The following is a 51,178-nucleotide window of genomic DNA, read 5'->3' as shown; positions in this document are numbered from 1 at the left end:
ATTCTGACTCTCCTCTGCTGATTTCCTACTCGCTCTGTCCCAATCACCTCTCTATTCTGACTCACCTCTGCTGGTTTCCTACCCCCTCTGTCGCAATCAGCACCTAATTCTGACTCGATTCTGCCATTTTTCAGTGCTCGCTGTTGCAATCAGCACTCTATTCTGACTCACCTCTGCCGATTCCCATTCACTCTGTCGCAATCAGCACCTCATTCCGACTCAATTCTGCCGTTTTCCTGTGCTCGCTGTCTCAATCAACACCTCATTCCGACTCAATTCTGTCAATTTCTTGCTCTCGCTGTCACAATCAACACTTCTTTCCGACTCATCACAGACGTTTTCTGGCTCTCGCTTCGCAATAATTGCTCTATTCTGACTCAACTCAGACAACTTCCCACTCTCGCTGTCGCAAGTAGTGTTCTTCTCGGATACCAAACAGTTGATACCCACACTTTCTGTTCGGATTGAAACACTACATTCTGGTAACACTCAGGTAAATTCCTACACAATAACGTACGAACTGAAACACAAAAAAAAAGAGCGAGACCTCTAAGATCTCACCCCAAAAAAACTCATACACCCTATTCACTCTTTTGCCCTGTGTACGCAAATATCGCATCTCTCAAGAATTCTGCGGTTCCTGGCTGTTCCTTGTCATAATAAGCTGTGAATCTCTCGTCATCGACATACATTTGCGCCAAGCCTGCATGTGCTTCTTTACTATATTGTGGCCAAAAATACATAATCCACTGCTTATGCAATTCAGCCGCTTTCTGGCCAAGTTCTCCGGCTGGATCGCCGGTCTTCATCGCATTACTCAAAGTCTCCATTAACTCCTCGGAAAGACGGGTCACCGCCTCATGATCCTCTTTAGACATATTCATGAATTTCTCGTTTGATTGTTTAACTGTTTCATCGCCATATTTTTCACGGATTTCTTTTCCGTATTTTTTCTCATTTTCCTCGAGGGCTTTCTTTTTGAAGCCTTCAAATTTTTCTTGGTCAGACATACTAACTCTCCCTTCTTTTTGCGCAATTGTTTTTTCGACATTGGCAATGAGTAGATCGATTTTTTTTCGTTTATCAAGGAGCTGCTCTCGATGTTCTTTGAGTGCTTTGGATTCATCAAAGGCAGGATTGGTCATTATTTGTTTGATATCTGTTAGATTGACCCCGAGTTCACGGTAAAAAAGAATTTGTTGAAGACGATTGACTTCATTTTGGCCATAAATTCGGTAGCCCGATGAATTGATTCTTGCCGGCTTAAGAATTCCAATTTCATCGTAATACCTTAAAGTTCTTGTGCTTACTCCTGCTAGTTTTGCTAGCTTTTGTACCGTATACTCCATCTCATCACCCCCTGATAATTTCAATTTACACCCTTACGCAACGTTAAGGTCAACACATATTCACATAAATTTTTTAGCCGAACACAAATATGACTTCCAATACAAAAAGCCCCACAAGATATGTATAACCTTGTAGGGCCAAAAGAATTAGTTTTCTTGAATGTTTTTACGGTCTTTCTTAAAGATTTTAGACAAAATTTCATAGACGATTGGCACGACTAGAAGTGTTAATAGAGTCGAACTTGCGAGTCCACCGATAACAGTAATACCAAGTCCTTTCGAAATTAAACCTCCGCCACCTTCGCCAAATAATAACGGAATTAACGCACCCATTGTGGCAATTGCTGTCATTAAGATTGGACGTAAACGTGTTGCACCAGCTTCAAGAACAGCTTCACGCATTGTTAATCCATCACGTTCCATATGAATAATTCGGTCTACTAGAACGATGGCGTTTGTAACCACTATACCGATCAACATCAACAGACCCATCATAACCGATACCGAAATGGTTTCATCTGCTATCAATAATCCAACAAACGAACCAATAATCGCAAATGGAAGGGAGAATAGAATCGCAAACGGTGCAACTCCTTCACCAAATGTTACAACAAGGATGAAGTACACAATGGCAATCGCTGCGAGCATCGCAAGACCTAGTTGAGTAAATGTTTCAACCATGTCTGCTTGAACGCCGGCAATATCAAGTGTTACGCCTTTTGGAAGGTCTAGCTCATCAACTTCTTCTCCAACTTTAGCTGTCACTTTTGAAATATCATCGCCAATAATAGTTCCTGAAACGGAAGCATAGTACTCACCTTTACTACGAGCAAGTGTATTTAGGGCTGTACCTTCTTTAACCGTTACTAAATCAGATAGAGGCATAGTTGTACCCACTGCTGTTGGTACTTGTGTTGCAAGAAGATCGTCTATTGATTCAGGTGTAGCTACTTCTTCCTGCTGAACAACAACCTCTAATGTATTTCCGTCTTTTTCAACAGTTGTGATAACCTCTTGTGAGCGGTCTGGATTTAGCATCATCACAATTTGACCAGTTGTAAGTCCAAATTGTAACAGTTCATCCTGCTCAACATTGAAAGTGTACTCTACATATGCATCCTCAGCACTTGACGATACATCCTCTAAGCCGTCTGCATCTTTCATGACACCTTCAACCATATCAACTGCATCATAAAGCTTATCTAAATCTTCACTGTATAATGTATAACTTACTTCATTTGTGCTCATTGACATAGAAGAGAAATTCTGGCTCTTCCACTCACCTGATTGGCCAATATTAAACACATACTCTTCGACTTCTTCGCGGACTTCTGGGAAGTTCTCCATTTCCGGATCAAATATGAGGTACATGAGCGCACCGTCACCGCCGCCTCCCATCATCGCTGCCATTGGGTCGCCGCTTTCCGTAACAGAAACCTGAAGAATATCAATATCTTCTCGTTTTAATAGCTCTTCTTCAACCGTTGCAACATTATCTAAGGTTTCATCTTTTAACTCACCAGTACCTGGCGTGTAAGTTAGATACATTACCTTTTCTTCTTCACTACCCATAAAACTAAAACCAATAAGCGGTGTTAATGCTAAGCTACCGACCAATAATAATACTGACAGGACAGACACAATAATTTTATGATTTAGTGACCAATTTAAAATGCCTTTATACCAGTTTGCAAGCTTACCTACTTCTTTATGCTTTGACTCTGTTTTTTCCACATAGAGCTGTTTCTTAAATAACGTATGTGATAAAGCAGGAACGATTGTAATCGCAACTAGCAAGGAAGCCCCTAAAGCAAAAGTCATTGTTAATGCGAACGGCATGAACAATTCTCCAACCATACCGCCTACAAAAATTAACGGTGCAAATACCGCAACCGTAACTAACGTGGAGGAGAGGATTGGCTTGAACATTTCTAGCGTTGCTTCACGAATTAAGGCACGACCATTTAGCTTTTCTTCTTTTAAATGTAATCTTCGATAAATATTTTCAACAACGACGATGGAGTCATCAATTACACGTCCAATTGCAACGGTAACTGCTCCTAGTGTCATTAAGTTTAGCGTAATATCCATCCACTTCAGTAGCAATAATGCCATAAAAATTGAAACTGGAATTGAAACAATAGAAATAATTGTTGATCTAAAATTTCGAAGGAAAAGCAGGATAATCAAGACCGCGATCAAACCACCAAATAGTGCTTTTTCTACCATTGTTGCAACTGATTTTTCAATTGGCTCTCCTTGGTCAAGTGAAACATCAATAACGAGACCTTCAACTCTTTCCTGCTCGTCATCAATAAGCTCCTTTACTTCGTTTACCACATCCACTGTGTTAGCTTGCTGCTCTTTAACAATTTGAATGGCAATGGCATCTTTTCCGTTCGTACGAGATACGGATTGAACACGTCCAACCTCTTCAATTGTAGCAATATCACCAAGCTTCACGAATGGCTGTGGATTATTTTCAGTAGGTGTAACAGGAATTAACATTTCCTTTAACTCATCTGCTGTCATGAACTTTCCGTCAATCGCAACAGCTTGTTCACCTTCTTTAAATTCAAAAAGTCCTAGTGATACTGACATATCACTTGCTTGGATCATCTGTTTGACTGAATCCTCTTTTAAGTCAAGCTCAGCCATTCTTTCACTATTATAAGTAAGTTGTACTTCTTCAATATGTTGGCCTGTGATTGTTGCAGAACCAACCCCATCAAGCTTTTCAATCTTAGGAAGCAAAACATCTTCTACTGTTGATGTTAATTCCACAATATCTTCTGTTGTACTACTTACGCTTAATGCCACAACCGGCATCATATTCATACTAATTGCTGTAATAACAGGCTCTTGTGCAGCTTCTGGCAATGTAACTGCATCTAACGCAGATTGGAGGGCACGCTTTGCCTCATCCATATCCTCACCATATTCATATTCAACTTGAATATTAGCCATGTTCGAATAGGAATTGGAATAAACAGATTTAACCCCATCAAGTCCTTCAACCGCTTTTTCAATTGGCATCGAGACATCTTCCATTACCTGTTCAGGAGTTGCACCAGGATATACATCCATAACCATTAGGAAAGGAATCGATATATCTGGAATCGTTTCTGTCTTCATTTGTGTACCTGAATATATTCCAGATACCGTTATAATAATCGTTAATAACCAAACTGCTAGTTTGTTTTTTAATACAAAGTTGGCTATACCTCTCACACTTACACCTACCCTAGATTGACTTATTAAACCCATTTATTTATAATAATGACCAATCAGTCATTTGTCAATAAAAGAAAACGGGAGAGAACCACGAAATGGTGAAAAAAAAACTTATAATGGAAAAGGCGCTTGAGCTTTTCGCAAAGCAAGGTTTTGAGGCAACATCCGTACAACAAATAACTGATCAGTGTGGGATTTCAAAGGGAGCTTTCTACCTCTCTTTCAAGTCAAAAGATGAACTAATCATCGCCCTAATCGACCAGTTTATGGAGCAAATTTTTTCTGATATTGACCACTTAGTCAAAAACAAAAAAGATACAGAAAATCTTCTGTTTGAATATTATTATGTAAGCTTCCAGTCATTTAAAGAACACTCTCAGTTTGCGAATATATTAATGAAAGAGTATACACAGTCTCTCAACGAAAAACTAATTCTTAAAATGCATTATTATGACAAACTAGGTAATACAGTGATTCTTTTGATGATTGACCGCATTTATGGAGAAAAAGCGGAGCATATAAAATATGACCTACTTTATTGTATAAAAGGTTTTATGAGAATGTATTCGGAGCTCTTTTTGTATCAGCTTGTTCCGTTGGATATTGACCTCCTTTGTCAGTCCCTAGTGGAAAAAACAGATTTATTAGCTCATGGTATGACCCTTCCTTTTCTAAAAAAAGAGCTTATGGAATCATCTACGCAGGGTGAGGTCACGAAGGAACAATTGACTTCGATAATTGAGGAGAAAGTAAAAGAAATGGAGGATTCCATTGAAAAGGAATCCCTGCAGCTATTGAAAGAACAGGTGGATGAACGAACATTTAGCCCTGCCATTATAAAAGGACTACTGGAAAACATCCGGAATCATCCACATTGCAAATGGATTGCCTATTTACTAAGTAGATTTTTTTAGGGACAATGAACTTTTCCCTTTCACTCAAAAACACGGCAGAATCTTTATCATTCTGCCGTGTTTCGTTATTATCTTATTTGCCCATTTCCGGTCATTAAGAATTTTACTGTAGTTAATGCTGGTAGTCCCATTGGTCCACGTGCATGAAGCTTTTGAGTTGAAATGCCGATCTCCGCTCCAAAGCCTAGGGCTCCACCATCTGTAAATCGAGTTGAAGCATTGTGATAAAGAGAAGATGCATCGACAAGCTTCATGAACACATTTGCTGTTTCTTGATTTTCTGTAATAATCGCTTCTGAGTGCTTTGTTCCATACTGTTCAATATGGTCAATTGCTTCGTGCACATCTTCAACGACCTTCATCGCAATGTGCAAACTCAAGTATTCATTTGCCCAATCCTCTTCACCTGCCGGGATAGCGTTTGGGATAATTGATAGTGACTGCTCATCCCCATGCACTGTAATAGAATGTTCCTGTAATGTCTTCACAAGGGCGTCCTTATGCTTTAGCAACCAATCCTTATGTATAAGGACTGTTTCCGCAGCATTACAAACAGCTGGGCGATCCGTTTTTGCATTCACAAGGATAGGCAACGCCTTATTGACATCCGCTTCAGAGTCAATATAGACATGGCAGTTTCCAACACCTGTTTCTAGTACAGGTACTGTCGCTTGTTTAACAACCGTTTGAATCAAAGATGCCCCGCCGCGTGGGATAAGTACATCAATATATTCCTTCATCGTAAATAGCTGCCCTGTAGCTTCTCGATCCGTACTTGCAATAAATTGAACAGCTTCCCTTGGTATCATCGTATGTTCAAGTGCATATTGAATAACCTCAACGATTGCTTTATTTGTGTGAATCGCCGATGAGCCGCCTTTTAAAATAATCGCATTTCCTGATTTCAACGCGAGCCCAGTTGCGTCAACCGTTACATTCGGTCGTGCCTCATAAATCATCCCGATAACACCCAAAGGTACGGTTACTTTTTTCACCTGTAGGCCGTTTTCTAATGTCCAATCTGAGATGACTTGGTCTGTGGGGTCCTCCAAAGCAGCAACTTGGCGAAGTCCCTCTGCAAAATCAAAGATACGTTCCTTTGAAAGGGTAAGTCGATCCATGAATGCTGGCGAATATCCGGCGTCTTTACCTTTTTGTAAATCAACCTTATTTGCATCTAAAATGGTTTCAAAGCTTGCTTCCAAATGTTCAGCTAATATATATAATGCCCTGTTTTTATCGTCAGTTGATAGAATACCTACTTGTTTAGCCGCTTTTTTTGCTTCACGGGCTTGATTTCTAATATCTACATTTTCTTTTACTAAAGTCACCTAATTCCTCCTTTAATCAAATGCGCCTTGGCGTATTTACCGCCCAGATTTTAGGCCCACACGATGTGGGTCATAAAGACGTTGCCACAGGAAGTGGCGTTCTTAGTCTTTAATCTTACGCTCGAAAAACTACCTCTAAAAATCTGTGGCATCCGCCGGAGGCTTTGACTTTATTCAGTCGGGCTACCTACTGAATAAAGTTAAACTCCGATTGTGATTGGTGCATCAATATGGCAAACAAAATCTCCCATTTCCATAATGACAGTCGAATCTAATACTTGATCTGTTTGAGACTGTAGCATCCGTTCCAAATCCTCTGAAGAGATTTTCACCAATCCTCGGGCAATTTCTTCTTCATCCAAATCCACTACACGGACAACAGCGCCTTTTTCAAACCTACCTTCGACCTGAAGAATTTCCTTTAGCCGTAGGCTCTTTCTGTTCTTCACAATTCTCTCTGTAGCATCGGCATTTATGATTATTTCTCCCTTGGATCCTGAGTGAAAGGCTATCCACTTTTTCTTTTGATTAAGTATAGTCACAGATTTTTTACAATCAAAATACGTACCCGTCGCCTTTTCTTCCACAGCATCCACGATGATATTTTCTTTATTTGCATTTCCTAAAAAGGTGGAAATCCCAGAAGCCATTGCAATCTTCACGGCTTCAATTTTAGATTTCATGCCACCTGTACCAACAGCACTTCCAGAACCACCCGCAGCATTCTCGATTTCATCTGTAATTTCAGACACTCGCTCAATTAGCTTAGCATCCTCATGTGCCGTCGGGTTTTTATCATATAGACCATCTATATCAGATAAAATGACCAGTTGGTCGGCATCCACTAATCCAGCTACTTTAGCCGCCAATGTATCATTATCACCAAAGTTCAAACGCTCTGTCGAAAGCGTATCATTTTCATTAACGATAGGAATAATCCCCCGTTCTAATAAAACGTTCAATGTGTTGCGAACGTTTTGGTAACGTGATTCATCCAAAAAGTCGCTTCTTAAAATCAAGATTTGCGAAGCTACATATCCGTGTGATAAGAAGAGGTGGGAATAGGATTCCATTAATAATCCTTGACCAATCGATGCAGCTGCTTGTTTTTCCGGCAATGAATCTGGGCGTTTAAGACAGCCAAGCTTTCTATATCCAGCAGCGACTGCCCCTGATGATACAAGGACAACCTCGTGCCCTGCATCCTTCAGCTCGGCAATTTCATTCGTCAGTTTTTCTAGTTTTATCTTACTAATTTCTCCGTGACGACTCGTTAACGAGCTACTTCCGACCTTAATAACAACTCTTTTTTCTATGGACATCCGATCAATCCTTATCTGTTTTTGTTTTTGATTTTGATTGCCGGACGATAATACTTTTACAAGCGCTTATCGCCCGTAAAAGGGTTATATGCTTATGTTAAACAGCTTGAACTTTTTTCTCAGTAGCACCTTCAAGCTGTGAACTGATTTCCTGGGAACGCTTTGCCGCATGCTTAATAGCTTGTGAGATCGCCTTACCGCCACCATTTTTATCTAATGCTGCCAAACCTGCAGCTGTTGTACCATTTGGGGAAGTCACATTTTCTCGTAATGTGGTCGGTGTCTCATTCTGTTGCTGAATCATTTTTGCTGCCCCGACAATCGTTTGAGCAATAATATCTCTTGTCACTTTTTCTTGTAATCCTGCTTTTCTCACTGTTGCTTCCATATGCTCCATTAGGTAATAAATATAGGCAGGTCCGCTACCCGCTACTCCCGTAAACACATCCATTTGGTCTTCTGGGATTTCGTAAACTTCTCCAATTGATTCAAGTAGGTCTTTTGCTAGCAACATATTTTCAGTAGTAGTCGAGGAACCAGCCGAAATTGCTGTTGCAGACTCTCCAATCATGCTAGATGTATTCGGCATCACACGAATCACCTGTTGCCCCGCTGGTAAATGCTGCTCCATGTAGGTTGTGGTAATACCCGCTAAAACGGATAAAACGAGTTGGTTCGGTTGAAGTGAATCTTTGATGGACTGTAATGCAACTTCTGCATCTTTAGGTTTCATTGCGAGGACGATCATATCGATATTTTGTAGGTTTAGTTGTTGGCTTGTTAAACCTTTAATTTTATAAGTTTCTTCAAGTTGTTGTAGTCGTGCTGTATTCGAACGGTTGGTAACAAAAATCTGATTCGAAGGGACTTTTCCAGCTGCAACAATACCTGAAATCATTGCCTCTGCCATTGATCCTGCCCCTATAAAAACGATTGTTTTTTCATGTAACATCAAATGTCTCCCTTGTGGTAAAAATTTTAACAACGTATTTATCGTAACATCTTTAAAACCATTATCAAGGGTATCTCGGAAAGTCATATGCATATGATTCAATTAGCGAGTGTAAACGCTACCAAAGTAAGCTAATCACATCAAACCACCCTCTATCCGCTCAAAACATGCCTGAGCCAATAATTTGCCAGTTAGTGGGACAAGGGGACAGGTCCCTCGTCCCAAAATGTTACAAACTACTACTAAAACCGACAAAAAGGACAGGTCCACTGTATTTGCATATTTTGCAAATAACAAATAAACCTATCCTCTTTCAGAATTTAATGATGAAAATGACCTTCATTTATATCTTTAATACCGGCAGCTATCAGAACCGCTAATTTAATTCGGGCCTTCTTGCTGTCATAATCACCTGCTAATAGGATCCCCGCATTTTGTAAGGACCAAGCACTTCCTGGGAAGTCATAAACCGTCTTTACTTCCCCCTCCTCAGCACTTGTTGTAAGAAGTACATATATTCCTTTTTCAACCGCTCTTTTTACACTCTCGATGATGTAAGGTGGTGCATGACCCCTACCAGGGGCTTCTACAATAATTCCTTTAGCCCCATAATCTGCGGCACAATCTATAAACTTACCATCTGAACCAAGTGAGGTTTTTACGAGTTCAACAGTAGGTAATGAGGTTTTTAAAGTATAAGTTTCTCGTTTTACCGGTTTTTGATAGATAAATATTGTCTCTTGATCCACAATTCCTAGGTAACCGAAGCCAAAAGACGTAAATCCATCTACGTTTGAAGCATGTTTTTTCTTAATGTATCGCCCAGAAAAAATCCGCTCATTAAATAAAGCAACCGTTCCAAGCCCCCTACATTCTTGAAATGTAGCTAATAGAATGGATTGGCGCAAGTTAACAAAAGCATCCGTTCCATTCACTTGAGGTCCCCGCTGTGAACCAGTGATCACAACTGGCCTTTCATCAGCGATAACTAAATCTAAGAAATATGCCGTTTCTTCTAATGTATCCGTACCATGGGTGACTACGACTCCATCTATATCTGGGCTTTCAAAGACTTCTTCAATCTTTTCCTTCAATGTAATTAAATGACCAAACGTCATATGATTACTAGGTATCTGAAAGACAGATATCACATCAACATCTATATATGAAGGGAGATCACACATTTCAGATAGTTCTTCACCAGACATCACACCAGCTGTTAATAGCCCCGTTTCTGGATTTCGTTTACTGGCAATTGTCCCTCCTGTACTTAACATAATGATTTTTTTCTTATCCATGGCTACCCTCCTCAATCTAAAACAACCAATTAGAAGCTTTAATTTAATAGTATAGCTCGCCACCTTTTGTTTCAATATTTGAATTAAAAGAAATAATGAAATATATCTCAAGTATCCATCACTTTTAGCCAAAATTGGACAGATTCCTTCTATTCAACAGTGGTAAACTAAAACTAGAGGTGATAACGAAAATGGAAAACCAACCATACATAAATCAATTATTTATTGGCAAACCCAAAACGATGGGCGATCCAAATGCAAAAAAGCTCATGGATAAAGAATGGACAAGTGGTATTTTTAAAGAACCCATTCATAATCCGGTAATGCTTAATAAAGAAGGCTTAACCGGGGATGGTCAAGCTGATTTAATAAATCACGGTGGACCTGAAAAAGCAGTTCTTGCCTATGCAGCAACCCATTACGAAAAATGGCAAAGCGAATTGAATCATGATCAAATTGTAGCAGGAGCAATGGGAGAAAACTTCTCTATTGTGGGTCTCGATGAATCCAATGTTTGCATCGGGGATATTTATGAGGTTGGTGAAGCTTTGGTTCAAGTTTCACAACCACGTCAGCCGTGTTGGAAGCCTGCGCGTCGCTTTAAAATTCTAGATTTTGCATTACGGATTCAAAATAGCGGACGAACCGGATGGTACTTTCGCGTTGTCAAAGAAGGCATTGTTAAAGAGCAGGAAAAAATCAAGTTAGTAGAACGCCCATACCCTGAATGGACCATTGCTCGTTGCAATGAAATCATGCATGAAAAGAAAGATGATATGGAGGCAGCTGCGAAACTTGCATCCTGCAAATACCTTGCAGCGAATTGGAAAGAAACACTAGCAAAACGACTAAAGGGTGAATCAAAATCAATCGAAAGTCGTGTTTACGGACCAAATAAATAACTTTTTTATTAATAATGTTTAAATTATCATACAATAACTCTTTTCTGATAATAGCAATAATATAATTATATAAAATATATTGACAATAGTATATTCCAGATGTATAGTTTAAAACATATTAAAAATACTTCTTATCAAGAGAGGCGGAGGGACTGGCCCTGTGAAACCTCGGCAACGGACGATTTGTACCGTGCCAATTCCAGCAAGTAAGCTTGAGAGATAAGAAGAGGATACTGGAATTAACTTTCTGCCCTCTTCTGTCTGAAGAGGGCTTTTATATTTTTATAATATAATAATTTTCTTATCCAATGAGAGGTCGACCCTTATATAGAAATATGTTTTAGAGAATTGTGTCCTTCTTCTCTATGAAGAGAACTTTTTAAGGGAAAGACGAAAGGAGATCATAAAGTGATAGAGTTTCAGGATTTGATTAAGGTATATGACAGCGGCGGCAAACAAGTTCACGCTTTAAATAACGTCAATTTAAAAATCAACAAAGGGGAAATCTACGGAGTAGTCGGATTTAGTGGTGCCGGCAAAAGTTCATTAATCCGTTGTGTGAATTTCCTTGAACGCCCAACCTCTGGAAAAGTGATTGTAGATGGCCATGACCTAATGACTCTCCCAGAAAAGCAGATTCGCGAAGTAAAGAAAAATATTGGAATGGTGTTCCAACACTTTAACCTTTTAAACTCAAAAACAGTTTACGCAAATATCGCCATGCCTCTTATCTTAAGTAAAACACCAAAAGAGCAAATAAAAAATCGGGTTACAGAACTACTTGAATTCGTAGGATTAGGCGATAAGGCGGATGTCTATCCGGATCAGCTTTCCGGTGGGCAAAAGCAGCGGGTCGGCATCGCCAGAGCCTTGGCAACACAACCTTCGATTCTGCTTTGCGATGAGGCAACCTCTGCGTTGGATCCTCAGACAACCAGCTCGATTTTGCAGCTATTGAAAAAAATCAATCAAGAATATAATATTACGATTTTGATGATTACCCATGAAATGTCCGTGATTAGAGAAATCTGTGACCGCGTAGCCGTCATGGAGGCAGGACAAGTGATTGAGGAAGGAACCGTCTTTGATGTCTTTTCCGCTCCAAAGACTAAAACTGCACAAAACTTTGTCAGCACGGTAATGCATGATCAAATTCCTGAATCTATCTTAAACATGATTAAAGATAATCAAGGATCCCAGAATATTTTTCGCATTAGCTTTATCGGCCAGTCAACAGGCAAGCCGTTTTTATCGCAACTTGCCAAGAAACTGGATATCGATATCAACGTGCTCTACGGTAGTATCACAGAGCTGCAAGGAATTCCATTTGGTAACCTAATTGTAGAAATTCAGGGACCTGATGCCGAAGTCAAGCGTGCCTTAACGTATCTGCAGTCCAAACAAATCAGCTTCAAGGAAGTGACATCCCATGCTAGTTAATTCAGATCAGATCATCGAAGCGGTCATTGAAACGGTCCAAATGGTCGGGTTTTCCTTTATCTTTTCAATTGTACTCGGGCTGCCATTAGGCATTCTGCTTTTTGTCACCCGTAAAGGACAGATGCTTGAAAATCTACCCGTTTTTACCATCGTAAATGCAATTATTAATATTTTTCGTTCCGTCCCGTTCATCATTTTACTAGTCGCGATTATTCCGGTTACCCGTTTGATCGTCGGAACATCTATTGGCACACCCGCAGCGATTGTTCCACTCGTCTTTTACGCCGGACCATATATTGCGAGATTAGTAGAAAGCTCACTACTTGAAGTGGACGAGGGTGTGCTGGAAGCAGCCAATGCGATGGGGGCTACTCCCTTCCAAACGATTTTCCGATTCTTGCTTCCAGAAGCGCTCAGTTCATTAGTTGTAAACTTCACAATTGCAACAATCGGGCTGATTGGTGCATCTGCCATGGCTGGTACAGTCGGTGGCGGAGGAATTGGAGACCTGGCCATTAACTATGGCTATCAGCGCTTTGACACTATTACAATGATCATCACTGTTGTCATTCTGATTATAATGGTTCAAGGCTTACAATCATTCGGCAACACCTTATCAAAAAAAATAAGAAGAAGATAATTTAGGAGGAAACACGACATGAAAAAATTTGCATTAACAGTCCTACTAGTGGTATTAGTAGCATTCACAGCTGCTTGCTCTAACAATAGCGCAAGTGGAAAAGAAACAGATTCCGAAACAAAACACGTTAAAATCGGTATCACTGGTACAGACACTCGCACTTGGGACTTTGTATCTGAAAAAGCAGCCAAAGAAGGAATCGAGATTGAACTTGTCTCATTCAGTGACTATGTTCTACCAAACAAAGCACTTGCTGATGGCGAATTGGATGCCAATTCATTCCAGACTGTTGCCTACTTTGACCAATTTATTGTAGAGCACAATTTAGACCTAGTTCCAATTGCAACTACGTACCTTGCGCCAATGGCTATTTACTCTGACAAACTTAAGGATGTAAATGAAATTAAAGATGGTGCGAAAATTGCCTTACCAAACGATGTATCTAATCAAGGAAGAGCTCTTCTCTTGTTACAGGAGGCTGGACTGCTCAAACTAGTCGATGATTATGATGGTCTCGGAACGATTGAGGAAGCTGTAATTGAAAATCCTAAAAACATTGAATTAATCCCAACGGCTCCTGCTCAAATCCCAAGAGCTTTGCCTGATGTAGATGCAGGTATCATCAATAACGGATTTGCAAGAGATGCTGGTTTAAATCCGGTTAATGACTCCATTTTCCATGAAAGTGAAACAGCAATTGACTACCTTAACATTATTGCAGTGAACAAAGAAGACAAAGATAATGAAACATACAAACGCATTGCTGAGCTATTCCAGGAAGAAGATACAGCTGAATTCATCAATAAAGAATATGGCGGAGCACTGATTCCAACCTTTGTTCCACTAGAAAACATTGGCTGGTAATAACAAGTAGCTGAGGGAAACGTAGGTTTCCCTCTTTTTTGTAAAAAAAGGAGGAAGGATTCATGACCAATGTCATTACAAATTTAAGCGAAACAATTAAAGCAAATATTGATACACATAAGAAACGCTATATTGAAACAAGCCACAGTATCCACGCAAATCCAGAGATTGGAAATGAGGAATTTTTCGCCTCTGAACAATTAACGAAGATCTTAGAAGACGAAGGATTTACCGTTGAAAAAGACGTAGCCGGTCACAAAACTGCTTTTGTCGCCAGATTCAAATCAGAAAAGCCCGGCCCTTCCATTGCCTTTTTAGCTGAATATGACGCTCTACCTGGTATAGGCCATGCTTGCGGCCATAATATTATTGGAACCTTGAGTGTTGCTGCTGCTGTCGGTTTAAGTAAAGTGATTGCAGAAACTGGCGGTGAGGCGGTCGTCTTCGGAACACCTGCCGAAGAAGGTGGGCCAAATGGAAGTGCAAAAGGAAGCTTTGTTAAACACGGATTAACCGAAGGTATTGATGCAGCAATGATGATCCATCCGCAGGGAAAAACAAGTCTTACCTCTCCTTCCCTAGCTGTTGATCCACTTGATTTCGAATACATCGGAAAATCAGCTCATGCGGCTGCTGCACCTCATAAAGGTATTAATGCCCTCGATGCTGTTATTCAGCTATTCACCGGTATTAATGCACTTCGCCAGCATGTAACAGACGATGTCCGCATCCATGGCATCATCACACATGGCGGTGATGCTCCGAATATCGTACCTGATTATGCGAAGGCCCGATTCTTTATCCGTGCTGCTACAAGAACGAGCCTAAATGAAGTCACCCAGCGAGTGAAAGCAATTGCTGAGGGTGCGGCCCTTGCTACAGGCGCTAAACTTAATGTCATTGCTTTTCAAAACAAAGTCGATAACTTGCTGTTAAATGATGCGTTTAACACTGTGTTTAAAGAAGTTATTGAAGGATTAGGGGAACCTGTTGCTGGCGCAAGAGAAGGCATTGGCTCTACTGATGCCGGCAATATTAGCCAAGTTGTGCCAACCATTCACCCCTATATTAAAATTGGAGCAGATAATCTTGTTCCTCACACCGTTCCTTTTAGAGAAGCAGCAGCATCTGAGCGAGGTGACGAGGCTCTGATCACTGGCGCTAAAGCACTTAGTCTCACAGCCTTACGCCTAATTACAGAACCACAACTGCTCGACGCAATCAAGAGTGAATTCAAACAAAGAAAAGCAGCAGAACTTGCTGAATAAGAAACATTTATCGTCTAAAAATTTTAATTAATTAAAACTTGAAATATATCAAAAAACTTGGTATCATACTTACAAATCAAAAGGACTGTATGTAACTGGCGCACGCGGATAACCGCGAGGGAGCATATAGTGTCGGAGCCGTTCGCCTGGGCAGAGGTAAGGGAAAGTCCCTTGCCTCTTTCTGTTTATCGTAGGACATTCTGTCCACCCTTAACAGATCCAGACATTCATAAATTTTTATATTAATAGTTTTTTAGTGAAAATCTTAATCAAAAAGTGAGGTAGACGAGATGAGCACACTTATTGAAAATCAGGTTAAAACAGTTAAAACATTAAATAATATTGCTGAAAGCGGGCTAAAGGTATTCAAAAATGACCGTTTTGTAATTGATGATCAAAGCGAGAACCCAGATGCGATTGTTGTTCGTAGCTTCGATATGCATGACCTTGAGTTCGGCGATAACTTAAAAGCAATTGCACGCGCTGGTGTTGGTGTTAACAATATTCCAATCCAAAAATGCACGGAGAAAGGTATTGTTGTTTTTAATACACCAGGTGCCAACGCAAACGCAGTAAAAGAAATGGTATTAACTGCATTAATGGCTACGTCCCGTAATGTTTTTTCAGGGATTGCTTGGACAAAGACATTAGAAGACAAAGGTGAGCAAATACCTCAACTTGTTGAAAAAGGTAAAAAGCAATTCGTTGGAAAAGAAATCAAAGGTAAAACCCTCGGTGTAATCGGTTTAGGTGCAATCGGTGCACTTGTTGCAAACGATGCGCTTGATTTAGATATGGATGTTATCGGGTTTGACCCATTTATCTCAGTTGATACAGCTTGGAACTTATCACGTAATGTTCAGCGTGCCATGTCACTTGAACAGCTTTTTGCAGAGTCAGACTATATTACCGTTCATGTACCTTTAACCAAAGACACAAAAGAAATGTTTAATAAACAGACTTTCAGTATTATGAAGCCAGGTGTTCACATCATTAACTTTTCACGTGGAGAGCTTGTGAACGAAATCGATATGGCAGTGGCACTTGAAGATGGAATCGTTGGAAAGTATATGACAGACTTCCCTAATGAAAATGTGTTAAAAATGAAGAATACCATTTGCACTCCACATCTAGGTGCTTCTACAAATGAATCAGAAGAAAACTGTGCGATTATGGCAGCTCGTCAGACAAAGGAATACTTAGAAACTGGAAACATTAAAAACTCTGTTAACTTTCCAAACGCAGCTCTTCCTTATACAGGAAAAACGCGTGTAACAGCTTTCCATAAAAACGTACCAAACATGGTGGGTCAAATCACATCCGCTATCTCTAATTATGAGTTAAACATCGCAGACATGGTAAACCGTAGCAAGGGTGAATATGCCTATACGATGATTGACATTGATAATGAAGTAAATGGCGAAATCGTTCCTAGCATATTAGAAAGAATCAAGCAAATTAACGGAATCATTTCAGCACGTGTAATATAAAAAGAAGCAAGGGGCGCGCCCCTTGCTTCTTTTGCGTGTTAATAAATAATAAATTTGAACCCTAAAGTGTGAACATAACCTATACGGATACTAAAAAAGCATATCAATGAGCTCACTGCCACCAAGATATACGAAGAGCAAAATAATTAATACTAAAAATAGATTAGAAGCTTTTCCATTACGATAAACAGGGTCTATTTGTTTAGAGTTTAATAAATATAATAGGCCTAATGAAAGTGCTGGCATAAATATGGATCCAAGAATGCCATAAATAAAAACAATTGCAACAGGCTCATTAAATAACAAAAGTAACATAGGCGGGAATGTCATCCAAACAAGATATGCGCGATAAGCTGGATCTTTTTCAGAGATTGGTTGATTTAATTTGTTATTCTTCTTTCCACCATTTCGTACGATTCGTACAAAGTCAGCAAAAAGATTGCAGCAACAACGATTCCTGGACCAATAACCGATAATTTCCCTTTTAGGGTTGATGGTGGATTAGCTAAAGGTTCATAGGTTCTTTCTACTTTTGTTTCCAAATTATCAAACACCCCATTTTTTATTAGTTTTGTTTCAAAATACACGCACTTCGCTTAGGTCGATATGTACAAAAAACTTTTTTCAATATCAATGCATTAAATAAAATATCCCTAAACTAAAAGCTATTTTATATATATCGTTATCCCCATTCCTTTGTATTAATTTTCTCAATAATCTAAATATAGTTAAACTTACCATGTAAGCGTTATCAATTCATTGGTTGTAATGTAAAAAAATAACCCTAGGTAATTTTACAAAACGTAAAATTCGATACTATTTTACTATTTTTTTTCATCTTTCTATTACTTTCTACACAATGAAAAAAGCGGCCTACGATTGACCGCTTCTAATCTAAATATAATTGGGAAACAAGGACAGATACACTGTCCCACTCTCTAACATTACTTTTTCCCTAAATATGGTATAATTTCATCTATATACTATTAGTTATTATTGTATAGAAATAAGACTGGACTGAAAATAATCGGTATTTTATATCCATGTATGTAGGAGGTTATAAGGTTGGCGCAATTACAAGGAAAAACAGCAATTATTACAGGAGCGAGCAGTGGAATTGGTGCAGCTATTGCAAAAGAACTAGCTAAGGAAGGTGCAAATGTTGTCTTGGCTGCCCGTAGAATAGAGAAACTAGCCGAAGTAGAAAGAGAAATAAATGAACAAGGAAATGGAAAGGTCTTAACAGTACAGACGGATGTAACAAATAAACAAAACATTGAAGACTTAGTCAAAAAAGCTGAGGAAGCATTCAACCACATTGATATTTTAGTGAATAATGCGGGTCAAATGCTTTCTTCTCAAATTCGGTTAGGAAAAGTAGAAGAATGGGAAAGTATGATGGACGTGAATATAAAAGGAGTACTTTACGGTATTCATTCAGTACTACCGTCCATGCTTGAGCGCTCCAGTGGCCATATTATTAACATCGCGTCTGTTTCAGGCTTTGAAGTAACAAAGACCAGTACTGTCTACAGTGCAACGAAATTTGCGGTCCGCGCAATTTCCGCAGGACTAGAAAAGGAACTAGCTAAAACCGGTGTCCGGGTCACCAATATATCTCCAGGTATGGTCGACACTTCTTTAGGTAACGGTAGTTCACGGAATAACGAACGGAAAAAACTAGAACCAAAGGATATTGCAAAAGCAGTAGTATACGCTGTAACTCTACCGGATTATGTAAATGTAAACGAAATAACCGTTCGCCCTGTTTAATAGTAACTTAACTTATCTAGAACCAGGCTGGACCAACTCTTGGATCCAGCCTAAGACAGTGTCTCCCCTCTACCCTTCCATAATATGAAAAAAAGGACTGATTCCATTGAATTCAGTCCAGATTCTGATTAATCTACTAAATAGCTATAAAAGAGTATTAGTTTATAAGCTCCTTTTCTCTACGAGAGAGGTTCGAAATACAAGAGCACTGTTTGCATTTATGACAGTTTTGCTGTTTCGGCTGTTTTTTAAGGTTGAGATCCATAGGTTTGATATTGTCTCTGTTTTCTGCAGTAATCATTAACATACATTTCGCCCTCCTTGGAGCTATTTATTTATATTATTGGCATTCCATGACGTTCTAGGGCTGCAGCTTCCAAAACCGACATACCTTGTTCTTCTGCAAAGGCAGTTAGTTTTTCAGATACGACAGGAGCAAGACTAGATGGTGGTGCAGCATGGTTCATTGCACGTCTGCGAGAAGAATTTCGTCTTGCAAAAGGTCCCCAAATTGCAAAAGTAATACCTGGTGTTTGCATATTAACGAAAAACGTATTTCCATCGGGAGAGAATGTAGGTCCAGCAAATTCAGAACCATTCATCCTATTTTCAGCGAAAGTATATATATTACCCTCCGGTGTTAATCCCACAATTCGATCATTCCCACCACCATCTTCCGCAATCCAAAGATCTCCCCAAGGAGTAATGGTGATATTATCTGGCATTTCTAAATCGTTTTTATCAGTAGACTCATAGAATAGTTCTAAAGTATTCGTTGCAGGGGTATAGCGATAAACACGTCCTAGATTTTTAGAGCCTGCACTTGTATCATCAAACCAAAATGTACCTTCAGAGAAATAAGCGCCTTCTAAGCGGCTAAATTCAATACAACCGAGATCTTTTGCATCCTGCTGGGCTCTTTCAGGGTTCAGTTTTTTCCATACCACGCCAAATGTTTGGCCTGAATGGAACTGGCTGGCCTTGCTGCTTGGTAATTCCTCTATGGCTAGCGCTTCAAGAGTTCCTCCTTTTTGAAGAGACCCGAGTGTTTGACTCCGGTCATGCGGAGTAAAACGATATAAGAAACTTGGGCTCGCATCTTCTGTTAAATACCAAATGCCTGTTGAAGGATCGACATGCCCAGCTTCATGAGAAAAGTAACCCATATCACGAATAGGTGTTTTAGACATCTCATTTTCAGGATCTAGAGGGTTTACTTCAAATACAAAGCCATGGCCCATATTCCGTGTTTCCTCCATTGTAAGCCAAGTTCCCCAAGTCGTAGCGCCTCCTGCACAGTTGCGGATGGTCCCTGAGCTTGATACATAATGATCAATGAGCTCTCTATTTGGTCCGACAATTAAAGTAGTTGTACCGTCGGAAGCACCCTTACTCCAAGGATTTTTCCCGTTAACTGGATAATTGGAGTTTGTACTATTTTCATGATTTCTTACAAGAATCGTTGTATTCTTTTCACCTTTGAATGCCGCCATCCCATCATGCATCGCAGGTACTTTGTCACCATTTGGCATAAGGTCTCCTGTTTGAGATAACATTTTGTAATGGAAACCTTTAGGAAGGTCAAGAATACCATTTGGATCCGTTACAAGAGGCCCATAACCTCCAAATCCAGTCGTTGGATTGTTTGTTGTAGATGCAAAGCCTTTCGTAGCTCCAGTGAGAGAATAGATCCCTGTTGTACCGAGTGTTAATGCTAAGGTACTCATTCCACCAACTTTTAAGAAATCGCGTCTGTTCATACCATTATTGCTAGATTTCATCTACACTACCTCCAATTTTTTAAGATGATAACGTTGTAGCTAACTCTAGTAATAAAGGTAACAATTTTTCTTAAATGTACTGTTAAGAACCTGTAATTTCGTCACACTTATTCAAAAATAAATCAAAAGCCTCATATGCTAGATAAAATAATAGAGATGGTATGTACCGTTAGTAATATATGAATGTCGAAAAGTGAAGAATCAATAATACATAATGGGGGGGCAGGGCGATCATTGCAGTAAGTTATACCTACTTCATTTATTAACTTTTTTAATTCTTTGTAAAAAAAGACTGGACCACTATAAGAAAAACCGGGCATAGCCCGGTCCTTTTCATGGTTAGAGAATATCCGATAATTTGTACTCTATGCCATGTACCCCTTTATAATACTCAGGATACATTTCACCCCCACATTTTTCACATGCAAACATAGGAGGAGTTGTCGGATCTCCATCATCCATTAAATCGAAATCCCTTACCACGTTAATAGGAATCTCTTCTTTCTCATGACACGCCAAACAAACATAGCTGACGCTCTGTTGCTTGGACTGGTTTAGGCTTATGTTTTTCTTCTTTTTCTTTCCCTTTTTGCGGGTTTTTGATACCGGTGAGATCGTTAATCATCCTTTCTAAATAAGCTCTTGTAGTTTTGCATAAGGCTACCTTTATTTCTAATTTACCATTTTCAAGGCAGACTTCTCGCTTCTGCAAGACTACTTACTGACTTCTTCAAAAAGAAAGCAAAGGTAACACCTGGGATTATTGCTGGACTCCACACTTTTGGTTCAAGGGTCAACTTCAATCCTCACGTACATATGTTAGTTACAATGGGCGGATTAACAGAAAAAGGAGAATGGAAGCAGTATGATTTCTTGCCATTTACGATGCTTCGTAAACAATGGCAAACGGTCGTATTAAAATTAATTAGAAACGGAGTTTCACCAAGAGAAAAGAAAAGAATCCAACCAAGACTTCAAAAGGCGTTCACCAATAATGGCGAAGGCTTCTATGTGTATGCACCTAAACAGAGGGGAAAAATAAAAGAACAACTTCGTTATATTGGCCGTTATATTCGTCGACCAGCGATTGGAATCAATCGGATTGAGGCATATGATGGGCAATTCGTTACGTTCAAATATAAGGATAAAACTGACGGAAAAGACAAATCCGAAACCGTAAGTGTCGAAGAATTTATTTCACGTTTAATTCGCCATATCCCAGACGAGCAATTTAAAACTATTCGGCATTACGGTATGTATTCTAGAAGATCAAAAAACTTGTGTAAAAAAGTGTTGAGTACTTGGCAACAAAAAGCAAGACGTTGGGTTGTAAAAGTTAAGAAAACCTTACGTCGCCAGACGTGGCGTGAAAGAATAGTAGCCAGTGGCAAGAAAGACCCTCTCGTTTGTCAGAGGTGTGAATGTTACTATGAATACAAGTCCATTAAATCTTTTAATAGATGTCGGTGAAGGAGAAATACATCTCTTAGTCCTTCATCAATCGTAAAAATTACGTGCCGATGATTAACCTGAAGAACATCTTCAGTATGTAACCTACTCCATTCTTCACTTTCTCCAACAGAGCACGTGGTACAAAATCGACCTTTACATCGGTAAGGAACCTTTCGCACATCATGACAACCTTCACACACAAATAACTTAAATCCATTTTTGATATCCCCACAATCTCGAAATTTCTCAACCTCCTTAATTACGATAGGGCGGATTTTAGCACCGTGTTTTCTTTTGAAAGCTTCCCAATGTTGGTGTTTATCAAAAAATATTCTTCTCAATATATTGGTCTCCATAAAATGAAAATACCACAGCTTAAATGACTGTGGTAGACCCAAATTTTTATACTTTCTTATCTTTGAACAAAAGAAGATTTAATCGTTTACGTAATCGATTAAATCAATAATAAATCACTCAGCTATAACATGTCAATAAAAAAAGATAGCGCTTTCATTAAATTATAAAAAGAATGATTCGAAAATCATCCTTTATGTTCTGATAATCTTAAGATACAACAACTCGACTATAAAATCTTTGTATATGCATCGATATATACATTAATTCTGCCTCAGGAAATTCGATCCTATACTTCTCTTCTAAAAAGTGACCTACTTCCTGCGCACATGTAAAAGCTTTCGTGAAGTTTTCTTTAATCATACTAACCATTTTCTCATCATAATCATGGTTCTTTTCATTAGACAATAGACTTTTAAGTGAAAAGCGTAAATGGGTAATTAATCGCTCATATGACAGTGTATCCTCTACGATATTTATCATCAATGAATTTTCAATGATACTCGTAATTTCTTGAATCGTTGTTGTAATGTCTATTGTTTCCTGCATATCACCAGCATTCATTCTAGCTGTATGCATATGCAAGGCAATATTACCTACTTCATCATCTGGAATTTCTATCTCGAGCTTCTCTTTTATTAGCCCCCTAGCCCAAAGTCCAATTTGATATTCTTTTACATAAAGAATTTTAATTTGGTCAAGCAGCGCATTTTTAATAGAAATCCCATTTGTTAATCGTTCTATTGCAAAAGATAAGTGATCAGAAAATGCTACATGGACATGCTCGTTAACGATGACACCAAATTCTTTTTCTGCATAAGTGATAATTTCTTCTGCAATTTGGATATGCTCTTCGGGAAGAAATTGCAAGATTTCTTCGAATTTTTTATGCTCATTTGGATCTTTCATAACAAAAACCTTATCAATTTTAGCTTGATTTACCGGATCGTTCTTTCTTTTTTGGAAACCTATTCCTTCCCCCATTACAATCTTTTCTCCGTCCCGGTCTTTTACTACAACCGCACTATTATTTAAGATTTTTTTAATTCTCATCTCTTTCACCTTCCTCTTTTGCTCTCGCATTAGTTGTGATTTTACTCTAACACTTTATTCAATTTCTTCCTTGCCTAAAAGAATCCAAGTAGCAATGAACGCGGTAATGACAGAGATTCCCAAACCAATGAGGTAATGCATTAAATTTGAAACCCCTAACGGCGCTACGATCGCGATCATTGGAATTCCTGTTAAACCATAAGAGTTGGCAACAACATGAGTAAGAACAGCATATGCTCCTCCAAAAGCACCTCCAATTGCTGCACCTATGAATGGTTTAACAAGTTTAATATTAATCCCAAAAATAACCGGTTCTATAATCCCAAGGAATGCCGAAAAAGCTGAAGGGATCGCAATTTTTTTCGTTCTCTCATTCTTCGTTTTAAAAAACACAGCTAACCCCGCTGCACCTTGAGCAATATTGGCCATTGACCAAATCGGTAATAAAAAGTTCACACCAATCTTTGGATTTGCAAGCAATTCCATTTCAACAGCATGTAAAGTATGATGTAACCCTGTTACAACAATGATTGAATAAAGTCCTCCAAATATAAATCCTGCTATTATGCCTCCAGACTTATAGATAAATTCAAACGAAGTTGTCATCATATCACCTATAAATAGTGAGATCGGGCCGATAACTAAGATTGAGATAAAACCAATAGATATGATAACTAAAAATGGGATAAAGAACAGATCTAATGCAGTTGGTATTATTTTTCTCAATCCTAATTCAAGCTTACTCATAAAAAAGACAGAAAGTAAAATCGGAATCACTGTTCCCTGATACCCAATTAAGGGGATTGCAACTCCCAGTACTTCCATAGATTCCGGCACCTTAACCCCAAGCATGGAGGGGCTTAACAGTAAAGGGTGAGTTAATATTCCACCAATTACCGCACCTAGAATTTGATTACCGCCAAATTCCTTTGCTGCACAAAAACCAATTAAAATAGGCAAAATAATAAATGCCGCACTTGAAAAGATTTCCATCATTTTCACTAATGAACTTTCAGGAGGTGCCCAATTAAACACCTTGATCATTCCAATAAGTCCCATTAATAAACCACTTGCGACAATAGCAGGAATAATCGGAACGAAAATATTTGACAATGTTTTAGCAAATTGAACAAAAGGGTTCATTCTTACCTTTGGTGATTTTGTTTTAGGAGTGTTCGTAACAGGTGCTGGGTTTATTTCAAGAATGGCTCTATATACATTATTAACAATACCACTACCTATGATAATTTGAAAAAGTCCAAGTCTTGAAAAGGTACCATGTACACCGTTCATTTCATCTATTGCAGCTTTATTTACTATACTTTCATCATGAAGTTCAAAACGTAATCGAGTTGTACAATGAGTAATCTTTATAATATTTTCTTTGCCACCTAATAACGTTACTAATTCTTTAGCGATATCTTTTGCTTCTTTCTGTTGGTCTTGTATAATCATCTTCCACCTTATATTTATTCCTTATTAGAGTATTCGTTGGGTATTACTTAGTTTTGTGCATTGTAACTTAAGTAAAAAAATGAAAAGCTATATAACTGACTGTAGCGCTCAGTAAAATATACTGAACGCCACTTATTCCCATATTCGTTTTTAATTAGACTTACTTTATTTAAAAACTCCTTGTTTTTTTTCGTGAACGATTTTTGTTTCATCACGTGTTATCGATAGTTTTAATGAAGGTGCCAGCATACCACCGAAATGCTCCAATTGATATTCTGGTGATTGCTCGCCTATTTCATAAATATCTTTCCCATCTACATTAACATAATTCACAAAACTAATCACAGTGCCGTTTGACATAACCATCCATGAATATGCTTGATATGGATTATCGGTAGGATTTGCAATTACCAGTCCACTTTCATTCAAAGGTTGATAGCCTCCAAAAAGTGAGTCTGAAGTAAATCCGTATAATCCTTCCGGAGAATGAAGACCTGAGGCAAATTTCTCACTATGTGTTTTTGCAAAAAGATAGTAGCTATTTCCTTTTACCATAAGACTTGGTCTTTCAAGTTCATCATTTACATAGTTCGCTTCCAACAATGGTGGTAGCAAATTAAATGTAGATAAATCTTGATTCGTTGCTTTTGCAATGCCAATACTTCCATTAAAGGCTTTTGAACCTTCAGGAATGACGTGGTATTGGCGAAATGCAGAGGTACCAATATATTCATGTTTATATAATCGGTCTTCAAGCTTTCCAGCAGAGTTTCCTTCAAATAAAAGATATTCTTCCCCAGTCTTTGGATCTTGGAAAAAATACGGGTCACGGAATGCATAGGAAGACTCTTCTGATCCTGTTTGCTCACTTGTTTGATAGTATTCGCCATCTGCCTCGAGAATCATTTCGTGTGCTGACCAATTTTCAAATGCAACACTGGAGTTCGTTGTTTTTATATCAGCCGTTGCAGTTGCTATTCTTTGATCATAGCTTAATTGAGTTTCACCTTTCTTACCAGTTGCAGTATAAAAAATTTGTAATTTTCCATCTTTATGAACGATCGTAGATCCAGCCCATTGCCTTGAGCCCAATGCTTCTCCATCTTTAAAAACAGGGCCACCTGACTCCCAGCTCTTACCGTCCTTTGAAAAGAAATAATGAATTTCAGCTGTATCATGTCGCTTACCAGGAAGCACATCTTTTGGCACTGACAAGGCAAAAATAATTTTATAGCCGTTAACTACAGCAGGATGACCATTCTTATCTTGCAATGGCCAAGTATCCCAAATATAAGAGTCAGATGTAATGTTAACAAGTTCATCTTTATTGATCATTGGTGCTGTATTTTTATCATTTATTGAAAGACTACTAACATCTTCACGAGTCCAATTATAAGTATCAATATTCTCTTTGGCAGATACACCTGAACTTACAATAGGTGCGAATATAGCAGAAAGTCCTATTATTGCTGCTATAAAAAATATGCCCTTTTTATTTCTTTTCCGTTCCATTCTTGTTTCCCCCTAATAGACTTCTATTAAACATGGCCTATAATATCTAAAACAAAATGCACAGAATGGTCAGCCAATATCTTGCACGATTAGCTGACCATTTCTATTATCATTTCCTTATTGCTTAATCCAACCAGGGCTATATTCTTTTACTATTTTTGTAGTATTGCCTTTGATTGATAGCTTAACTGTTAGAGCTAACGTTCCACCAAAATGTTCAAATTGGAATTCTGGTGATTGGTTTCCTACATCACCAATTGACATATCACCTAAATCTCCAAAATGAGCAAACCCTACTACATTTAAGTTCGGAAGAACAAGCCATGAATATGCTTGATATGGATTTTCAGGAGGATTTGCTAAAACTAAACCACTTTCATTCAACGGCTCATAACCACCGATTAATGTATCAGAAACAAAACCATAAAGACCTTCAGGACCTTGAAGCCCTTCAGCATATTTATTGATATGGCTATCTGTGAAAAGATAATATTTTTTATCCTTTACAACGATGTGAGGACGTTCTAATTCTTCATTTACATAATTTGCTTCCAAAAGTGGTGGAAGCATTTTAAGATTTGAAGGATCACCATCAACTACCTCTGCGATACCGATGTTGGCATTCGCATGTACAGCACCTGCAGGAACTGGATTTTCACTTGTGTACTCAGTACTTCCTGCATATTCTTGTTTAAATGTGCGTTCACCTACAGCACCGCCTGAATTACCTTCAAACAGAATATATTCCTTATCAGTTTTTGGGTCTTTAAACCACATTGGATCACGGAAAGCATAGCCTCCGCCTTCACCTTGCTGTGCTTGCTCTTTTGTTTGATAATATTTACCATCTGGTTCTAAAATGATCTTGTGATCACCCCAGTTTTCAAAGTGAACTCCATTGCTATCGGCAATGATATCACCTGTAGCCATTGCTAATCGCTGTTCAAAAGTTAAATGCTCTTGTCCTCTATGTCCAGTCGCTGTATAAAATGCATGAATTTTCCCATCATCCATCATTGCAGAACCAGCCCATTCACGAGAACCTAATGAAGCTCCTTCTGGGAAAAGTGTTCCGCCAAGTGTCCAATCTTTACCATTTTTCGAATAAAAATAGCGGATTGTTGCGATATCATGTACTTTACCTGGAAGTACATCATTTGGTGCTGATAATGCAAACAACACTTTCCATCCTTTAACAGATGCGATATTTCCATCACGATCAGTTAGTGGCCAAGTATCCCAAATATGATAATCTGGTGCTAATTTCTCTAATTCACTTATATCTGTATAAGGTAAAGTATTATCTTGATTAAGTTCAATATTTGACGCCTGTTCTCTTGTCCAATTTGTCGTTACCTCTGTTTCTGCTGCTTTAACAGTTAGTCCAGAAAAACTCGATGCTACAACACTTGCTGCTAATACGATTGCCGATACTGCTTTTTTATTCGTAAGGATCATGCTAATTTCTCCTTTCAATTTTTAATCTTTATTAGCGGTTTGCACCAAATGGCTTAATTTCACCATGTTTACCTTCTTTTGTAATCTTAGATGTATCTCCATCAAGCTTGATTTTTAATGTTGGGGCGAATGTTCCTCCAAATTTCACTTGACCGTTCTCATCTTTTGGTTCGTTAATAAAGCTGATGACCTGCTGATCTGGAAGAACCATCCAAGAATACGCTTGATATGGATTATCTTTTGGATTCGCAATAACAAGTCCACTTTCGTTCATTGGTTTATAATCACCGAACAATCCTTCACTAACAAATCCATAAACACCATCAGGACCAGTTAATCCTGGAGCATACGTAAATGTATGGCTAATTGTAAATAAATAATAATCATCACCATTTATTACAACATGTGGACGCTCCATTTGATGATTTGTACCAACTGATTCTAATAAAGGAGGTAAAAGCTTCAATTCACTAACGTCTTCATCAAGTACTTCTGCGATTCCGATATTACCGTTATACTTTTCTGCCCCTGCAGGAACGGTATGTGTCATGCGGTATTCTTCGTCACCGATATTTTCAGGTTTGATAAAATCTCTGTCGCTTCCAGCTTGTCCTTCGAAGATAATATATTCTTTTCCTGTATTCGGATCTTGGAAGAAGAATGGATCACGGAATGCAGTGATGATCGGGCTGTCTGCTTGTTCAATTGTTTCATAATGTTTGCCATCTGCTTCAAGGATGATTTCGTGTTTTCCTTCATTGCTCAAATGAACTCCGTTTTTGTCAGTACTGATGTCAAAAGTCGTTTTAGCAAGTTTCTGTACTGCTCGCTTATCCCATCCGTTGTAGTCCCAATTTTCTCGATCTCCAGTAGCTGTATAGAATAAATGCACTTTCCCATCTTCATCGATCATAGATGTACCAGCCCATTGCATATAACCTAGAGCTTTATCATAGTCATAAGGAATTCCAGCGTAAGTCCAATCTTTTCCGTTTTTCGAATAGAACATCCCAATTCTTGCTTCAGTATGACGCTCTCCCCATCCTAATGTACGAGGTGCTACCAATGCGAATGCAACTCTATAGCCATTAATAATCGCAAGTGAACCATCTCTATTTTGCAGCGGCCATGTATCCCATACCCATTGGTCTGGTGCTACAAGATCAAATTCAAGATCAATTTTAGGTGCAGTTGTTTCTTCCGTAAGAGTTACTTTCTCTGCTTGCTGACGTGACCAGATTGAAGTTTGATACACATCATCTGCTGCCATTGCTGGTGTAACTGCAAGACAATTTGCTGCAACAACTACTGACAGCACAAGTTTTTTTAATGTACTACTTTTCTTTTCCATTTCCTTTTCCTCCATTTTTCGCGGTAGTTTTAAGAATTTTCTGTTTTTGCAGACTAGTCAAAATTCGTTATTTGACCACAAAAAAAGACCTAAAATGTATAAGGATATGTCTACCAAAAAGGTACACATTGCCCTTTATACACTTTAGGTCTTGCCTGCTTAACCAGTCACAATCCCGCATAATTTTGTTTACACAGATCATTCTATTCTTTTCGACAATTTATATCAATAGTATAATAGACTCTTAATTCCACATGAATTGATAGTTACTTTTTTACTAGCTCTCATAAAACTTATAGTAAAATATTAACTCAACATTGGTACAAATAGGTATTATTTAATCTTCCTCTTCTTCAATCGCTGTATCCATACTCCATACACTCATCGAGCGTACAAAAGGCTCTCCTTCTATACCATATAGTTCAATACCTTTTGATTGATCAAGCGTTGGAAACACACGAGAGGATATGCTTTTTTCATTATTTATATAGGCTTCAACAATAGATTTATCAACCAATAGTTGCAGTCTTAAGATATTGTCTTCAAGATTTAATTCCCCACCTTGAATTCCTTTTTCAATATCAGGTTTTTCGCTTGATCGTTCGCGATCAATCTTAATCATTTTGCTCTCATTATCATAAAAAACAGTCGTTTCTTCCCGATTATTTTGGTCTTTTAATAGTTTCAATCCAGCAGCTTTCGTATTTGAAACATCAAGTTCTAACTCGATTTCAAATTGATCACTTTTGATTTTTTCAAGCTGTTTATTCGCTTCAGTCAATGTTGTATTTTCAATGGCAAGCAGTTCATCTTTTCGAAGTGATTTAGCCTCTTTAATCGGTCGAATACCAAGATCCTGCTTCTCACTTAAATATATTTCTAGTGGCATACCTGCACCATGTGCCCATCCTGATTGATATTTGTCAGCTTCTGAACGTCTGTCTTGTAAAATACTCGTTACAATGGTACGTCCCTTCTCGTCCACAAACCCTTGTGCTCCTGTAAAATGTTCACCATAATCAAACATTTTAGGCTCCTCAGTGTCAGGGATAAACTCCAATCTATCTGGGTCCCAAGTCCCAACCCAATAAAATGTGAATCGAGCAGCATGTGGACTAGGAGACATAAAATAAGGACTAATCATTAATACATATTTTTGTTCTCCAGTTTCATCGTTTTTAATTGGCACTAAAAACGGCAGTTCCCACACATCACCTGTCAGAGGATATTTTCCTTTATCCCCTATCATTAATGGTTTTTCATACTTCCAGTGTTCAAGATCTTCTGACGTATAAAGCAAAGCAGTTCCTCCCGCATCTTCAACACCAGAGCCAACAAGCTGATACCATTTATCTCCATGTTTCCATACGTACGGATCACGAAATTGCCCAAACATTACCTTTCCTTTTGGAGTATCAATATTCTCTTCTTGGATTGTTACAGGGTCAGGATTCATGTTCCAACGATCCAGGTTGATATCATTTGCATCTGCTGCCCTCGCTATCCCTGTCATTTGATTCGGATTCATTTCATCGTGTCCAGCAGTGTAAAATAACACTGGTACTCCATTTTTATCATAAGTCGCACTTCCAGACCAAACACCATCACGTGCTGCAGTTCCCTCAGTTGGACTTAAAGCAATCGGGCTGTCTTCCCAATGAACCATGTCATCACTCGTAGCATGTCCCCAATGAATTTGATGCCAAAAAGGCCCTGCTGGATTAAACTGATAAAACAAATGATATTTTCCGTTATAATAAATTGGTGCATGCGGTTCATTCATCCAATGCTGTGGTGCTGTGAAATGGTAATTCGGGCGATAACGGTCTCCTTTATAAACGGTTCGATCAAATCCTGTATCTGGTATAGGTACTTCATTATTCAACTCGTTAAGGACCTTTTCATAGTTTTGTTTAATTGTTTCATTGCTAAATGCTTTATTGTAAAGTGAAACATTATCCATTAAACCATTAAACATATTTGCTTGAAACACATCAGACACAGCGACTGCCTGATTATGCTTTCCAACACGTAACGGCAAATGATTCGCTTGTGTAAACTCGCTATTAGCAGGCACTTCTTTTTCTTGAACAAGTTCACCGTTTAAATATAGAGAAATTTTATTTGTTTCTTTATCAAATTGTGCAACAATGAAAGACCAGTTATCTTTCGGCAAAACTTTCCCTTCAGGAGACCAAATTTCATGCCACTCACCGTTTAGAGCAAGCTGAAACGTCATATACCCATGCCTTCCCATGCCTAAAATAAAACCTTGTTTCTTTTCCTTATCATGTTGATTCATAATAACAGATGGTTGCCCGTTGTCTCCCCATTCATACGCTCTAGGTGCAACCCATGCTTCAATCGAAAAAGCATCATTTGGTATATGAACCTGCTCTGGCGCTAGTTCAATCCAGTTTGAATAACCATCAAATAGTAATGCTTTCCCGCTTATTCCGCTTTTCCATTGCGGAGCTGATTTTCCTGCATGCTGAATTTCAGACGGAATAGATTGTGCATGATCTCGAGTGACTTTTCCTGTTCCTTCATCAAATCCCCATTGATGAAGGGCCTGGACACTAAGAGTTTTCCCTACTGGTTGGTCATTATTTTGATTTGTATTTTCTAATTTGGAGTTTAGTTGCTTTTCTATCAAAACTCCTGTAATGGTAATAGAGAGTAATGCAAAAACAACTATTCCTATCGATATAATCCATTTCTTTTTCATGTTAAAAGCTCCTTGTCTATTAATCTTTTTTTAACAAAAAAAGACCTGAAATGGGTAAGGCTATGTACACACAGAAGGTACATACTTCCTTTCCATTTAGGTCTTGCCTGCCGAACAGTCACAATCCTGAGATATTCAGTTTTACAACATTATTCTAATTTTTTAATACGATCTACCAATGAATAATACAGTTATATATACTATTGTCAAGGCCGGTGTAAAAATTTATTTTTTAGCCGGTTTATTTTTTTAGAGTGGAGCCGTGTTTTTGATTCTGGAGGGGGGCTAGCCCCCCTCCAGAATCAAAATTTCGCCGGCTGCCGCTGGGGCCAAGGGGATTTACAAACTGATCGTGTATTGATCCCCTTCGCGTAAATCGAATCGGACATCGTCCATTATTACATACCAACTCAGGGCCAATTCTAATCTGCAGGGAATGGTTTTTTTTCCTATGTGTAATTCAAAACTTTCCCCACAATGGAGGGCGTATTTCCTGCCCTGTATATCTACATACCACTGTTCCTGCTCGTAATCATAACGCATCCTTTTTTTATTCATGAGCTGCCCCCAATCCTTCTTTTGTGGGGACAATACCGGCGCGAACTTTCTCCTTTAACCGATATGAGTCACCTCGTATGTTGAACACGGAGCTATGGTGTAAAAGCCTGTCCAAAATGGCGGTCGCGAGGACCGAACTTTCAAGCATATCTCCCCATTCACTGTACGATTTATTCGAAGTGATAATCAGAGAACCTTCTTCGTATCGCTTTGAAACTACTTGGAAGAATATTTGAGCACTTATTGAATCAAAAGGGGCGTAACCAATTTCATCTATGATGAGGACGGGTTGCCTTGAATACTGTCTTAGAAACTTTTTGATTTGATTACGCTCGGCTGCCTCTTTAGCTGTTTCGATAAAGTCATCGGACCGAATGAATAAGGCTGTTTGACCCTGATCTATGACTTCTAATGCAATGGCGATGGCCAAATGCGTTTTGCCTTTATGAAAAGCTTTCCATAAGGGTAATTATCGAAAGTTTTTGTTTATGGAAAGAAATAAGGGTATAGCCTTTATTTATAATAGAATATTCTTTTATTTCTTTTCATAAAAACCTCACAATAGATTTATAAAATGGTAGTGTCAAAAGTTCTATGAAAACTCATTAGTGATTTACTCTTTTTCCAGTTGTTGGGTCGGAAGGCCCCGCAATCGCTCCTGACAAACAGTCGAAAAAGGTTGCGATAAAAGTATCAAGGGCGAAGGGAACAAAAGTAGGCATGACAAATAACCCTTGACCATTACCAATTTTAACCTTTTTCTCCGTTCGGTTTGTCAAGAGTTCGCTTCGCCGATTGCTAACTTAGGGCTCTGCTAAACAAAAGCTAGGCTGTTTGTTCTACAATCCATTGTTGGGCAAGATCAATCAACTTTGTCCAACGGGCAGGCATGTTGGCGAGCCTATCCAATTCGGGATTAACAACAGGCACTTTTCCGTCCAAGGCTGAATGTGGTCTTAAGAATTTAAAGTAAGCTACAAACAAGGTTATAAATGCAACAGACCCTTGTTCCGATCCAAAGCCATGTGTGGATCGATAATTGCCCTTAAAAGTTCGATTCAGCCTTTCGATTATTTGCTTTAATGGTCTGTATTCTTCCGAAACTGAATCCTCGTTTGTTAGCCCAATAACTTGCTTTACATCAAATGGAATTCCGTGTTGGGCAAAGAAATGTTGGGCTAGAAGATATATTGGATTTCCATCAACAATGAATGTGAGGTCTTCTGGAATCTCCTTCATTTTCACTAGTACTTCATCTATCGCTCGAATAGCTGATGGTGTATCACGGTTTGGAGACACTGGATAGGACAGTATAATCTTCTTTACCGCGTCAAAGAAGAAGAACAGGTAATGCCAGCGCCCATTCACACGGATATAGGTTTCATCACCACAGAATTGATCGGAAAGCTCATACGGATAGTAATCCACATAAGGCTTTAAAGTGACTGCTACACTTTTTTCGTAGTTCAAAATGGTTTGATGAGAGATGGTTATTCCGTGAACATCCTTCATGAGTGCAGCCGTTTTTCTAGCTGATAGTCCGTAATTGACATGATAGGTCAGGATCAGTCCTAATGTGTGGGAAGACACATAAATCCTAGATAAATCCACTTTTGGTTTCTTAGGTGAATCCTTGGATAAAGGTTGAAAATCAATGTGAAATTCACGGTAAATGTATCTTACCTTAAAGGCTTGCGGATCTTTTTTAAAGTGTTTTTTCTCTTTTTGAGACATTCTTTTCACCTTGTTTTTGTAGTAAGAACAGTCATTGTTTTTACATTTGAACACATTAAAATCTTTTCGTTCTTTGATCTTCTCAAGGGACTTTGAACAGTGAGGACACTTTAGGATTAGTTCCTTGTGATATCGACTTTTAGCATTAAATAGACACTTACACACCTTGCATTGATACTGTCCTTTTCCTCCGTTATTGGGGTATAGATAATCGGATGGAGCACCACACTTTGGACAGTCCATGGATGTTGGCACTAGCGTTGAATTTTTCCGCCTTTGCACAGGTTTTAGAGGCTTTCCCTTTTCCTCTTGGAATTCTTTCAAAAGGGCCCTGTAATCTAACCTTTCTGGTTGTTCAATGATCGGAAGATCATCTACTTGAAGCTTACGATAAGGCTTATTAACAGGTGTTTCTTCAGGTTTTTCAAACATACTCTTCCCCACAAGAAGAGTAAGCAAAGTTCGAATGACCTGTGCTTGATAGTTTATAAAAGTTAATAAATAGGTTATAATTTGAGGGTACAACTTGTCACTTCCTTTTTAGGTTGGTGTTTGGTGTGGTAACCTCACTATTTCCTAAAATTCAGGGGGTGGCAATTTTTTTGCTCAAAAAGCCCTCTATCAAGGCATTTTATAGCCTATTTAATATAAAAGTTTTGACAATACGGAGAGTTTAATGGGGGAATAAAAATGAAAAAAGATTATACAAAAGTAATTCACCTTATAACCATAATGCTTATTACATTTGCTTTGGCGGGATGTCAAAATGCTAAAAACAAAAATGTAGTAACAGATTATACTAATGGTCCTGGAAAGGTAATTTACGATTTTATAGTATCGAAAGACGGAAAATCAGTTGCAGATAAAGTGATAATTACTGATGCTAAAAATGTAACAGAGGATGGAGGACATCAATTTAATATTTATCAATATAAAGAATATACTGGTCAAGATGAATTTATTTACTTTGTATTGAAACAGGATGATAATGGAGACTGGTATATACACAAAAGAGTTCCAGATGTATGATAACTAAAATGACGTGCTTTAATAAAAATTGAAATTTAAGATGAAAAACGCTTGGATATATCCAAGCGTTTTAATGTGCGATTTAGTGCGTTGATTTTGATGTGTTTTAGTGTAGAATTCTATTTGATATTTACCATTTTCCCCACGTTATCTGAACTACTTAGGTATTGATCCCACCTTTATTCCGCAAAAGCCCTCGTTACTCGAATATAGTATTTGTATTTGTGAAATGTATTTTCCTTTCAATAACATCTACCTATGTAAATTGATTCAGTTTTTTTTTCAATCATAATCACCCCCAATTTGATTGAGCACTCATTTTATTAACTTTCTAATTACATACTTTGCAAAGTGTTTCTAAATGATAACGGATTACTTCCTTAACCTTTTCTGAGGAGTACACATCAGGTCTTAATAGAGCATGAATTGACAAACCTTCAATCAATGCTGATAGCCTACTTGTTTCTAATTCTACATTAATTGACTCGGGTAAAAGCCCTTGTAAAACTAACATCTGAATCATAGAATTCGCTAATTCATACGTTCCGTTAGTCATTTCATCTTTTTTTTCTTTTAATGTATCACTTGTAAGTGAGCGAAGTGCAAAGATCCACCAAACACTCGTTTCAATTTTCTTTTTTTCGTCAATTGGCACAAGCTCTAATAGAACTTCCTCAACTGCTTGCAATGGGTTTTCTGACCAATTTTTACTTTGAGAACGTTTTTTTCCTTCTTCCAGGTAATAATTCATGATAAATAATAACATTTCATCCTGTGTTGAAAAATAATGTCTTAACGCACCAGAGGACATCCCTGCTTCAGTTGCAACTCTGCGTATTGATGCTTTCTCAAACCCTTCTTGCTTAATAATATTCCATGCAGCTTCTGCGATCGACTTCCTCTTTTGCTCATGATTAACAATCTTTGGCATTATTAAAACCACTTCCCCTATTTAACACAGTGTGTTATTATCTTTTTAGCACATTGTATTATAATAATACCACATATTAAAAAGGAGGTACTATTTAATTGATAGAAACGATTGAAGCAATGATGCCATCTTCATTAATAGACATATCAACAGCCTTAATAATTATTTCCATTTGTGCCTTAGTTGACATATTAAGTCCTGGTGTACTCGCTGTAACAGCCTATTTATTATTGACACAACCTAATCAATTATCTTCTCGCTTGCTTGTTTTTCTATCTATTACGCAATTAGGCTACTTTGTAATGGGTTTATTACTATACTTTGGTGGAGAATCACTATTGACGAGAATCGAACAATTATCTGAAATTGACTTTATCAATTGGTTTTATATCCTTTTTGGAATGGTTCTTGTTCTAATTAGCTTCAGTAAACCAAAAGATACTACAAAAAAACGTTTAATTTCAATTATACCCACAAACACAACTATCAAAGGGATGATCATATTAGGAAGCATTGTTTTTCTAATTGAATTTGTAACTGCATTGCCTTACTTTTATTCAATTTTATTAATGGATCACCTAGCAATAGAGCCTACTCCTTCCATCTTAATTATAACTGGGTACAATCTTGTAATGGTGCTTCCTTCACTACTGCTTTTAGGAGTTAATATTGTGCTTAAAGACAAACTACATCAATTTCTAAATAAAATCAGGTCAAAATTAAATGAAGCTCCAATTTCTTCACTCTTAGTAGCGATAGGAGTAGTAGGTGCAGTTTTTTTCAACATCGGTCTTAGAGGCATATTAAATTAAAATAATTTTAATGAGGTGTTCATCATGAAAGAAATTATTAGTGGACTTAGTTTACTATTCCTTATCCAAGGAGTAGGAGGGCTAATTAATCATCTAACAAATGGAGGTAAAAGCTGGTTTTTAGTTAATTATGTTGATGCCTTTCAAGGATTTGAAATCATTTTAAACATTGTATTTATTATAGTTGGCGGGGTCATAGGTTTAGCATCTCGTAAAAAAGACGACTCTACTAAAAGTGAAAATTAAAATGTACAAATTTACACTACAGCGGAGGAATTCTCACCACTTCCGCTGTTTTCCCTTTACTTTGCCTTTTAGAAAAGAAAAGGGACGAAGTCCTACTGGACCCGCCCCCCGAATTTTGATTGATTTTACGATTGAATCAAGATTGAATACATATTTGTTTACCCGTTGGTCTTCCCGCTCTGGATACCAACTATTTAGCAGTAGGTACCGACTTTTTAGCGTGGAGATATAATAGAAAAAAGAATAAAGAGGTAAAAATGAAACCCCGATTCTAGTCCATCACTCATTTAAAATACTTCATTGTATAAGTGCAGCCTTCCACACAATGTAGTTCCTTTTCCTATGAAAATTCCCCTTACTCTTTTACAGCAGGAGGTCCAAATACTCCTCGCTGAAGATCTCGAAATGCCTCCCGGATTTCTTCTGCCGTATTCATTACAAATGGTCCACCAAATGCAATTTCTTCCCGAATAGGAACACCTGAATATATCAACACTTTAGAACGAGTTTTTGCTTTTATTTTTAATTCACTTTGGTTAGACTCGGAGCCTTCTTCATTAAAGGATATTGTAGCTGCTCCTGTTTTACCTATCTTTGTCTTACTTTCTCCGAATTCCATCTCTCCTGCCAACATGTACAAGAATGAATTATGATTCTCAGGTAAAATATGTGTAAACTCAGTTCCTTCACGAAGGGTAATTTCCACCATTGTAATAGGTACCAAACTATTCATTGGTCCTTTTACCCCTGCAATATCCCCTGAATACACTCGAATCGAACCACCTTCAAAGTTCACTACAGGAGCATCTTCAACATAGATGTTTTGATAAGCTGTTTCTGTACGCTTCAAATTTTTTGGAAGGTTTAGCCATACCTGTAATGTATGAATCAAGTCATCATAATAAGCCTCTTCCGCATGTCTAGCTGCCCATCCAGCATTCATGTATTGAACATCACCAGCATTTAATAGGCTATAGCCACCCGCATTATCTATATGTTCCAGCCTCCCATCAACAACATACGTTACAGTTTGAAAGCCTCGGTGAGGATGGTCGGCGAAGACTCCACGTTTATACCAGTCTTCGGCCATAAGAATAAAGGGAGAAAATTCTTGATTCCTCTCAGGATTAAGAATAACTCCTTGTTGGACATGTGGATAACCATTTTTATTATATGTTGGATACCAAAAATCCTTTATATCTCTATGAAATGTTGTTTCCTTGGTCATCTCAATTCCTCCTTCATTGGAATGATTACTCCATTTGATTAAGCATATTGATAAGCTAATTTCTCTGCGACTTCTGTTACTTTACGCATCCCATTTCCAATGATCTCTTCTGCTTTATCAGGCCTTGCATTATGTCCCTCAATAACAACCTCATCAGTAAGTTCCATACCAAACATTCCAGCAAATATGCTTCTCATATAATTCACTGCATGTTCCATCTTCTGCATTTCGGGTGAAGAATAATACCCACCTCTGGCATTCATTAGAATAATCTTTTTCTCTGGCATTAAATAAACTGGCGAACCATCTGAACCGTATTTGAAGGTGTAACCCGCTTCATCAATGTAGTCAATAAATGTGTGAAGTTTTGCGGGAACCGTCAAGTTCCACAATGGAAAAATAAATACGACAACATCAGCTGCAGCAAATACATCTTTCGCTTTTTGTTTCGCAGCTAGAAGACGTTGTTCTAATTCTGATAGTTCATCACCACTTTGTAATTTTCCAAAAGCATCAAATAATTCTTGCCCAAAGTATGGCATATCTTCTTCAAAAACATCATAGACAGTCACATTTAGATTATTTGCCTCTTTTATAGACTCCATGAAAGTTTCATACATTTTACTAGATACACCCTGAGATGCCGGGCGATTATTTGCTTTAACTACTAATAAATTCATTTAATAAATCCTCCTAAATTCCTGTTCCCACAATAAAAGGGAATTAATTTTACAACTATTGCATACGCAACACTTGTTGTATAATCAAATTATAGATATGATCTGTTCACCCCTCAAGCAACAAAATCTTCACTTTGTTGCATAAGCCACAAATCACGAAAAATGTCTTATCATTCTGAAATGGAGGTATTTTAATGACTGGGGAAAACACGGATTTGCGTTCAATTCGAACAAGGAAATTCATTTTTGATTCCTTTGTAGAGCTCTTGGAAAAAAAGGAGTTCAACAGTATCAAAATCAGTGATATTACAACAGGAGCCATGATTAATCGGGCAACTTTTTATCGTCATTTTCTCGATAAATATGATTTGCTGGAAAAAGTGATAAAAGAAGATTTACTGGAGAATGTACTAAAGGAATTGTCGAATAATGAAGAGTTCAGCGAGGAAATGCTAAAGAGTTTGTTCTTATCTATTACTACATTCCATATGGGCTTATCAACCCGATGTCAAAGAAGTTATCATGATATGAGCGTGAATATCGAAGCCATATTAAAAAAGGAGCTTGAACAGATTATCTTACAATCTCTATTAAAAAAGTATCAGGATGAGAGTAATGAAAAGCTAAGAATACTGGCCACGATGTTAAGTTGGATGATATACGGAGCTTCAATTGATTGGAAGCAAAATAGCAGTAAATCACCAGAAATATATTTAGAAGATGCAAGTTTGTCTATTAGGCAATTGTTAAAGAATGAAGTAGTATAAAGTTTCTTTAGTAAAAAGGCGTTACTCCTAATGGAATAACGCTTTTTGCTCTTAATCAACTCACTTGTTAGAAAAGGATTGAAGGTAAGACCTTATTTATATATTCCTGCCAGTAATCTTCATCGCCATCTATTTCATGAAGCCAACAATACATTAATAAGATTTCAAGAAATTGTTTTTTTCCTCTGATAAATGGTTTTTTTGAAATTCTTCTATGTAATGAATTAATATTGAATAAATTACTTTTTTGTTTATAGTCGTACTCATATTTTCGCCAACTATCTTTGCTTCTTATTCTATGCTTCACATCCCAAGTCTCCTCATTGTCAAAAAAACGAGAAACATAGTTTGAAGCAAAAGTCAGCAAATTTACTTGGTATTTATCCCACGTCTTTTTAATCCACTCTTCTACTTCCTCTGATATATAGATATTTTCAAAATCCATTTTTGGATTACTTTGAATTCGGTGATGATCTTTGATGAAAAGGAAAAGCATTTCCGTCTGCTCTTTCAGAAAATGGTTTTTCTTTATAAGTTGAGCGTAACAATCATAAGAAACACTGCGAAACTCTTGATCAGTGTTGTATAGATAAAATAATTCATCTTTTTTAAGGTAACTAACAATAGAACGATTCAGTTGCTTGTCATAATCATCATAAATTCCAACTAACCATTCCTGAATATCAGATTCATATTGCCGAAGAGAATTTTTATACTTTTCAAGACGTTCTTCGTTTAGCACTGTTTTTTCATCCAATTTTGAATCATCAAGGTATTGGTTGAAATACTCAAATATATAGTTCATACACGTTTGCATATTTTGAGCCTTTGACTCAATATCAAATTCATTAATACGATCTTCTTTTTTTCTTTTTGAAATGAATTCTTCAAGAGAAAGCATCCTTATTCACATCCTATTTTATCTTCCCATACCATTTCACTATTTATTATACTAAATTCCCTTTCTAACCTTTATTCCTATCCTTTGCCCATCTACTATGTCCCCATCGAAAATTAACGTTCCCACGCCCCTTCCTCCTCCCATCACACTCAACGCCTTATCCCCCAAGGGCTCACGCCCCTTTCAATGCCCCTTCCATTTTCTCTTATAAAAAAATTACGTTCCCGCCTTTTTTCCCGATTTTTGCCCAAAATTGTACCGATTTTGCAATGATTTTTATAAAAAAATTACGTTCCTTAATAGACGAATACGGAGTAGATAAATGAGGACTTTTTGATTCTAAGGAGTGAGGAAAAACACTGGAAAGGATGCTGATTCAATACTGTGTGGGAAACTAACTGAAAGAGGCTAGGAACCTTACTGGACAAGCGATTGGAGGAATACGGAATTGAAAAAACGATTGGATTCGGATTGAATACTGATTGAAAATGGGATTAGATTGCGATTGGATTCCCGCTGAATTTTATACAAAAAAAAACCGAAGGTCTACCAGGAAAAGTACCGGAAAAACCTTCGGATTAGGAACATTAATTTTATTTAAGGAACGCTTATTTTATTTAAGGAACCTTAATTTTTTATGGAGACAATTAAAAAAAGCGACTGGATATGGATTGAATTTTGATTGAAAATGGGATTAGATTCCGATTGGAACCCCATCTAATTTTACATAAAAAAACCGAAGGTCTGCCGGGAAACGTACCGGAAAAACCTTCGGTTTGGGAACATTAATTTTATTTAAGGAACGCTTATTTTATTTAAGGAACCTTAATTTTATATAGAGACAAGTCCCAAATTTACATTGAATATTTTTTATTCAACCGTTACACTCTTCGCCAAATTACGTGGCTTATCTACGTCACAGTCACGGTGAAGCGCTGCGTAGTAAGAGATAAGCTGTAACGGAATAACAGAGATAAGTGGTGTTAACATTTCATTAACGGCTGGGAGCACATAACGGTCTTCATCTGTTTCTAAGCCCTTCATTGAAATGATACATGGGTGTGCGCCACGTGCCACAACCTCTTTCACATTTCCACGAATGCTTAGGTTAACATGCTCTTGAGTAGCTAGAGCGATAACCGGTGTCCCTTCTTCTATTAAGGCAATTGTTCCGTGCTTTAATTCTCCTCCTGCAAAACCTTCTGCTTGGATATAGGAGATTTCCTTAAGCTTTAAGGCACCCTCTAGTCCAACGAAGAAGTCCATCGCACGACCGATGAAGAAGCAGTTACGAGTAGTAGTGAAGTACTCCCAAGCAATAGCTTCCATTACTTCTTTGTCATCACATAGAGCCTCCATGCTGTTTGCAATAATCCCAAGCTCTTTGACAAGGTCCATGCCAACCTTTATCTCCTTTGATTCAGCTGTTACATACGCAAGGATTGCAAGTACTGCTAACTGTGCTGTATAAGCTTTTGTTGAAGCAACTGCAATTTCTGGTCCTGCATGTAATAACAACGTGTAATCAGCTTCACGTGAAAGTGTTGAACCAGGTACATTTGTAATTGTAATGGACTTGTGACCCATTTCCTTTACATGTACTAACACAGCACGGCTGTCTGCTGTTTCACCACTTTGTGAAATAAAGATGAATAATGGTTTCTCAGATAATAAAGGCATATTGTATGAGAATTCACTAGAAATATGAACCTCTACAGGAATGTGCGCCATTTTTTCAATGAATTGTTTCCCAACAAGACCAGCATGATAACTTGTTCCGGCAGCGATAATATAGATTCGATCTGCATCCTTCATCGCTTCGACAATACAAGGATCAATCGCTAACTTGCCGCTCTCAGCTTGATATTCTTGAACAATTTTTCTCATGACTAAAGGCTGTTCATCAATTTCCTTTAGCATATAGTGTGGGTAAGTTCCCTTTTCAATATCGCTTGCATCAAGCTTTGCTGTATATGGGTCACGGCTGATTGTTTCACCCGCTAAATTTTTAATTGTGACAGACTCTTTTTTAACAATGACAATTTCTTTATCCATTAACTCGATATATTGGTCGGTTACCTGGAGCATTGCCATTGCATCACTTGCTACAACATTAAAGTTGTCGCCAAGACCTACAAGAAGTGGACTTTTGTTTTTCGCTACATAGATAGTTTCGTTGTTTTGCTCATCAAGCATTGCAATTGCATAGGAACCTTTTAGTAGGCTTAATGTTTTTCGGAAAGCCGCTTCTACTTCCATACCTTGGTTTACAAATTGCGCTAATACCTGAACAACAACTTCTGTATCTGTATCACTTAGTAACTCAACGTTTTGTAAATACTCATTCTTAAGCTGACTGTAATTTTCAATTACGCCATTATGAACAAGAGTGAATCGTCCAGTAGACGCCTGATGTGGGTGTGCATTGACTCTACTTGGCACACCATGTGTAGCCCAACGAGTGTGTCCAATCCCTGCAGTAGCAAATAAACTTTGATCTACAGCCTCACGAAGAATCGCAATACGACCTTTTTCTTTAAAAACATGTACACCTTCATCATTCATTACTGCGATTCCAGCTGAGTCATAGCCGCGATACTCAAGCTTTTCTAGTCCCTTTAGTAAAATCTCTTTCGAGTCTTGATGTCCAATAAAACCTACAATTCCGCACATAATAAGTTTCCTCCCTAAAAAAGGGAACAAGAAAGCACGGGGCTATCTTGCCCCTTTTTTTCCATATTTATCTCTTTTACTCAATCATATCCTTCCGTTTGTGCAGAGAGTCACCCCTCTGTTTTGACTAAAAGGACTTTCGGTCGTGATTGAAATCAACCGGGAGGCATCCGCCGAATTTTCGATAAACCTCCACCTCGTCAACTAAACCTATAACAATAGCCTATGCAATGTTATTTCTTCCGTTCATGGTTTAGTTCTGGCGCTTTAATTAGAAATACTACTACTGTTAACCCTCCTTTACAAAAATTTGAACAAGAACAATAATACAACACAATCTACAAACTCGTCAATCATAACATGGTATATATTTTCCATGTATACTAAAAAAATATGCATACTTGGTCCTATATGTGCCAAGTATACATATTTTTAATGAAAATGTATTATATGATCTTTATTCGATTCCCATCTCTGTTTTTACTACAGAAACAATACGGTCTACGTATTCTTTACAAAGCTCTTCTGTCGGAGCCTCTGCCATTACCCTTACTAACGGCTCGGTTCCTGAAGGGCGTACTAAAATACGACCATTTCCATTCATTTCAGCTTCAACCTGTTCGATAACCTCTTTAATGATTGGATTATCCGCTACATGATATTTATCTGTTACCTTTACATTCACTAGTAACTGCGGAAACTTTGTCATTTCACTTGCAAGCTGGGATAAAGGTTTCTTTGTGCTTTTCATGATATTCACTAATTGTAGACCTGATAATAGTCCGTCACCAGTTGTATTGTAATCAAGGAAAATGATATGTCCTGACTGTTCTCCACCTAGAATATATCCGCTCTTCTTCATTTCTTCTACAACATAGCGATCACCCACCGCTGTTTGAACACTTTCAATTCCGTTTTCTTCTAAAGCTTTATAAAAACCTAGATTACTCATAACCGTTGATACAACAGTTTGATGCTTTAAACGACCTTGTTCTTTCATATACTTTGCACATATGTACATGATTTGGTCTCCATCAACGATTTCTCCATTTTCGTCAATTGCAATGAGTCGGTCGCCATCACCATCAAAGGCTAGTCCAACATCTGCTCCTTTTTCCTTTAAAAAGGCTGCAAGGGCTTCAGGATGTGTAGAACCTACACCATCATTAATATTCAGACCATTTGGAGATGTTCCCATTGTAGAAATATCTGCATCCAAGTCAGCAAATAAATGCGTAGCTAGGGATGATGTCGCACCATTGGCGCAATCCAGTGCTACATGGATACCAGTGAAATCCTCTTCCACTGTTTGTTTTAGGAATTGAAGATATTTTTGGCCACCTTCAAAATAATCATTCACTTGACCTAAATCAGCCCCAATTGGACGTGGTAACTGATCTTCTGGTAAGTCTAAAAGTGCCTCAATTTCATTTTCCTGTTCATCAGAAAGCTTAAAGCCATCTGGACCAAAGAATTTAATCCCATTGTCTTGTACTGGATTATGTGAAGCAGAAATCATGACACCCGCTTCAGCACCTAAAGCCTTTGTTAAAAATGCAACTCCTGGAGTGGAGATAACACCTAAACGCATAACTTCTGCTCCAATTGATAATAGACCTGCAACAAGTGCACCTTCTAGCATATGACCTGAAATACGAGTATCGCGGCCAATTAATACCTTTGGTCGTTCTTTATCCTTTGTTAACACATAGCCTCCAAATCTTCCAACCTTAAATGCAAGCTCTGGAGTTAGTTCACTATTTGCAACACCTCGTACACCATCTGTACCAAAATATTTTCCCATTTTAAACGATCTCTCCTTTTGCTGATACTCAATTACTCTTCAATTTCCGTAATTCGTATCTTTGCCTTTTCTTGAGGTAATGCCCACGTAACATTGTCTGGGCCTTTGACTTCTATATCTATATCATGCTCACCAATCCCAAGATTGGTCACATCAATAAACACATCAAAATTTGTAGGACTTGTCCCTTCTAAGACACTTGGTGCTCCTTGCACGTCTATATTGAGTGTCCCTGCTTCAGGGTCTAAAAACGTTAGTGCAAATTGAGCTCCTAAGCCTAAGCTTCTAATTGATAAATCTGAGAAGGTTTCCGATATCTCTTCTTCGATATCAACTGATACTTCAATATTTTCAGGGGATACTTGAATAACCCCTTTTGGTACCGGAACTTTCACTTCAATAGTAGAGTCTTCTCTTATATTATCTAGGTCAATTTCAGCTTCAATAGACGAAATTTCGTCAATCACTTCTTTCGGACCAAATATCGTTACTTGATTTGGTGTTGGTGTGATATTGACTAAGCTTAACCCATCCGGAAGTTTTCCTTTTTGCTTAAGGGTAAGAGATACTGATTTATTTGGGCTGACAATCGGAACCGCAATTTCTACAACATTAGGTTCCACTGTTACCGACAAAACATTTTGGTTTTTATCATAAACAGCTACCCTTGACTCTTGTGTAAAGTCTTTAGTTACTCCCTTAAGGTCGACAACTGCTTTTACGATAGCTACTCTCTCAATTTCCTCTAAAGCTCCAGTTATTTTGACTACTCGAGGTGAGACGACTGGCTCTCCAATAGTATACCCTTCAACTACTTGGTCACGGTTGACAAAGTCGACTTCAACCGGGAATTCCTTTGTTACTTTTTCCTGTATGACAACGGTAATTTCGGCAGGATCAATTTTAACTTTTATTTTTTCAGAGATATTTCGATATTGTAGTTTTACCTTATGAGTACCAACTGATAACTGAGTTAGGTCTGCATATACTTCGATTTCCTTTTGGAGGCCTTCTCTTTTGGTCACTCCGGATGGACCTTCTATCGTTACGTTTACATATTGAGGAACTCCAGATACAACTAGATTTTGATCGTCATAGTATGTATTTACCGGAATCTCCGTTAGTGTTTCCGTGTAATTTGAAAATAATGGCAACCCTGCAGGACTCTTGGTAGCAGGTTGGTTCTCAAAGCTGACAGATGCAAATAAGAGTAGCGCAAGGAACAATGCAATAATCCGTGTAACCCAACGGTTATCGATTAATCTATCCATTCTTTTTCCCCCTCCATTGCCATAGTGAATGAGAGGTAATGCTTTCATTTGTTATTAGTTCTTGTTTTAGTAAGTCTCGAAATGCATCAGGTTTCAAATCCCGGTGTAGTTCGCCGTTCTTTGTTAAAGACACACTTCCTGTTTCTTCTGATACAACAATCGTTATGCTGTCTGTTACCTCACTAATCCCAAGTGCTGCTCGGTGTCGAGTTCCTAATTCCTTTGATATAAATGGGCTCTCTGATAGTGGCAGATAACATGCAGCTGCCGCTACTTGGTTTCTTTGTATAATCACGGCTCCATCATGTAAAGGTGTATTTGGTATAAAAATATTGATTAGTAACTCAGATGATATGGCTGAATTTAATGGAATCCCTGTTTCCACATAGTCCCCCATTCCCGTTTGTCGTTCAATCGAGATGAGTGCACCAATGCGGCGTTTGGCCATATAATCAGTGGCTTTGGTTATTGCCTCAATTAATTTTACCTGATGATCTTCTTCATCATTACCACTTCTTGAAAATATTTTACCACGGCCAAGCTGTTCCAGTGCCCTTCTCAATTCAGGCTGGAAAATAACGATAATCGCTAAGAATCCCCAATCCATCACCTGGTCTACTAACCAAAACAAAGTATGTAACTCTAACAGGCTACTTAATAAGCGGATAAAAACGATAACAATAATCCCCTGCAAAAGCTGTACAGCTTTTGTTCCGCGGATAAGGGATAAGATTTTATATATCACATACCAGACAAGGAGAACATCTAGAAAAATGCCAAGGTAACCTAGTAATGGGAGTTCATTAAATGACATTCTCACACTTCCTCTATGAAATAATCCAAACATGCATAGTTAGCTATAATATTATATCATATATCTTTCCTTAACCGATTACAAATTGGTAGGTGGATAAGCTTAATTTTACCCTCAAAAAAAAGACCACCGTGTCCGATGGCCTATTCTTCATTATCAAAAATGTGGATGACATCTGTACCTACCTTTTTTATATGGTACCAAAGCCACTCAAACATTTGATTGACTACTTTAACCTCCCCTGTAACATTTCCAGCAGAAGCCATATAATTCTCACCGTTTATCACAGTGACATTTCCGTCTACGTCTCCCTCTATCACAAGCTTACCATTCTTGACAACGACATCCCCCTTCACTGTTTCACCTTCAGGAACAATGACGGTATTGTTTTCAACAATTAAATTAGGTTGTTTTGATACAGAGAATTGCTCACTTTCATTCCAGACGGAAAAGAGACTCCCTGCCATTAATACAAGAAAGAGAGCGGCAGCTGATAGCATCGGGTGCTCCCTGAACCAACGTTTAAAGCTAACAGTGCGTTTTTCCTTCGGCAGATTTTGCATGACCTTTAATGTAAAATCATCAGGTGCAGAAATATGAGAAGTACTTTGTACCAACGCAATTGTCTTCTTTAGCTCATGAAAATGTTGATTACAGGATTCGCAGGCATGCAAATGCTCACGTAGTAGCTTCTCTTCCTCTTCAGAAATGTCTTCATCTAGGTAATTATGCATTAACGTAACCATGTGTTTTTCTGAACAGTTCATTTTTTCTCACCCCTATACATGTCGAAGTTGGTTTCGTAGAGCTTCTCTGCCCCTATGAATTCTTGTTTTTACCGTACCCACTGGCAGGTCAAGAATTTCACCAATTTCCTTTAGTGAAAACTCCTCGATGTATTTTAAAACAATGACCGAACGATACTTATCTGGAAGCTTCAGTATCTCCGCTTGGATTAATTCTTGTAGCTCCAGTGTCTCAAGCTCGTCCTCTGGTAGTGTTACATCTGCAGCAACTTGCGAATACATAGTTAGTCCATCTGACCCTGCAAGTTCGGCATCCAAGTAATAATCAGGTTTTTTCTTTCGAATGCGGTCAATCGACAGATTCGTTGCAATACGGTATAGCCATGTCGAAAACTTTTTATTCAAATCATAGCTATGGATATTTACATATGCCCGAATGAAGGCTTCCTGTGCAATATCCTCTGCCTCATGTCGATTCCCAAGCATACGATAGCATATCTGAAAAACCTTGTCTTTGTAAAATTCTACTATCTCCGCAAATGCATTCTGATCTCCATTTTTTAGCTGTCTTATTCTGTTTTTAATAATTGTCTCCATTTTGTATACCTCCGCTCTACTCGCGGGTATCATTATTTACGAATCATCTCTTAAAAGGTTTCATTTTCTCCATAATTTTCATTTTAACAAATTTTGGGTGGTTTATGTGCTAGGAAAATTAAATCTTTAAAATAAAAAAACAGTATCCCTTGTTTTGAGATACTGTACGGTATTATAAGAGTTTTTCTCCGAATAAAGACCCCATTAAAGCAACCGCTACAGAGGCCGTTTTATTTTTATCATCTAGAATTGGATTAACTTCTACAACTTCAGCAGAAGTAATCAATTTTGATTCCTCTAACATTTCCATTGCTAGATGGCTCTCACGATAACTAATGCCCCCAAGAACTGGAGTTCCCACACCTGGTGCGTCATGGGGATCAAGACCATCTAAATCCAACGATAAGTGAACACCATCTGTTTTTTCTTTTAGATATGCAATCGTTTCTTCCATAACCTTCGTCATACCTAAACGATCAATCTCATGCATGGTATATACTTTAATTCCTAACTTTTTAATTAACTCCTTCTCACCATCATCAAGTGATCTTGCACCAATAATGACAATGTTTTCAGGCTTTACTTTAGGACCATAACCAGCGATTTCTGTCAATCTCTTATGACCAATTCCAAGGCTAGCAGCGAGCGGCATTCCATGTATATTACCTGATGGTGAAGTATCTGCTGTATTTAAATCTCCATGAGCATCGTACCAAATAACCCCTAAGTTTTTATAATGCTTCGCTACACCTGCGAGTGTGCCAATCGCAATACTATGGTCACCACCTAGGACAAGCGGGAACCTTCCAGCTTGAATGACCTCATCTACTGTTGTAGCGAGCTTTTCATTTGCCTCAGATACTTTCTCAAGGTTCTTTAAATTTTCATCTTTAGCAATTTCTTCACGGGTAGGACGTGTAATTTCAATATCACCTAAATCATCTATATCATAATCAAGTCTCTCTAATCGTTCAACTACACCCGCATAACGGATGGCACTTGGCCCCATGTCAACTCCTCTACGCATTTGGCCTAAGTCCATGGGTACACCAATAATGGAAATATCCTTCTTCATTTTATATGAACCTCCTTCTCCCATACACTATTGTACCTACTTTTAATAGAATGACTCAACTCAACAAAATCATGTATATATATGCAGGAATAAGGGGGACAAAATGGACCCAAATGTGGGGTTTATGCAAAAAAAAATAAACCAAGAGTGGTTTATTGTGAGTTATTATATGTAATTGGTGGAGCCTAGCGGGATCGAACCGCTGACCTCCTGCGTGCAAAGCAGGCGCTCTCCCAGCTGAGCTAAGGCCCCACGTATGAAAAAGAAGTAGTTCATGGAGCGGAAGACGGGATTCGAACCCGCGACCCCCACCTTGGCAAGGTGGTGTTCTACCACTGAACTACTTCCGCTTGAGATGAGCCATGAAGGACTCGAACCTTCGACCCTCTGATTAAAAGTCAGATGCTCTACCAACTGAGCTAATGGCTCTAAAATGGCTGGGCTAGCAGGATTCGAACCTACGAATGACGGAGTCAAAGTCCGTTGCCTTACCGCTTGGCTATAGCCCATTGATTTTACTACGTGATTAGTCTTCCTTGAATAAACATCAAGAAAAATCACCGCAAGAGGATATTTTGGGATATTTCAGTAGGAAATATTACGAAATATCGTCGACACTACTAAGTATTAATGTATTCCTTAACAATGTATGTCTTATTCATCTTCAAGTGTTATCATAACACGGAATTATATTTTTTTATTACCCTAGTATCTTGCTCAGATAACATACAAATTATGTGTAATCTAAGGAAATAATTATATAATTTCATAAAAATAGCCCACTTCATCCTTTTGAACTTGTCCAAAGAAAGAATAAAGGCTTATGAGCATATGTAAATGGTGGAGGGGGACGGATTCGAACCGCCGAACCCGGAGGGAGCGGATTTACAGTCCGCCGCGTTTAGCCACTTCGCTACCCCTCCATCATTAAATGAAGATGGTGCCGGCGATAGGAGTCGAACCCACGACCTACTGATTACAAGTCAGTTGCTCTACCAACTGAGCTACACCGGCAAATATATATTTTAAAATGGTGGAGGATGACGGGATCGAACCGCCGACCCCCTGCTTGTAAGGCAGGTGCTCTCCCAGCTGAGCTAATCCTCCGAAAATGGTGACCCGTACGGGATTCGAACCCGTGTTACCGCCGTGAAAGGGCGGTGTCTTAACCGCTTGACCAACGGGCCAATTTGCAAATTCTCTTTTTTAAGCTTCCAAGCGGGCTCGAACCGCTGACCTCTTCCTTACCATGGAAGTGCTCTACCAGCTGAGCTATGGAAGCAATGGCTCCGCAGGTAGGATTCGAACCTACGACCGATCGGTTAACAGCCGATAGCTCTACCACTGAGCTACTGCGGAATAAAGGCCTAGCGACGTCCTACTCTCACAGG

42 protein-coding genes, 10 tRNA genes, 4 pseudogenes and 2 riboswitches are annotated in these 51,178 nt (G+C 38.3%); of the genes and pseudogenes, 13 read left to right on the top strand and 43 right to left on the bottom strand.

The annotated features are described in order from the left end of the window. Nucleotides 1-219 precede the first annotated feature (219 nt). The 3 genes from CKJ95_RS23510 to CKJ95_RS17295 form a co-directional block, all read right to left on the bottom strand. Nucleotides 220-381, bottom strand: coding sequence for a hypothetical protein (locus tag CKJ95_RS23510; protein WP_180271565.1), 162 nt, complete (start codon nt 379-381; stop codon nt 220-222). Nucleotides 382-581: 200 nt separating this feature from the next. After that, nucleotides 582-1,349, bottom strand: a complete 768-nt coding sequence (locus CKJ95_RS17300; protein ID WP_099354698.1) for a MerR family transcriptional regulator — start codon at nt 1,347-1,349, stop codon at nt 582-584. Nucleotides 1,350-1,496: 147 nt separating this feature from the next. Then, a complete protein-coding gene (locus CKJ95_RS17295; RefSeq protein ID WP_099354697.1) occupies nt 1,497-4,580 on the bottom strand; it encodes an efflux RND transporter permease subunit in 3,084 nt (1,027 codons plus the stop codon). Nucleotides 4,581-4,678: 98 nt separating this feature from the next. Here CKJ95_RS17295 and CKJ95_RS17290 point away from each other — a divergent pair, with 98 nt between their 5' ends. Next, entirely contained in the window at nt 4,679-5,497 is an 819-nt protein-coding gene (locus tag CKJ95_RS17290) for a TetR/AcrR family transcriptional regulator (protein WP_099354696.1), read from the top strand. A gap of 68 nt (nt 5,498-5,565) precedes the next feature. Here CKJ95_RS17290 and CKJ95_RS17285 read toward each other — a convergent pair whose 3' ends face one another. The 4 genes from CKJ95_RS17285 to CKJ95_RS17270 form a co-directional block, all read right to left on the bottom strand. Continuing rightward, entirely contained in the window at nt 5,566-6,828 is a 1,263-nt protein-coding gene (locus CKJ95_RS17285; RefSeq protein ID WP_099354695.1) for a glutamate-5-semialdehyde dehydrogenase, read from the bottom strand. Nucleotides 6,829-7,028: 200 nt separating this feature from the next. Beyond that, entirely contained in the window at nt 7,029-8,150 is a 1,122-nt protein-coding gene (proB, locus tag CKJ95_RS17280; RefSeq protein ID WP_099354694.1) for a glutamate 5-kinase, read from the bottom strand. A 97-nt stretch (nt 8,151-8,247) separates the two neighbouring features. Next, nucleotides 8,248-9,102, bottom strand: a complete 855-nt coding sequence (proC, locus tag CKJ95_RS17275; protein ID WP_099354693.1) for a pyrroline-5-carboxylate reductase — start codon at nt 9,100-9,102, stop codon at nt 8,248-8,250. Nucleotides 9,103-9,422: 320 nt separating this feature from the next. Further along, nucleotides 9,423-10,400: an asparaginase gene (locus CKJ95_RS17270; protein WP_099354692.1), complete on the bottom strand. Its 978-nt coding sequence runs from the start codon at nt 10,398-10,400 to the stop codon at nt 9,423-9,425. A gap of 191 nt (nt 10,401-10,591) precedes the next feature. Between CKJ95_RS17270 and CKJ95_RS17265 the strand changes: the two genes are divergently transcribed. The 6 genes from CKJ95_RS17265 to CKJ95_RS17240 all read left to right on the top strand — a co-directional run bounded on the left by CKJ95_RS17265 (nt 10,592) and on the right by CKJ95_RS17240 (nt 17,004). Further along, nucleotides 10,592-11,302, top strand: coding sequence for an MOSC domain-containing protein (locus CKJ95_RS17265; RefSeq protein WP_099354691.1), 711 nt, complete (start codon nt 10,592-10,594; stop codon nt 11,300-11,302). Nucleotides 11,303-11,430: 128 nt separating this feature from the next. Continuing rightward, nucleotides 11,431-11,528, top strand: a riboswitch (SAM riboswitch). 182 nt (nt 11,529-11,710) lie between these two features. Further along, nucleotides 11,711-12,742 (top strand): methionine ABC transporter ATP-binding protein, encoded by a 1,032-nt coding sequence (locus CKJ95_RS17260; RefSeq protein WP_099354690.1) that lies wholly within the window; start codon nt 11,711-11,713, stop codon nt 12,740-12,742. Beyond that, nucleotides 12,732-13,382 (top strand): methionine ABC transporter permease, encoded by a 651-nt coding sequence (locus CKJ95_RS17255; RefSeq protein WP_099354689.1) that lies wholly within the window; start codon nt 12,732-12,734, stop codon nt 13,380-13,382. Before CKJ95_RS17260 ends, CKJ95_RS17255 begins: the two co-directional genes overlap by 11 nt. Before the next feature lie 18 nt (nt 13,383-13,400). Then, the gene (locus CKJ95_RS17250) at nt 13,401-14,246 is read left to right on the top strand and encodes a MetQ/NlpA family ABC transporter substrate-binding protein (protein ID WP_099354688.1); all 846 of its coding nucleotides are present in this window, start codon (nt 13,401-13,403) and stop codon (nt 14,244-14,246) included. 62 nt (nt 14,247-14,308) lie between these two features. After that, a complete protein-coding gene (locus tag CKJ95_RS17245) occupies nt 14,309-15,514 on the top strand; it encodes a M20 family metallopeptidase (protein ID WP_099354687.1) in 1,206 nt (401 codons plus the stop codon). A gap of 81 nt (nt 15,515-15,595) precedes the next feature. Continuing rightward, nucleotides 15,596-15,673, top strand: a riboswitch (ZMP/ZTP riboswitch). Between the two features lie 131 nt (nt 15,674-15,804). Continuing rightward, a complete protein-coding gene (locus tag CKJ95_RS17240) occupies nt 15,805-17,004 on the top strand; it encodes a phosphoglycerate dehydrogenase (RefSeq protein ID WP_099354686.1) in 1,200 nt (399 codons plus the stop codon). A gap of 90 nt (nt 17,005-17,094) precedes the next feature. On the opposite strand, the gene CKJ95_RS23505 is transcribed toward CKJ95_RS17240, so the two are convergent. Beyond that, nucleotides 17,095-17,319, bottom strand: coding sequence for a hypothetical protein (locus CKJ95_RS23505; protein WP_180271564.1), 225 nt, complete (start codon nt 17,317-17,319; stop codon nt 17,095-17,097). A 65-nt stretch (nt 17,320-17,384) separates the two neighbouring features. Beyond that, the gene (locus CKJ95_RS23500; RefSeq protein ID WP_180271563.1) at nt 17,385-17,546 is read right to left on the bottom strand and encodes a hypothetical protein; all 162 of its coding nucleotides are present in this window, start codon (nt 17,544-17,546) and stop codon (nt 17,385-17,387) included. A gap of 523 nt (nt 17,547-18,069) precedes the next feature. Between CKJ95_RS23500 and CKJ95_RS17230 the strand changes: the two genes are divergently transcribed. Continuing rightward, nucleotides 18,070-18,777, top strand: a complete 708-nt coding sequence (locus CKJ95_RS17230) for an SDR family oxidoreductase (protein ID WP_099354685.1) — start codon at nt 18,070-18,072, stop codon at nt 18,775-18,777. A gap of 335 nt (nt 18,778-19,112) precedes the next feature. Here the strand turns inward: CKJ95_RS17230 and CKJ95_RS17225 are convergent, their stop codons facing one another. Beyond that, nucleotides 19,113-20,558 carry an alkaline phosphatase PhoX gene (locus CKJ95_RS17225; RefSeq protein WP_099354684.1) on the bottom strand — a complete coding sequence of 482 codons (1,446 nt, stop codon included), beginning with the start codon at nt 20,556-20,558 and terminating at the stop codon, nt 19,113-19,115. A 505-nt stretch (nt 20,559-21,063) separates the two neighbouring features. After that, nucleotides 21,064-21,264: pseudogene (locus CKJ95_RS17215) on the bottom strand (IS91 family transposase); the annotation flags it as partial. Here CKJ95_RS17215 and CKJ95_RS17210 point away from each other — a divergent pair. Then, a pseudogene (locus tag CKJ95_RS17210) lies at nt 21,264-21,998 on the top strand (IS91 family transposase); the annotation flags it as partial. The pseudogenes CKJ95_RS17215 and CKJ95_RS17210 overlap by 1 nt on opposite strands. Here CKJ95_RS17210 and CKJ95_RS17205 read toward each other — a convergent pair. The 11 genes and pseudogenes from CKJ95_RS17205 to CKJ95_RS17160 form a co-directional block, all read right to left on the bottom strand. Next, nucleotides 21,998-22,366 (bottom strand): annotated as a pseudogene (locus CKJ95_RS17205) (transposase zinc-binding domain-containing protein); the annotation flags it as partial. The pseudogenes CKJ95_RS17210 and CKJ95_RS17205 sit on opposite strands and share 1 nt — an antisense overlap. A 208-nt stretch (nt 22,367-22,574) precedes the next feature. Then, complete coding sequence (locus tag CKJ95_RS17200) at nt 22,575-23,417, bottom strand: PRD domain-containing protein (RefSeq protein ID WP_099354682.1); 843 nt, start codon at nt 23,415-23,417, stop codon at nt 22,575-22,577. A 54-nt stretch (nt 23,418-23,471) separates the two neighbouring features. Further along, nucleotides 23,472-24,872 (bottom strand): sucrose-specific PTS transporter subunit IIBC, encoded by a 1,401-nt coding sequence (locus tag CKJ95_RS17195; RefSeq protein ID WP_099354681.1) that lies wholly within the window; start codon nt 24,870-24,872, stop codon nt 23,472-23,474. A gap of 165 nt (nt 24,873-25,037) precedes the next feature. Further along, nucleotides 25,038-26,384 carry a glycoside hydrolase family 68 protein gene (locus CKJ95_RS17190; protein ID WP_099354680.1) on the bottom strand — a complete coding sequence of 449 codons (1,347 nt, stop codon included), beginning with the start codon at nt 26,382-26,384 and terminating at the stop codon, nt 25,038-25,040. Nucleotides 26,385-26,501: 117 nt separating this feature from the next. Beyond that, nucleotides 26,502-27,842 carry a glycoside hydrolase family 68 protein gene (locus CKJ95_RS17185; RefSeq protein WP_099354679.1) on the bottom strand — a complete coding sequence of 447 codons (1,341 nt, stop codon included), beginning with the start codon at nt 27,840-27,842 and terminating at the stop codon, nt 26,502-26,504. A 31-nt stretch (nt 27,843-27,873) separates the two neighbouring features. Then, entirely contained in the window at nt 27,874-29,193 is a 1,320-nt protein-coding gene (locus CKJ95_RS17180) for a glycoside hydrolase family 68 protein (protein ID WP_099354678.1), read from the bottom strand. Nucleotides 29,194-29,530: 337 nt separating this feature from the next. Continuing rightward, the gene (locus tag CKJ95_RS17175) at nt 29,531-31,921 is read right to left on the bottom strand and encodes a GH32 C-terminal domain-containing protein (RefSeq protein ID WP_099354677.1); all 2,391 of its coding nucleotides are present in this window, start codon (nt 31,919-31,921) and stop codon (nt 29,531-29,533) included. 339 nt (nt 31,922-32,260) lie between these two features. Beyond that, nucleotides 32,261-32,479 carry a DUF5348 domain-containing protein gene (locus tag CKJ95_RS17170; RefSeq protein WP_099354676.1) on the bottom strand — a complete coding sequence of 73 codons (219 nt, stop codon included), beginning with the start codon at nt 32,477-32,479 and terminating at the stop codon, nt 32,261-32,263. Beyond that, nucleotides 32,472-32,912, bottom strand: a pseudogene (locus CKJ95_RS17165) (ATP-binding protein); the annotation flags it as partial. The gene CKJ95_RS17170 and the pseudogene CKJ95_RS17165, both read right to left, overlap by 8 nt. Nucleotides 32,913-33,084: 172 nt before the next feature. After that, complete coding sequence (locus CKJ95_RS23495; protein ID WP_180271562.1) at nt 33,085-33,258, bottom strand: hypothetical protein; 174 nt, start codon at nt 33,256-33,258, stop codon at nt 33,085-33,087. Between the two features lie 46 nt (nt 33,259-33,304). After that, entirely contained in the window at nt 33,305-34,738 is a 1,434-nt protein-coding gene (locus CKJ95_RS17160; RefSeq protein WP_099354674.1) for a DDE-type integrase/transposase/recombinase, read from the bottom strand. A 165-nt stretch (nt 34,739-34,903) separates the two neighbouring features. Here CKJ95_RS17160 and CKJ95_RS17155 point away from each other — a divergent pair, with 165 nt between their 5' ends. Next, complete coding sequence (locus CKJ95_RS17155; protein ID WP_099354673.1) at nt 34,904-35,242, top strand: hypothetical protein; 339 nt, start codon at nt 34,904-34,906, stop codon at nt 35,240-35,242. A 331-nt stretch (nt 35,243-35,573) separates the two neighbouring features. On the opposite strand, the gene CKJ95_RS17150 is transcribed toward CKJ95_RS17155, so the two are convergent. Then, nucleotides 35,574-36,173 carry a TetR/AcrR family transcriptional regulator gene (locus CKJ95_RS17150; protein WP_099354672.1) on the bottom strand — a complete coding sequence of 200 codons (600 nt, stop codon included), beginning with the start codon at nt 36,171-36,173 and terminating at the stop codon, nt 35,574-35,576. 98 nt (nt 36,174-36,271) lie between these two features. Between CKJ95_RS17150 and CKJ95_RS17145 the strand changes: the two genes are divergently transcribed. Both CKJ95_RS17145 and CKJ95_RS17140 read left to right on the top strand, forming a co-directional pair. After that, nucleotides 36,272-36,985: a GAP family protein gene (locus CKJ95_RS17145; RefSeq protein WP_099354671.1), complete on the top strand. Its 714-nt coding sequence runs from the start codon at nt 36,272-36,274 to the stop codon at nt 36,983-36,985. Nucleotides 36,986-37,009: 24 nt separating this feature from the next. Then, complete coding sequence (locus CKJ95_RS17140) at nt 37,010-37,231, top strand: hypothetical protein (RefSeq protein ID WP_099354670.1); 222 nt, start codon at nt 37,010-37,012, stop codon at nt 37,229-37,231. Between the two features lie 355 nt (nt 37,232-37,586). Here the strand turns inward: CKJ95_RS17140 and CKJ95_RS17135 are convergent, their stop codons facing one another. Together CKJ95_RS17135 and CKJ95_RS17130 are read right to left on the bottom strand one after the other, a co-directional pair. Then, a complete protein-coding gene (locus CKJ95_RS17135; protein ID WP_099354669.1) occupies nt 37,587-38,459 on the bottom strand; it encodes a pirin family protein in 873 nt (290 codons plus the stop codon). Nucleotides 38,460-38,497: 38 nt separating this feature from the next. Then, complete coding sequence (locus tag CKJ95_RS17130; protein WP_099354668.1) at nt 38,498-39,139, bottom strand: FMN-dependent NADH-azoreductase; 642 nt, start codon at nt 39,137-39,139, stop codon at nt 38,498-38,500. Nucleotides 39,140-39,333: 194 nt separating this feature from the next. Here CKJ95_RS17130 and CKJ95_RS17125 point away from each other — a divergent pair, with 194 nt between their 5' ends. Then, on the top strand, nt 39,334-39,906 hold the full coding sequence (locus CKJ95_RS17125; RefSeq protein ID WP_099354667.1) for a TetR/AcrR family transcriptional regulator: 573 nt from the start codon (nt 39,334-39,336) through the stop codon (nt 39,904-39,906). A 67-nt stretch (nt 39,907-39,973) separates the two neighbouring features. Here CKJ95_RS17125 and CKJ95_RS17120 read toward each other — a convergent pair whose 3' ends face one another. The 18 genes from CKJ95_RS17120 to CKJ95_RS17030 form a co-directional block, all read right to left on the bottom strand. Beyond that, nucleotides 39,974-40,807, bottom strand: a complete 834-nt coding sequence (locus tag CKJ95_RS17120) for a hypothetical protein (RefSeq protein WP_099354666.1) — start codon at nt 40,805-40,807, stop codon at nt 39,974-39,976. Between the two features lie 870 nt (nt 40,808-41,677). Beyond that, nucleotides 41,678-43,480 (bottom strand): glutamine--fructose-6-phosphate transaminase (isomerizing), encoded by a 1,803-nt coding sequence (glmS, locus tag CKJ95_RS17110; protein WP_099354664.1) that lies wholly within the window; start codon nt 43,478-43,480, stop codon nt 41,678-41,680. 457 nt (nt 43,481-43,937) lie between these two features. Next, nucleotides 43,938-45,284: a phosphoglucosamine mutase gene (gene glmM / locus CKJ95_RS17105; RefSeq protein ID WP_099354663.1), complete on the bottom strand. Its 1,347-nt coding sequence runs from the start codon at nt 45,282-45,284 to the stop codon at nt 43,938-43,940. Nucleotides 45,285-45,316: 32 nt separating this feature from the next. Then, nucleotides 45,317-46,555, bottom strand: coding sequence for a CdaR family protein (locus tag CKJ95_RS17100; RefSeq protein WP_099354662.1), 1,239 nt, complete (start codon nt 46,553-46,555; stop codon nt 45,317-45,319). After that, entirely contained in the window at nt 46,548-47,369 is an 822-nt protein-coding gene (gene cdaA, locus CKJ95_RS17095) for a diadenylate cyclase CdaA (RefSeq protein ID WP_099354661.1), read from the bottom strand. Before cdaA ends, CKJ95_RS17100 begins: the two co-directional genes overlap by 8 nt. A 143-nt stretch (nt 47,370-47,512) precedes the next feature. Continuing rightward, nucleotides 47,513-48,136: an anti-sigma factor family protein gene (locus CKJ95_RS17090; RefSeq protein WP_099354660.1), complete on the bottom strand. Its 624-nt coding sequence runs from the start codon at nt 48,134-48,136 to the stop codon at nt 47,513-47,515. A gap of 12 nt (nt 48,137-48,148) precedes the next feature. After that, entirely contained in the window at nt 48,149-48,712 is a 564-nt protein-coding gene (gene sigW / locus CKJ95_RS17085; RefSeq protein WP_099354659.1) for an RNA polymerase sigma factor SigW, read from the bottom strand. Nucleotides 48,713-48,884: 172 nt separating this feature from the next. Continuing rightward, the gene (rocF, locus tag CKJ95_RS17080) at nt 48,885-49,787 is read right to left on the bottom strand and encodes an arginase (RefSeq protein WP_099354658.1); all 903 of its coding nucleotides are present in this window, start codon (nt 49,785-49,787) and stop codon (nt 48,885-48,887) included. Nucleotides 49,788-49,963: 176 nt separating this feature from the next. Next, nucleotides 49,964-50,039, bottom strand: a tRNA-Ala gene (locus CKJ95_RS17075). 23 nt (nt 50,040-50,062) lie between these two features. Next, nucleotides 50,063-50,137, bottom strand: a tRNA-Gly gene (locus CKJ95_RS17070). Nucleotides 50,138-50,143: 6 nt separating this feature from the next. Beyond that, nucleotides 50,144-50,216: transfer RNA gene (locus tag CKJ95_RS17065), tRNA-Lys, on the bottom strand. A gap of 5 nt (nt 50,217-50,221) precedes the next feature. Then, nucleotides 50,222-50,296 (bottom strand) — tRNA-Gln (locus CKJ95_RS17060). A gap of 329 nt (nt 50,297-50,625) precedes the next feature. Beyond that, nucleotides 50,626-50,710, bottom strand: a tRNA-Tyr gene (locus tag CKJ95_RS17055). Between the two features lie 15 nt (nt 50,711-50,725). After that, nucleotides 50,726-50,801 (bottom strand) — tRNA-Thr (locus tag CKJ95_RS17050). A 17-nt stretch (nt 50,802-50,818) separates the two neighbouring features. Beyond that, nucleotides 50,819-50,894, bottom strand: a tRNA-Val gene (locus tag CKJ95_RS17045). 5 nt (nt 50,895-50,899) lie between these two features. Continuing rightward, nucleotides 50,900-50,974, bottom strand: a tRNA-Glu gene (locus CKJ95_RS17040). 22 nt (nt 50,975-50,996) lie between these two features. Then, nucleotides 50,997-51,069, bottom strand: a tRNA-Thr gene (locus tag CKJ95_RS17035). A 2-nt stretch (nt 51,070-51,071) separates the two neighbouring features. Then, nucleotides 51,072-51,146: transfer RNA gene (locus CKJ95_RS17030), tRNA-Asn, on the bottom strand. Between the last annotated feature and the right edge of the window lie 32 nt (nt 51,147-51,178).

This window comes from Fredinandcohnia onubensis (genome assembly GCF_002734285.1).
GTDB classification, from domain to species: Bacteria; Bacillota; Bacilli; order Bacillales; family Bacillaceae_L; genus Ferdinandcohnia; species Ferdinandcohnia onubensis_A.
Note: the sequence above shows the minus strand (reverse complement) of the source record. Positions and strands in the feature narration are given on the sequence as shown.

Coding starts and splice junctions, on each gene's coding strand:
- CKJ95_RS17300 (WP_099354698.1), bottom strand. CDS start 1,349: ATGGAGTATACGGTACAAAAGCTAGCAAAACTAGCAGGAGTAAGCACA.
- CKJ95_RS17290 (WP_099354696.1), top strand. CDS start 4,679: ATGGTGAAAAAAAAACTTATAATGGAAAAGGCGCTTGAGCTTTTCGCA.
- proB (WP_099354694.1), bottom strand. CDS start 8,150: ATGTCCATAGAAAAAAGAGTTGTTATTAAGGTCGGAAGTAGCTCGTTA.
- proC (WP_099354693.1), bottom strand. CDS start 9,102: ATGTTACATGAAAAAACAATCGTTTTTATAGGGGCAGGATCAATGGCA.
- CKJ95_RS17270 (WP_099354692.1), bottom strand. CDS start 10,400: ATGGATAAGAAAAAAATCATTATGTTAAGTACAGGAGGGACAATTGCC.
- CKJ95_RS17265 (WP_099354691.1), top strand. CDS start 10,592: ATGGAAAACCAACCATACATAAATCAATTATTTATTGGCAAACCCAAA.
- CKJ95_RS17255 (WP_099354689.1), top strand. CDS start 12,732: ATGCTAGTTAATTCAGATCAGATCATCGAAGCGGTCATTGAAACGGTC.
- CKJ95_RS17250 (WP_099354688.1), top strand. CDS start 13,401: ATGAAAAAATTTGCATTAACAGTCCTACTAGTGGTATTAGTAGCATTC.
- CKJ95_RS17245 (WP_099354687.1), top strand. CDS start 14,309: ATGACCAATGTCATTACAAATTTAAGCGAAACAATTAAAGCAAATATT.
- CKJ95_RS17240 (WP_099354686.1), top strand. CDS start 15,805: ATGAGCACACTTATTGAAAATCAGGTTAAAACAGTTAAAACATTAAAT.
- CKJ95_RS23505 (WP_180271564.1), bottom strand. CDS start 17,319: ATGTTACTTTTGTTATTTAATGAGCCTGTTGCAATTGTTTTTATTTAT.
- CKJ95_RS17225 (WP_099354684.1), bottom strand. CDS start 20,558: ATGAAATCTAGCAATAATGGTATGAACAGACGCGATTTCTTAAAAGTT.
- CKJ95_RS17200 (WP_099354682.1), bottom strand. CDS start 23,417: ATGAGAATTAAAAAAATCTTAAATAATAGTGCGGTTGTAGTAAAAGAC.
- CKJ95_RS17195 (WP_099354681.1), bottom strand. CDS start 24,872: ATGATTATACAAGACCAACAGAAAGAAGCAAAAGATATCGCTAAAGAA.
- CKJ95_RS17190 (WP_099354680.1), bottom strand. CDS start 26,384: ATGGAACGGAAAAGAAATAAAAAGGGCATATTTTTTATAGCAGCAATA.
- CKJ95_RS17185 (WP_099354679.1), bottom strand. CDS start 27,842: ATGATCCTTACGAATAAAAAAGCAGTATCGGCAATCGTATTAGCAGCA.
- CKJ95_RS17180 (WP_099354678.1), bottom strand. CDS start 29,193: ATGGAAAAGAAAAGTAGTACATTAAAAAAACTTGTGCTGTCAGTAGTT.
- CKJ95_RS17175 (WP_099354677.1), bottom strand. CDS start 31,921: ATGAAAAAGAAATGGATTATATCGATAGGAATAGTTGTTTTTGCATTA.
- CKJ95_RS17170 (WP_099354676.1), bottom strand. CDS start 32,479: ATGAATAAAAAAAGGATGCGTTATGATTACGAGCAGGAACAGTGGTAT.
- CKJ95_RS17155 (WP_099354673.1), top strand. CDS start 34,904: ATGAAAAAAGATTATACAAAAGTAATTCACCTTATAACCATAATGCTT.
- CKJ95_RS17150 (WP_099354672.1), bottom strand. CDS start 36,173: ATGCCAAAGATTGTTAATCATGAGCAAAAGAGGAAGTCGATCGCAGAA.
- CKJ95_RS17140 (WP_099354670.1), top strand. CDS start 37,010: ATGAAAGAAATTATTAGTGGACTTAGTTTACTATTCCTTATCCAAGGA.
- CKJ95_RS17135 (WP_099354669.1), bottom strand. CDS start 38,459: ATGACCAAGGAAACAACATTTCATAGAGATATAAAGGATTTTTGGTAT.
- CKJ95_RS17130 (WP_099354668.1), bottom strand. CDS start 39,139: ATGAATTTATTAGTAGTTAAAGCAAATAATCGCCCGGCATCTCAGGGT.
- CKJ95_RS17125 (WP_099354667.1), top strand. CDS start 39,334: ATGACTGGGGAAAACACGGATTTGCGTTCAATTCGAACAAGGAAATTC.
- CKJ95_RS17120 (WP_099354666.1), bottom strand. CDS start 40,807: ATGCTTTCTCTTGAAGAATTCATTTCAAAAAGAAAAAAAGAAGATCGT.
- glmS (WP_099354664.1), bottom strand. CDS start 43,480: ATGTGCGGAATTGTAGGTTTTATTGGACATCAAGACTCGAAAGAGATT.
- glmM (WP_099354663.1), bottom strand. CDS start 45,284: ATGGGAAAATATTTTGGTACAGATGGTGTACGAGGTGTTGCAAATAGT.
- CKJ95_RS17100 (WP_099354662.1), bottom strand. CDS start 46,555: ATGGATAGATTAATCGATAACCGTTGGGTTACACGGATTATTGCATTG.
- cdaA (WP_099354661.1), bottom strand. CDS start 47,369: ATGTCATTTAATGAACTCCCATTACTAGGTTACCTTGGCATTTTTCTA.
- CKJ95_RS17090 (WP_099354660.1), bottom strand. CDS start 48,136: ATGAACTGTTCAGAAAAACACATGGTTACGTTAATGCATAATTACCTA.
- sigW (WP_099354659.1), bottom strand. CDS start 48,712: ATGGAGACAATTATTAAAAACAGAATAAGACAGCTAAAAAATGGAGAT.
- rocF (WP_099354658.1), bottom strand. CDS start 49,787: ATGAAGAAGGATATTTCCATTATTGGTGTACCCATGGACTTAGGCCAA.